47 protein-coding genes (2 of these 47 running past the window's edge) are annotated in these 57,671 nt (G+C 71.2%); 18 read left to right on the plus strand and 29 right to left on the minus strand.

Translation table 11 applies throughout. The features are described 5' to 3' along the window. Positions 1-114 carry the 3' portion of a cupin domain-containing protein gene (locus tag ACGH7X_RS12835; RefSeq protein ID WP_399884791.1) on the plus strand. The gene continues 366 nt to the left of window position 1, outside the view, so only the last 114 of its 480 coding nucleotides appear in the window; its start codon lies off the left edge, out of view; the stop codon is at positions 112-114. Between the two features lie 103 nt (positions 115-217). Continuing rightward, positions 218-1,708, plus strand: coding sequence for an alpha/beta hydrolase (locus ACGH7X_RS12840; protein ID WP_399884793.1), 1,491 nt, complete (start codon positions 218-220; stop codon positions 1,706-1,708). Here ACGH7X_RS12840 and ACGH7X_RS12845 read toward each other — a convergent pair. From ACGH7X_RS12845 to ACGH7X_RS12885, 9 genes are all read right to left on the minus strand, one after another. Next, positions 1,696-2,373: a response regulator gene (locus ACGH7X_RS12845; RefSeq protein WP_399884795.1), complete on the minus strand. Its 678-nt coding sequence runs from the start codon at positions 2,371-2,373 to the stop codon at positions 1,696-1,698. The genes ACGH7X_RS12840 and ACGH7X_RS12845 overlap by 13 nt on opposite strands. Next, a complete protein-coding gene (locus ACGH7X_RS12850) occupies positions 2,370-3,626 on the minus strand; it encodes a sensor histidine kinase (protein ID WP_399884797.1) in 1,257 nt (418 codons plus the stop codon). The genes ACGH7X_RS12845 and ACGH7X_RS12850 overlap by 4 nt, the downstream gene beginning before the upstream one ends. 67 nt (positions 3,627-3,693) lie before the next feature. Continuing rightward, on the minus strand, positions 3,694-5,772 hold the full coding sequence (locus ACGH7X_RS12855; RefSeq protein ID WP_399884799.1) for an MMPL family transporter: 2,079 nt from the start codon (positions 5,770-5,772) through the stop codon (positions 3,694-3,696). Positions 5,773-5,917: 145 nt separating this feature from the next. Next, positions 5,918-7,033 (minus strand): hypothetical protein, encoded by a 1,116-nt coding sequence (locus ACGH7X_RS12860; protein ID WP_399884801.1) that lies wholly within the window; start codon positions 7,031-7,033, stop codon positions 5,918-5,920. 87 nt (positions 7,034-7,120) lie between these two features. Next, positions 7,121-8,101: an SCO2521 family protein gene (locus ACGH7X_RS12865; RefSeq protein WP_399884803.1), complete on the minus strand. Its 981-nt coding sequence runs from the start codon at positions 8,099-8,101 to the stop codon at positions 7,121-7,123. 1 nt (position 8,102) lies between these two features. Further along, positions 8,103-9,068, minus strand: coding sequence for an SCO2522 family protein (locus ACGH7X_RS12870; RefSeq protein WP_399884805.1), 966 nt, complete (start codon positions 9,066-9,068; stop codon positions 8,103-8,105). Next, the gene (locus tag ACGH7X_RS12875) at positions 9,065-9,982 is read right to left on the minus strand and encodes an SCO2523 family variant P-loop protein (RefSeq protein ID WP_399896977.1); all 918 of its coding nucleotides are present in this window, start codon (positions 9,980-9,982) and stop codon (positions 9,065-9,067) included. Before ACGH7X_RS12875 ends, ACGH7X_RS12870 begins: the two co-directional genes overlap by 4 nt. Positions 9,983-9,984: 2 nt before the next feature. Beyond that, positions 9,985-11,829, minus strand: a complete 1,845-nt coding sequence (locus tag ACGH7X_RS12880) for an SCO2524 family protein (protein WP_399884807.1) — start codon at positions 11,827-11,829, stop codon at positions 9,985-9,987. A 69-nt stretch (positions 11,830-11,898) separates the two neighbouring features. After that, on the minus strand, positions 11,899-12,672 hold the full coding sequence (locus tag ACGH7X_RS12885; RefSeq protein ID WP_399884808.1) for an SCO2525 family SAM-dependent methyltransferase: 774 nt from the start codon (positions 12,670-12,672) through the stop codon (positions 11,899-11,901). A gap of 252 nt (positions 12,673-12,924) precedes the next feature. On the opposite strand from ACGH7X_RS12885, the gene ACGH7X_RS12890 reads away from it, so the two are divergent. Beyond that, positions 12,925-13,482 carry a GNAT family N-acetyltransferase gene (locus ACGH7X_RS12890; RefSeq protein ID WP_399884810.1) on the plus strand — a complete coding sequence of 186 codons (558 nt, stop codon included), beginning with the start codon at positions 12,925-12,927 and terminating at the stop codon, positions 13,480-13,482. Here ACGH7X_RS12890 and ACGH7X_RS12895 read toward each other — a convergent pair. Then, the gene (locus ACGH7X_RS12895) at positions 13,479-14,174 is read right to left on the minus strand and encodes a TerB family tellurite resistance protein (protein ID WP_399884812.1); all 696 of its coding nucleotides are present in this window, start codon (positions 14,172-14,174) and stop codon (positions 13,479-13,481) included. The genes ACGH7X_RS12890 and ACGH7X_RS12895 overlap by 4 nt on opposite strands. A 184-nt stretch (positions 14,175-14,358) precedes the next feature. After that, the gene (gene leuA, locus ACGH7X_RS12900; protein WP_399884814.1) at positions 14,359-16,080 is read right to left on the minus strand and encodes a 2-isopropylmalate synthase; all 1,722 of its coding nucleotides are present in this window, start codon (positions 16,078-16,080) and stop codon (positions 14,359-14,361) included. A 350-nt stretch (positions 16,081-16,430) separates the two neighbouring features. Between leuA and ACGH7X_RS12905 the strand changes: the two genes are divergently transcribed. The 7 genes from ACGH7X_RS12905 (at position 16,431) to ACGH7X_RS12935 (ending at position 22,554) form a co-directional block, all read left to right on the plus strand. Next, entirely contained in the window at positions 16,431-17,501 is a 1,071-nt protein-coding gene (locus ACGH7X_RS12905) for a M4 family metallopeptidase (RefSeq protein WP_399884816.1), read from the plus strand. Between the two features lie 21 nt (positions 17,502-17,522). Then, complete coding sequence (locus ACGH7X_RS12910) at positions 17,523-17,789, plus strand: protealysin inhibitor emfourin (protein WP_399884819.1); 267 nt, start codon at positions 17,523-17,525, stop codon at positions 17,787-17,789. A gap of 57 nt (positions 17,790-17,846) precedes the next feature. Next, on the plus strand, positions 17,847-19,175 hold the full coding sequence (locus tag ACGH7X_RS12915; RefSeq protein WP_399884821.1) for a GH1 family beta-glucosidase: 1,329 nt from the start codon (positions 17,847-17,849) through the stop codon (positions 19,173-19,175). Between the two features lie 105 nt (positions 19,176-19,280). After that, a complete protein-coding gene (locus tag ACGH7X_RS12920) occupies positions 19,281-20,360 on the plus strand; it encodes a PhoH family protein (protein ID WP_399884823.1) in 1,080 nt (359 codons plus the stop codon). Positions 20,361-20,372: 12 nt separating this feature from the next. After that, positions 20,373-20,870 (plus strand): rRNA maturation RNase YbeY, encoded by a 498-nt coding sequence (ybeY, locus tag ACGH7X_RS12925; RefSeq protein WP_399884825.1) that lies wholly within the window; start codon positions 20,373-20,375, stop codon positions 20,868-20,870. Then, positions 20,867-22,174, plus strand: coding sequence for a hemolysin family protein (locus tag ACGH7X_RS12930; protein WP_399884827.1), 1,308 nt, complete (start codon positions 20,867-20,869; stop codon positions 22,172-22,174). The genes ybeY and ACGH7X_RS12930 overlap by 4 nt, the downstream gene beginning before the upstream one ends. Next, entirely contained in the window at positions 22,171-22,554 is a 384-nt protein-coding gene (locus ACGH7X_RS12935) for an MmcQ/YjbR family DNA-binding protein (RefSeq protein ID WP_399884829.1), read from the plus strand. The genes ACGH7X_RS12930 and ACGH7X_RS12935 overlap by 4 nt, the downstream gene beginning before the upstream one ends. On the opposite strand, the gene ACGH7X_RS12940 is transcribed toward ACGH7X_RS12935, so the two are convergent. After that, positions 22,516-24,009, minus strand: a complete 1,494-nt coding sequence (locus ACGH7X_RS12940; RefSeq protein ID WP_399884831.1) for an MFS transporter — start codon at positions 24,007-24,009, stop codon at positions 22,516-22,518. The genes ACGH7X_RS12935 and ACGH7X_RS12940 overlap by 39 nt on opposite strands. Before the next feature lie 113 nt (positions 24,010-24,122). Here ACGH7X_RS12940 and ACGH7X_RS12945 point away from each other — a divergent pair, with 113 nt between their 5' ends. Both ACGH7X_RS12945 and ACGH7X_RS12950 read left to right on the plus strand, forming a co-directional pair. After that, the gene (locus ACGH7X_RS12945; protein WP_399884833.1) at positions 24,123-25,022 is read left to right on the plus strand and encodes a helix-turn-helix transcriptional regulator; all 900 of its coding nucleotides are present in this window, start codon (positions 24,123-24,125) and stop codon (positions 25,020-25,022) included. A gap of 61 nt (positions 25,023-25,083) precedes the next feature. Next, positions 25,084-25,440, plus strand: a complete 357-nt coding sequence (locus ACGH7X_RS12950) for a cytidine deaminase (RefSeq protein ID WP_399884835.1) — start codon at positions 25,084-25,086, stop codon at positions 25,438-25,440. Here the strand turns inward: ACGH7X_RS12950 and ACGH7X_RS12955 are convergent. After that, on the minus strand, positions 25,427-25,897 hold the full coding sequence (locus ACGH7X_RS12955; RefSeq protein ID WP_399884837.1) for an ATP-binding protein: 471 nt from the start codon (positions 25,895-25,897) through the stop codon (positions 25,427-25,429). The genes ACGH7X_RS12950 and ACGH7X_RS12955 overlap by 14 nt on opposite strands. Before the next feature lie 199 nt (positions 25,898-26,096). On the opposite strand from ACGH7X_RS12955, the gene ACGH7X_RS12960 reads away from it, so the two are divergent. From ACGH7X_RS12960 to ACGH7X_RS12975, 4 genes are all read left to right on the plus strand, one after another. Beyond that, positions 26,097-26,882 carry a Scr1 family TA system antitoxin-like transcriptional regulator gene (locus ACGH7X_RS12960; protein WP_399884839.1) on the plus strand — a complete coding sequence of 262 codons (786 nt, stop codon included), beginning with the start codon at positions 26,097-26,099 and terminating at the stop codon, positions 26,880-26,882. Further along, positions 26,879-27,124 (plus strand): DUF397 domain-containing protein, encoded by a 246-nt coding sequence (locus tag ACGH7X_RS12965; protein ID WP_217170026.1) that lies wholly within the window; start codon positions 26,879-26,881, stop codon positions 27,122-27,124. Before ACGH7X_RS12960 ends, ACGH7X_RS12965 begins: the two co-directional genes overlap by 4 nt. 157 nt (positions 27,125-27,281) lie before the next feature. Further along, positions 27,282-28,235 carry a GTPase Era gene (gene era, locus ACGH7X_RS12970; RefSeq protein WP_399884841.1) on the plus strand — a complete coding sequence of 318 codons (954 nt, stop codon included), beginning with the start codon at positions 27,282-27,284 and terminating at the stop codon, positions 28,233-28,235. Between the two features lie 37 nt (positions 28,236-28,272). Beyond that, positions 28,273-28,875: a DUF4262 domain-containing protein gene (locus tag ACGH7X_RS12975; protein ID WP_399884843.1), complete on the plus strand. Its 603-nt coding sequence runs from the start codon at positions 28,273-28,275 to the stop codon at positions 28,873-28,875. A 670-nt stretch (positions 28,876-29,545) separates the two neighbouring features. Here ACGH7X_RS12975 and ACGH7X_RS12980 read toward each other — a convergent pair. The 7 genes from ACGH7X_RS12980 to ACGH7X_RS13010 all read right to left on the minus strand — a co-directional run bounded on the left by ACGH7X_RS12980 (position 29,546) and on the right by ACGH7X_RS13010 (position 46,019). Then, the gene (locus ACGH7X_RS12980) at positions 29,546-36,598 is read right to left on the minus strand and encodes an RHS repeat-associated core domain-containing protein (RefSeq protein WP_399884845.1); all 7,053 of its coding nucleotides are present in this window, start codon (positions 36,596-36,598) and stop codon (positions 29,546-29,548) included. 107 nt (positions 36,599-36,705) lie between these two features. Continuing rightward, positions 36,706-38,676, minus strand: coding sequence for a LamG domain-containing protein (locus ACGH7X_RS12985; RefSeq protein ID WP_399884847.1), 1,971 nt, complete (start codon positions 38,674-38,676; stop codon positions 36,706-36,708). A 138-nt stretch (positions 38,677-38,814) separates the two neighbouring features. Then, complete coding sequence (locus tag ACGH7X_RS12990; RefSeq protein WP_399884849.1) at positions 38,815-40,323, minus strand: hypothetical protein; 1,509 nt, start codon at positions 40,321-40,323, stop codon at positions 38,815-38,817. A gap of 152 nt (positions 40,324-40,475) precedes the next feature. Then, positions 40,476-42,044, minus strand: coding sequence for an FG-GAP repeat protein (locus ACGH7X_RS12995; protein ID WP_399884851.1), 1,569 nt, complete (start codon positions 42,042-42,044; stop codon positions 40,476-40,478). Positions 42,045-42,483: 439 nt separating this feature from the next. After that, complete coding sequence (locus tag ACGH7X_RS13000; protein ID WP_399896980.1) at positions 42,484-43,635, minus strand: carbohydrate kinase family protein; 1,152 nt, start codon at positions 43,633-43,635, stop codon at positions 42,484-42,486. A gap of 132 nt (positions 43,636-43,767) precedes the next feature. Continuing rightward, on the minus strand, positions 43,768-45,063 hold the full coding sequence (locus ACGH7X_RS13005) for a glucarate dehydratase family protein (protein WP_399884853.1): 1,296 nt from the start codon (positions 45,061-45,063) through the stop codon (positions 43,768-43,770). After that, entirely contained in the window at positions 45,060-46,019 is a 960-nt protein-coding gene (locus ACGH7X_RS13010; protein ID WP_399884855.1) for a 5-dehydro-4-deoxyglucarate dehydratase, read from the minus strand. The genes ACGH7X_RS13005 and ACGH7X_RS13010 overlap by 4 nt, the downstream gene beginning before the upstream one ends. 161 nt (positions 46,020-46,180) lie before the next feature. Between ACGH7X_RS13010 and ACGH7X_RS13015 the strand changes: the two genes are divergently transcribed. Then, a complete protein-coding gene (locus ACGH7X_RS13015) occupies positions 46,181-46,984 on the plus strand; it encodes an IclR family transcriptional regulator (protein WP_399884857.1) in 804 nt (267 codons plus the stop codon). Positions 46,985-47,012: 28 nt separating this feature from the next. Here ACGH7X_RS13015 and ACGH7X_RS13020 read toward each other — a convergent pair whose 3' ends face one another. The 5 genes from ACGH7X_RS13020 to ACGH7X_RS13040 all read right to left on the minus strand — a co-directional run bounded on the left by ACGH7X_RS13020 (position 47,013) and on the right by ACGH7X_RS13040 (position 53,256). Beyond that, positions 47,013-48,014 (minus strand): adenosine deaminase, encoded by a 1,002-nt coding sequence (locus ACGH7X_RS13020; RefSeq protein WP_399884859.1) that lies wholly within the window; start codon positions 48,012-48,014, stop codon positions 47,013-47,015. Positions 48,015-48,034: 20 nt separating this feature from the next. Then, entirely contained in the window at positions 48,035-48,940 is a 906-nt protein-coding gene (locus ACGH7X_RS13025) for a ribonuclease Z (protein ID WP_399884861.1), read from the minus strand. A 15-nt stretch (positions 48,941-48,955) separates the two neighbouring features. Continuing rightward, complete coding sequence (locus ACGH7X_RS13030; RefSeq protein ID WP_399884863.1) at positions 48,956-49,309, minus strand: histidine triad nucleotide-binding protein; 354 nt, start codon at positions 49,307-49,309, stop codon at positions 48,956-48,958. Positions 49,310-49,439: 130 nt separating this feature from the next. Continuing rightward, entirely contained in the window at positions 49,440-52,655 is a 3,216-nt protein-coding gene (locus tag ACGH7X_RS13035) for a S41 family peptidase (RefSeq protein ID WP_399884865.1), read from the minus strand. A gap of 85 nt (positions 52,656-52,740) precedes the next feature. Then, positions 52,741-53,256, minus strand: coding sequence for a hypothetical protein (locus ACGH7X_RS13040; RefSeq protein WP_399884867.1), 516 nt, complete (start codon positions 53,254-53,256; stop codon positions 52,741-52,743). A gap of 71 nt (positions 53,257-53,327) precedes the next feature. Here ACGH7X_RS13040 and ACGH7X_RS13045 point away from each other — a divergent pair, with 71 nt between their 5' ends. After that, positions 53,328-53,723, plus strand: a complete 396-nt coding sequence (locus tag ACGH7X_RS13045) for a hypothetical protein (RefSeq protein ID WP_399884869.1) — start codon at positions 53,328-53,330, stop codon at positions 53,721-53,723. A 9-nt stretch (positions 53,724-53,732) separates the two neighbouring features. Here ACGH7X_RS13045 and ACGH7X_RS13050 read toward each other — a convergent pair whose 3' ends face one another. The 4 genes from ACGH7X_RS13050 to hrcA all read right to left on the minus strand — a co-directional run. Next, positions 53,733-54,482, minus strand: coding sequence for a 16S rRNA (uracil(1498)-N(3))-methyltransferase (locus ACGH7X_RS13050; protein WP_399884871.1), 750 nt, complete (start codon positions 54,480-54,482; stop codon positions 53,733-53,735). Continuing rightward, positions 54,479-55,564 (minus strand): nitronate monooxygenase, encoded by a 1,086-nt coding sequence (locus ACGH7X_RS13055; protein WP_399884873.1) that lies wholly within the window; start codon positions 55,562-55,564, stop codon positions 54,479-54,481. The genes ACGH7X_RS13050 and ACGH7X_RS13055 overlap by 4 nt, the downstream gene beginning before the upstream one ends. A 374-nt stretch (positions 55,565-55,938) precedes the next feature. After that, positions 55,939-57,075 (minus strand): molecular chaperone DnaJ, encoded by a 1,137-nt coding sequence (dnaJ, locus tag ACGH7X_RS13060; RefSeq protein WP_399884875.1) that lies wholly within the window; start codon positions 57,073-57,075, stop codon positions 55,939-55,941. Next, positions 57,076-57,671 carry the 3' portion of a heat-inducible transcriptional repressor HrcA gene (hrcA, locus tag ACGH7X_RS13065; RefSeq protein ID WP_399884877.1) on the minus strand. The gene runs 421 nt beyond the window's last position, so only the last 596 of its 1,017 coding nucleotides appear in the window; its start codon lies beyond the right edge, outside the window — the gene reads right to left on this strand; its stop codon occupies positions 57,076-57,078.

Here is a 57,671-nt window from a genome sequence, read left to right on the forward strand (position 1 = left end):
TTCTCCCCGGGCGCTCCGCGCGAGGAGTACTTCGAGCGCGTCTCCGAGTTCGCGCAGCGTGGCGGCGAGGAACTGCGGGAGTTCCAGGTGAAGCACGACAGCTTCTTCGTCTGACGGGTCCGGGAGAACCCCCGAGGCCCGCACTGGGGTAATCCCCCCTGGGTTTCGGGTTGTTCCCCGGATGGGGAGGGCCCTGGACATCCGCGAGGCTCGTCGCATGACGCAGCGCACGCGAACCATCCGCAACGCCGCCATCGTCGGCGTGTCCACGGCCCTCCTCGGCATCACCGCACCCGTGACCGCCTCCGCCACGGCGGGCCCGTCCGAGCCCCTTGCCTGGACCGCCTGCGAGGGCGCCGGTATCGACCCCCGTCAGCAGTGCGCCACCCTCCGGGTCCCCATGGACCACGCCGATCCGGACGGTCCCCGCATCGACATCGCCGTCTCGCGCATCCCGAGCGAGAATCCGGCCGCCCGCCGCGGAGCGCTCCTGCTCATCGCGGGCGGGCCGGGCGGCTCCAGTCTCAACGACCCGTCGGGAAAGGGGCAGAAGCTGCCCCAGAACGTCCGTGACGCCTACGACCTCATCGGGTTCGCGCCGCGCGGCCTCGCGCCGTCCACGTCCGTCGACTGCGGGCTGGAGCACGGCGATCTCGCCACCTCCCGGCTGCGTCCCTGGCCCGCCCCCGACGGCTCGGTGGCCGGGAACATGGACACCGCACAGCGCATGGCCGACGCCTGCGCCCGCAACGGCGGCGAGCTGATCCGGCACCTCGGCACCGCCAACGAGGCCCGCGACATCGACCTCCTCCGCGCCGCGCTCGGCGAGCGGAAGATCTCCGCGTGGGGCGTCTCGTACGGGACGTACGTCGGCTCGGTGTACGCGCAGCTCTTCCCGCAGCGCACCGACCGGATCGTGCTGGACAGCAACGACAACCCCGACCCCACCCGCGTCAACCGCGCCTGGCTCGCCGCGCACGAGCGGGGCGTGGAGGACACCTTCCCGCACTTCGCGGCCTGGGCCTCCAAGCCCGGCAACCCCGACCGCGTGGCGCGCAGGGCCTTGGACGTGCGGCCGATGTTCCTGCGGCTCGCCGCCCGGCTCGACCGCGAGCCGATCCCGTGGCCGGGTGCCAACCCGGAGGAGCTGAACGGCAGCGTGCTGCGCCAGACCATGCTGGACAGCTTCTCCTCCCCCAGCCGCTATCCCACGCTCGCCAAGCTGATGCGGGCTGCCGAGCAGGGCACCGTGCCGCCCGCGCCCGCGGGACCGCCCGAGGCCGTGCTGCAGAACGTCACCGCGGTCGGCGCCGGCGTCCTGTGCAACGACGTCGCCTGGCCGAAGTCGGCCGCCGTGTACCAAAAGGACGTCACCGAGAGCCGCGCCAAGTACCCGCTCACCGCCGGGATGCCCCGCAACGCGATGCTCTGCGCGGCCTGGCCGTACCCGCCGCGTGAGGCGCCGGTGCGGATCACCGGCCGGGGACCGTCCAACATTCTGCTCGTGCAGAACGAGCGGGACGTCAACACCCCGCTCAGCGGCGCCCTGAAGATGCGCGAGGCACTCGGCCGGCGCGCGGTCCTGGTCACCGTGGACTCCACCGGCCACGACGCCTACCTGGCCAACGGCAACGCCTGCGGGGACGCCACGGTCTCCCGTTTCCTGGCGACCGGGCAGCGCCCCGCCGCGGACGTCTACTGCCGCTGACCGGCGCCCGGCGTCACCAGCCCCGACTCGTAGGCCACGATGACCAGTTGCGCCCGGTCCCGCGCCTCCAGCTTGCCCATGATCCGGCTGACGTGGGTCTTCGCGGTCAGGGGGCTCAGGCCGAGGGATTCGGCGATCTCCGTGTTGTTCAGGCCGCGGGCGACCAGGCTGAGCACCTGGCGTTCGCGGTCGGACAGGCAGTCGGGGCCGGCCTCGCCCGCCACCGGGGTCGAGGGGCTGCGCAGGAACCGTTCGATCAGGCGGGCCGTCGGGCCGGGTGAGAGGAGGGCGTCGCCCGCCGTCACCGTGCGGATGGCGTCCAGGAGTTCGGCGGGCCTCGTGTCCTTGACCAGGAAGCCGGAGGCGCCCGCACGGAGGGCCTCGACGATGTTCTCGTCGGTGTCGTAGGTGGTGAGGACCAGCACCCGTACGCCCGCGAGGTCCGCGTCGGCGGCGATGAGCCGGGTCGCCTCGATGCCGTCCAGGTCGGGCATGCGCACGTCCATGACGACGAGGTCGGCGCGTTCGCTGCGGGCCAGCTCCACGGCCTGGCGGCCGGTGCCGGCCTCGCCGACGACCTCCATGTCGGGGGCCGACGCCACCAGCAGGGCGAACGCCGCACGGACGAGGTTCTGGTCGTCCGCCAGCAGCACACGTATCGTCATCCGGCTCTCTCCGAGGTCAGGGGCGTTCGGGGCGTGGCAGGCGTCGGCAGTACGGCCGTCACCTCGAAGCCGCCCCCGGCGCCGCCCTCCAGCGGTCCGGCGTCGAGTGTGCCACCCACGCTGCGGGCCCGCTCCCGCATGCCGACCAGGCCGAAGCCGGGGGTGCCGGCCGGGTCGGGACCGGTGCCGTCGTCGGTGACGGACAGGCGCAGGGCGCCCGGCTCGGCGTGCACCTCGACGCGGACGGACGGTTCGGGGCCCGCGTGGCGTACGGCGTTGGTCAGCGCTTCCTGCACGATGCGGTAGACGGCGGCGCCGATCGCGGGCGGGAGTTCGCCGGCGCGTACCGACAGCTGCACGCTCGCCCCGGCGGCGCGGGCGGTCTCCGCCAGGTCGGGCAGGCCGCGCAGTCCGGGCAGCGGGCCGCGGGCCTCGGACGCGTCCTGCTCCCTGAGGACTTCCAGCGTGGTGCGCAGTTCACCGCGCGCGGTGCGGCAGGTCTCGGCGATGTCGTCGAGGGCCTTGGCGACGGCGGCCCGGTCCAGGCGTTCGGGGTCGGCGGTCAGGACGTGGGCGGCGACGGAGGTCTGCACGCCGATGAGGGTGATGCTGTGCGCGAGCAGGTCGTGCAGGTCCCGGGCGACGCGCAGGCGTTCCTCGGCGACGCGGCGTCTGGCCTCCTCCTCCCGGGTGCGTTCGGCGCGCTCGGCGCGTTCGACGATGGAGGCGACGTAGTGGCGGTAGTAGCGGACGTCGATGCCGCAGAACAGGACGGCGACGACCCAGCCGGTGATCCGGAGCAGTTCCGCCATGCCGTCGGGATTGGTGAGGGCGTTCATGGTCAGCCCCAGGCCGATGACGACGGAGCCGATGCCCAGGGTGCGGCGCACGGTGCCGGTCGTGGCGACGGTGTAGAGGGCCACCAAGGTCGCGGGCACGGGCGCGGAGTGGTTGTAGTCGAGGCCGTGGAAGGCGGCGACCGGCGCGGCCACCAGGCAGAGCGTCAGCAGGGGCCGGTGCCTGCGGCCCACCAGCGGCACGTGCGCGGCGACCAGCAGCGCCCAGCCCGCCGCGTCCGGGCGGCGGCCCTCGTCGGTGAGCAGCCCGATGCAGACCGCCGCGGTGAGGAGGACCCCGGCGAGTACCGCGTCGTTGCGGGTGCGGTGCGGGGCGGCGAGCGGGTCGCCGTTGATGACGGCGATGACCCGCTCGCCGACGCGGGGCCGGGGCGCTGCCGGAGTGGTTGCGTGCACGCGTCCATCCTCCGCGACGGGTGCGCCCCTCCGGGAGGGGAGGGGCGCACTCCGGTCGCCGGACGTCTCAGACACCGACGGGCTCCCGCTCCCCGGCCGGTGCCGGCCTCTCGGGCGCCCGGGAGAGCCTGCCCGGCCACCACACCCGGCGGCGCAGGGCGACGCTGGCGCTGGTGACGAGGTAGGTGCGGACGAGGAAGGTGTCGAGCAGGACGCCGACCGCGATGACGAAGCCCAGCTCGACCAGCTGCACCATCGGCATGCTGGTGAGCACCGCGAAGGTGGCCGCGAGGACCAGCCCGGCGGAGGCGATGACGCCGCCGGTGGTGCGCAGCGCGACCAGGGCCGCCTGCGTGGGTTCGGCGCCGTTCAGGGATTCCTCGCGCATGCGGTGCATCAGGAAGATGCCGTAGTCGACGCCGAGGGCGACCAGGAAGACGAAGGAGAGCAGCCCGAGGCCCGGGTCGGTGCCCTCGAAGCCGAAGAGGGGCTCGAAGACGAGTCCGCCGATGCCGAGGGCCGCGCCCCACACGGCGACGACCGCGGCGACCAGGATGAGCGGCGCGACCAGGGAGCGCAGCAGCACCGTGAGGATCAGCAGGACCGACAGCAGCACGATCGGTACGACGATCACGGTGTCCCGTGCGTTGGTGTCCTCGAGGTCGATCTGCTGGGCGCTGGGGCCGCCGACGTAGGAGCCGTCGAGCTTGTCGCGCAGGTCCTGGAGGGTGGCGGTCTCGGCGGCCGACTGGGGCGGGGCCGAGGCCAGTACGGTCAGCTCGGTCCAGCCGCCGCCGCTGCGGCCCATCCCGGCACTTTCGACGCCGCGGGTGTCGCGGATCTCGGCGAGGGCGGCGTCGGCGCGGTCGGTGGGGGCGATGACGGTGATGGGCTGGGTGCCGCGCTCCGGGTAGGCGTCGGCGAGGGTCTCCATCGCGGCGATCGCGTCGGGCCGGGTGGTGAAGGAGTCCTCCTGCTTGAGGTTGCCGGGCAGGGCGAACGCGCCGAGCGCCAGCGCGCCGAGCAGGACGGCGCCGCCCACCAGGACGGTGCGGGGCCGGCGTTCGGCGGAGCTGCCCATCGCGGCGAACAGCGACCTGCGGGCCTTGGGGGTGCTGCCGTAGCGCGGGACCAGGGGCCAGAAGACGCGGCGGCCGAGCAGGACCAGGAGCGCGGGCAGCAGGGTCAGCATGGCGGCCAGCGCGCAGAGCACGCCGACGGTGCCGAGCGGGCCCATGCCGCGGCTGGAGTTGAGGTCGGCGGCGAGCAGGCACAGCAGTCCGGCGGCGACGGTGCCGGAGGAGGCGAGCACGGCGGGGCCGCAGCCGCGCAGGGCGGCGAGCATGGCGTCGTACGGCCGCTCGATGCGGCGCAGTTCCTCGCGGTAGCGGGCGACCAGGAGCAGCGCGTAGTCGGTGCCGACGCCGAAGACGAGGATGGTCATGATGCCGCTGCTCTGGCCGGAGACGGCGGTGCCGAACCACTGGTTGAGGCCGTAGGCGACGCCCATGGAGAGGTAGTCGGCGATTCCGGCGACGGCGAGCGGGACGAGCCACAGGAAGGGGCTGCGGTAGATGAGGATCAGGAGGAGGGCGACCACTGCGGCGGTGGTGTAGAGCAGGGGGCCGTCGAGGGAGTTGTAGACCTCGGAGGCGTCGGTGGCGAGCGCGCCCGAGCCACCGACCTCGACGCTCAGTCCGTCGCCGCCGCGGGCGACGTCCCGTACGTCGTTGACGAGTGCGTCGCGGGCCTTCTCGTCCGTGCCGGGCTCGGTGGAGGCGACCGGGTACATGAGGGTGGTGCCGTCCTTGGACGGGATGCCCGCCGGGCGGCCGGTCAGTTCGTGGGCGCCGGCGATCTCGGCGACCTGCTCGGCGGCGGTGGCCTTGTCGGCGGCGGTCAGTCCGGCGTCGCGGTGGTAGACGAGGACCATCTCGGTGGCCTCGCCGCCGGGCAGCCGTTCCTGGATCTTGGCGACCTGCGTCGAGTCGGCGCTCGCCGGCAGGTAGTCGACGGCCCGGTCGCGCTGCACGTCCCCGAGTTTCGACGCGAACGGCGAGGCGATCGCCAGGACCGCGATCCACAGTCCGAGCACCAGCCAGGGCACGGCCCGCCGTCGTCCCCCGCTTGTTCTTACGGCCCCCATCTGACGGGCCTCCCTCCGGTGGATGTCTGGTTCGGTTCCCAGACTTCCGCCGGCGGGCTTCCGACACGTCAGGCGCGAGGGCGAGTTGGCGGCTACTGCCCCGGGTGACGCGCGGCCCTCGATACTCCCCGGGGAGTAGTGGCCCTCAGGCCCGGTCGACCATCCAGTTGCCGTCCTCCTCGTCGTCGACGCGCACCTCGAGTTCGCGCAGGCCCATGCCCGCGTCCCAGAGTTCCTTGAAGCGCTTGAGCCGGTCCCGTACGTAGTCCTGGCGCGCGGTGAGCCGGGTCCTGACGTTGACGTCGCGCAGGTCCTGCTCGATCTCGAACGACACCTCCTCGTCGTAGAGGATGAAGTCGTTGGTGGTGCCGCGCTGGAGGTGCGGGGGCAGTTCGGGCAGGACCGCCACGCGTACGTCGATGCGGCGCAGTTCCTGCTCCTCGCACAGCCGCAGCAGCCGGTCGTCGAGTTCGCGGGCGCTCTCCAGCAGGAACAGGCGGCGCACCGCGACGCCCTGTTCGTCGATGGCCGCCTGCTGGGCGTCGAGGTAACGCCCGGCGGGCTCGCTGTTCCAGAACTCCCGGTCGACGGAGGTGCTGGTGGCGAGGATGGACTGCTCGGCGGCGCGGGTGAGGGTGAGCATCCAGTCGTGGTTCTCGCCGGGGCATTCGGCGCTCAGGTTGGTGAGGTCCGCCATGTGGCTGACCACCCGGGACATCTCCAGGTGGACGAAGGTGTGGAGGATGGAGGGGCTGGGCAGCAGGACGTCGGCGAAGCCCTTGGCCAGGTCGGGCACGCTGTCGACGCGCACCGGGTCCAGCGGGCGCCCGGGCTCGGCGGAGCGGTGGTCGACCTGGGTGACATGGGTCTCGACCAGCTGCTTGACGTCCTCGGTGTGCCGGGTCAGGCCGGTCTTCAGCTCGTCGTCGTAGCGGCGCAGGCCGTCGCGCAGGGCGGCGGTGTTCTCGGCCAGGGCGCTTTCCACCCGCCGGGTGTGCTCGTCCAGGCGCTGCGGTCCCGGCCGCGGGGCCAGTCCGAGGACGTACTGGACGGCTGCCGCCGCGCCGGCGCAGAGCACCGCGGACACGAACTGCCGCAGTGTGCCGTCGTCCGGACTGAGTAGTGCCGTGACGCTCCAGAAGAGGGCGCCGACGACGAGGGCGACCAGCAGCATGCGCGCCCAGGGGGACTCCCCCCTCGGGTCGATCGGGTTGGCCGTGCGGGCCGTGTCGTCGGGGCGGGGTGACTGTGCCGTGCTCATCTCGCTTCTCCCCCCGTTGGGATACGCGTCGGATAGGGGTGCGGGGATGTGCGTGCGGGTCGGGTACCGGGTCCCTGGGGCGCCCGGTCAGGGGGCTGGTTCCACCTCCCGGTGGGGTGCGGGTATGGCGTGCAGGGTGAGCTGGTCGCGGATGCGCTGCACCAGCGCCTGCCACTGCCGGGTGAAGCCGGGCCGTTCCTCCAGCGGGTCCCACAGCGCGGCCAGTTGGGCGGCCACGCGGGCCCGGGGCATCCACAGGTGCAGCAGGTGGTCGACGGCCGGCCGCAGTGTCCGTACGACGGCGCCGGCGTCCTGTGCCGCTCCGGCGCCGAGCCGGAGGCCGTCGAGCATGCGGACGACGGTGGTGAGCAGCCAGTCGTGCAGGGCGAGGTCGTCGCAGAGCGCGGCGAGGTCGGAGTCCGCGGTGTCCTCGGGCACGCGCAGGCGTACGGTGCGCAGCTCGTCCTCGGCGAGGGTGAACCGTTCGAGGGTGGGGCCTTCGCCCGGTGCGGCGGGCAGCGCCACCCAGCGCAGCCGGGTGGGGCGGGACCGGAAGGGCGGGCGCTGATCGAGCAGGGGGTGGCGCAGCAGCCGGGTGAGCAGCCCGTCGGCGATCAGGCCGACGTCGAGGTCGCCGTGGCGTGGGCCGCCGAGCACGCCTTGCGCGATGGCCTCGTGGGGGAGTTTGCCGAGCGGTTCGACGATGCCGGGCCGCACCAGGTACTCGCCCCACGGCCGGCGCTGGTCGGGTCCGGTGGCGGGGAGCCGGCAGTGCGCGGAGGTCTGCAGGACGCGGCCCTCGGTGAGCGCGGCGTGGGCGGCGACGGTGCCGACCGCGCGGATCCGGGCGCCGTTGGAGCTGGGCAGCGGGCAGTCGACGCCGGTGAGGGTGTCGGTGGAACGCGCGTAGAGGCCGGGGCGTTCGGAGAGCAGTACCCGTTCGTCGGCGCGCAGGCCGAGGAGTTGGGCGGCGGAGCGGATGTCGAGGGCCTGCCGGGCGGGCAGCAGGCAGGTGCGGATCTCGCCGCAGGCGAGGACGGCGGGCGGGGTGCTCTGCCGCGGCGCCATGTCAGGGTCCCGCGTAGAAGACGTAGGAGACGCGGTCGGCGACCGAGGCCGGGACGGGGGTGCGTTCGCGTCCGGAGCGTTCGGCGACCTGTAACAGGGCGCCGGGGTCGACCTCGATCTGGTCGAGGATCACGCAAACGGCGTGTTCGACGGGGAGGAAGCGGTTGGGCAGGACCGAGCAGGTCCGGTAGGCGGCGAAGGGGTCGGCGCGGTCGTTGAGCCGGAGCAGGGTGGGCAGTTCGTCCCAGTCGTCGGGGAAGCCGGCGGCGATGTGCGGCTGGGGGGCGAGGACGGCCTCGCCCTCGTTGCGCAGCAGTCCGAGGCGGGCGAGCTGCCAGACGGCGGCGAGGAAGGGGCAGGACCAGGTGCGGTGCCCGTCGGCGTCGTCGTTCCACAGTTCGACGTCGAGGAAGACGGAGTGGCGGCGGGCCGCGGTCTCGCGGGGCGGCTGCCAGGCGGTGGCCCGTTTCATCGCCTGCGGGGCGCGGGCGACGGGGCTGCGTTCGCCGTTGGCGAGCCAGCCGGTCTGCGCGGCGGGCGGGCGCAGGCCGTAGCTGCCGGGCGGCGGTGACTCGACGATGCGGCCGGCCACCGCCTCGGCGACGGGCACCTTGCCGGTGACGGCGCAGCCGGACTCGCGCGCGAGGTAGTCGACGCTCAGCCCGGCCCGCTCGGCCTCCGCGAGCAGCATGGGGACGACTTCGGCGGGGGTGGAGAAGCGGGTGAAGTAGTCGTCGACGAGGAAGCAGGTGCTGATCCGGGCGCGTTTGCCGCCGGCCCGGGCGGTGGCGGCGGCGCGGGCCGCCGCCACCCAGGGCCCCACTTCGGCGAAGTGCGCGCGCAGCCGCTCCGGCCCCGCCTCGAAGTCCTCCATGTAGAGGTGGCCCAGCTCCAGGGAGAGGTGGGCCAGCGGCACCGACTGGGTGCGCGGCTCGGCGGCGGTCTCGCGGAACACTGCGTCGCTCACGGCCGCCCCCAGTACGAGTCGTCGGTCAGGCGCCGGGCGATCTCCTCCAGCGCTTCCAGGGTCTCCTTGTTGGCGATCTGGGTGGAGAGCACGTCCTCCTCGGTGATCAGCTGCTCGCGCCACTGGAGTATGGGCTCCAGCGGTACGACGCCGAGGACGACGCTGTCGCCGATGCGGTGTTCGGCGGCGAGCCGGCGCAGGGCCTCGTCGCAGGCCTGCATCCAGGCGGCCTGGGCGGGCGAGCCCTGCGACCACAGGGGCGACTCGGGGTCGGGCACGGCGGCCCGTACGAAGCGGATCGCGGCGCGCAGGGCGTCCTCGTCGTGGCCGCGTTCGACGCCGCCGCCGATGATGCCGTGGTCCTTGTGAACCAGACCGGAGGCGGCGATGACGTGCTGGCGGGTCCAGCGGTGGAAGACCAGCCAGCGGAAGGGGACGTTGCGCATCCGGGGGTGGGCGGTCGCCGCGAGGACCATGTCGACGGCGTAGCTGCGGCCGGCGCTGAGGTCGACGACGGTGAGGTCGAACTCGCCGTTGAGCCGCAGCAGCAGGTCGATGCACCGCTCCAGGGCCTCCTCGCCGGTGGCGAACTCCCCGCCCCCCGCGTCGCCGGGGAACAGCACGAGGCGGCCCGACTGGTTGGGGCGGGCGCGCAGCAGGGGGTGCTCGGTCTGCCGCCAGACGTCGATCCTGGCGGGCTCGGCCGTCTCGCCCTCCAGGTAGGAGTGCAGGCCGCGCTCCTCGGTGCCGCGCATGGCGGAGGGCACGTCGAAGACGGCGGCGGCGGTGGGCGAGCCGAAGTCGAAGTCCACGTAGGCCACGTGGTCGCCGGTGAGGGCACGTTGGTAGGCCAGGTTGGCGCTGGTCACCGAGCGCCCCGTGCCTCCTTTGTCGGAGGCGGCGAAGACGAGCACGCTCACACCTCCTGCGCGGCGGCGCCCCTGGCCTGGGCCAGGGTGTCGAGTTCCTGGAGCACGGGCAGGGCCAGTGCGAAGGCGGTCGCGGGCCGGTCGTCGACCAGGCTGCGGGCGTGGTCGAGCCGGCTCTCGATGCTCCGCATGGCCCGCGCTCTGCTTCCGTCGGCGGCGGCGGACGCCTCCAGCTGCTCCTTGCCGAACAGGTGGGTGGCCTCACTGAGCAGTTCGCGGGCCATCTCGGCCAGTTCGGGGCTGCGGATGGGCTGCTGCTCGTACAGGTTGCGGGCGGCGACGAGGCATTCGGTGACGCGCTCGGTGATGCTCCAGGACATGCGCAGGGAGACGTTGTCCGACTCGGGGTAGACGGCCTGCACGTTGTCCCACAGGCCGGCGCCCTCCTCGTCGTCGATGCGCCGTGACCACAGGTGCTCGAAGGTCTGCTCGGACAGGCGCAGCAGCCGGTCCTGGGCGCCGATGTTCCGGGAGAGCTCGGCGAGCTGGATGCTCCGCTTGAGGAGCTGGGCGGAGAAGTCGGTCATCCGCCACAGCAGTTGCCCGCCGGAGTGCTCGGACCCGGCGAGCGGCATGGTGACGCCCGGGTTGTGCAGCCGGATCGTGGTGTCCCGCTTGGTCATGCGGCTGGTGACCCGGCCCCGGTCGGCGAGGCGTTCCATGACGGCGACGGTGCGGGTGAGGTCGTCGTCGGTGGCCTTCCGGCGGACCAGGTCGTGCACCACGATGGCGGCGACGGTCAGGGAGAAGTACTCGGACTCCAGGCGCAGTCCGGTGGTCTGCCAGGGCAGGTCCTCCAGCGGCCAGCGGTCGGTGCCGAAGCGGGCGATCGCGGACCAGTACTGCTGGCTGAGTTCCCAGCGCAGGCGCAGCATCTCGGCGAGTTTCTGCTGGTCCTCGTCGAGCAGGCCGAGGGTGAGGGTGCGGTCGGAGAACAGGTCCTGGATGCCGTCGAGGGCGACGACGGTGAAGTACACGTAGGGCAGCCGGTCGGCGATGCCCTCGGGCTGGCCGGGTACGGGGGCGCTGAGGTCGCTGATCTCCGGCGCGTCCCTGACGATGCCCCAGGCCCAGCCGCACTCGAAGAGCTGGCTCTCGTCGCGGATGCCCTCGTCGACCTGGATGCCTCTGGAGATGCTCTCGATGATGGTGGCGCGCAGGGGGCGTAACCGTCGGGAGAACTGCTGGAGGACGAGCCGGTCGGACTGCCGGCCCTGTCCGATGACCTCGATCAGCCGCCGGCCCTGTTCGGACTCGGCGTCGAAGACGTTGACGGTGAAGGAGCGCAGCAGGCTGATCATCGCGGCGGTCAGCCGGGCGTTGGTGGCGTCCCTCAGCTCGGCGACGGCCCTGCGTACCTCGGGGCGGGTCGTGGTGCCCTCGTAGACCTTGAGGAATCCGAGGGTGGCGAGGCAGAGCGTGACGGACATGGAGTAGGAGTCGACCACGCCCAACTGGCTCTGGGCGTGGGTGATCTCGCCGTCGGGTTCGGAGGGCCGGAAGTAGTGGCCGCCGGCGAAGGTGGGGCTGTCGTCCGCCGCGGTGTGGGTGCGCATGAACTGGGTCAGCGCGGTGATGAGGTTGGGCGGGATCTCCAGCCGGCTGCCGACCCGGTCCAGGGCGCGCAGGACGTCACGTTCGGTGGTGTCCGGCTGGTCGAGCCGGAAGGCGGGGACCTCGGTGGCCGGATAGAGCAGGCAGAGCAGGCGTTCGGCGTCCGCGACGCTGCTCAGTCCGTCGGTGTCCCCCCGGACGAGCTTCCCGTCGTCGAACGAGTGACGGGCCATGGCCTGCCAGATGTCCAGCAGGTGCTGGCGTGGCTTGATCTGCATCCCCGCACCCCTCGTACAGATCTCGTTGCCCTGTGTTCCGCATGCCCCCGTTGAGCATGGTCCCCGTTCCTACGGGGTGGCAATCTCCGAATTGCGCCGTCCCAGGGCGAGGAGAATTCCCTCGTGCCCCGGCCGCACCATGTGGTGCAGATCGTGGATTTCCAGCTCCGCGGTGAACGGTTCCAGGCTCTCCCTGACCCGGTCCTCGTTCACCCGGTAGGCCGGGTAGTCGTGGTCGCCGACTCGGTAGCCGACGGACTCCTTCATGAAGGCGGCGGCGAACGGCGCGCCCTCGCCGAGCGCGTTCATGAAGCACCGCACGCCCCGGTGGAACTCCTCGGGCACCTCGGACATGGAGTCGGCGACGAAGAACATGGTCCCGATGTCCCAGCGCCGGTCCCCGCCCTCCAGGTCGAAGAGGTTGCCGCGCTCCACGCGGACGATCTCGCCGAGCAGTGGTCTCGGTTCGACGGCGGCGTAGGCGGGAGCCTCGCGCAGCACGTCCCAGAAGGGGTCCCAGGCGATGTCGTACCCGGCCGGCGAGACCTGTTTCTCCAGGTACTCGACGTTGGGGTGCGCGTACTCGAGCAGGACCAGCTTCTCGCACCAGGGCAGCATGGACAGGGCGGGATACAGGTTCGCACCGGCGCCGACGTCGACGCCGCGCGCCGAGTGCGTCGGGGCCCCGTCGAAGCAGCGGGTGAAGTAGTCACGCATCAACCGGACGATCAGCAGGTCCACTTCGAGTGGTGTCCGGTAGTTGTTGTCGACGTACACCTCTGGATCGAACTTCGACCACGGCGCGTCGGCGTTGCGATCCATAGTCACCCTGCCACGTTCCATTCGATTTTGGACAAATCCCCATTACTGTTCACGGTAAGTGACTCAGCGGCTTCGAACAGCAGGGGAATACGCCATCCGTATCCGACCGGCGCACGTCGGGCGCATGGTCGCACACCTTAACTCGCCCTTGCATGAGGGAAGTTGGACGTTCACTGTAGCGAGAAGCAGACACTGGCCGCCACATGAGTCCTCACTCCTTCGTGTGGGCGGCACGGCTGCCCACGAGTTGACGCTGTCTGACCAGGGGGTTGCATGACCGCCGAACCGCTGGAACGTTCCCTCGACCACCACGACCAGCTCACGCGACCCGACTTGCCTCCGGACGACCTGCCACTGGACCTGCGCACGGCACAGACGTCCGACCTGCCGGAACTGCGGCGGCTCGACGAGGAGGTCTTCCAGGAGTTCGCCTATCCCGGGTTCCTGCTGCGCCAGCTCTTCGACATGTACGAGGAGCACTTCCTGGTCCTCGACGACGGCACCGGCCGGCTGCGCGGCTACGTGCTGGCCGCCACCCGGGCGCTCGGCGCGGACAGCTGGATACTCGGCCTGTGCGTGACGCAGGACCGGCGGCGCCACGGGCTGGGCCGGGAGCTGATGAGGGAGGTCCTGACGCGGCTGCGCCGGGACGGCATCGAGGTGGTGCGCCTCACCGTGGAGCCCGCCAACCTCGCCGCCATCTTCCTCTACCGTTCCCTGGGTTTTCGTCCCGAGGAACCCGACGGCGGTCTGCGTCCGGACTACTTCGGCCCGGGCATGCACCGCCAGATCATGCGGCTGGATCTCCCGGGCGCCCCTGATCCGCGCTAGGAGGGCGTGCCCGCCGAATCCAGGAGGCGGGTCACGTCGTCGGAGCAGAGGGTCAGGGCCGCGCCGACCGTGGCCAGCGCGTCGCGCTCGGCGGGGGTGTAGGGGCCGTCGGCCAGGGCGATGCGGGCGCCCTGGAGCAGGATCGACTCGCGGCCGACGGCGGCGAGGTGCGGGGCCAGCGGGTCGAGCGCCTCGTGCAGTTCTATCGCCAGACCCGGCACGCAGGGCTCGCCGCGGACCCGGCCGGTGTCCGCCTCCAGCGCCTCGACCAGCGCGTTCAGCTGGTCCTCGGTGCAGTCCTCGAAGCCGGCCGCGCGCACCGCGACGGCCGCGGTCTCCAGCGACGTACGCGAGCAGGTGCCGCCTGCGGCCAGGACGGCGAGGGCGACGGTGTGGACGGCGTCGCGGAGCATCGCGGAGAAGCGGGTGGTGGTCGGGTGGTCGAGGACGTCGGTGCCGTAGTGCCGGCGGCAGGCCGCGCACTCGACGGTCGGGGCGGACTCGCCGCGCGGCAGCACGGGAACCCCGAGCAGGGTGAAGCGGCGGCGGCCGGTGAGCCGCGTGTAGTTGCGGTCACCGCCGCAGCCGGGGCAGAAGAACTCGCCGTCGCCGACGGGTGTCCACGCGGTGCGGGTGCCCAGGATGCGTGGCAGCCGGGCAGCTCGGCTGTTTCGTCCCCGTCCAGCCAGCACGTCGCACCTCCGTAACGGCGCGACAGCATCGTCGCGCTGGCGTGATGTTAGCCACATCACCGACGTGGAGTCAGTACCCAGGACGAGACCTTTCCGTGACCATCACAGATATATGGCCGGTATATGACGGGGTCCCGCCCGCCGATTTCCGGCGAGCGGGACCTCAAACCACTGATTCGGCTGGTCAGCGCGACGCGCGGTTGACGGCGGAGACGATGGCCTTCAGCGAGGCGCGCGTGGTGTTCGCGTCGATTCCGATGCCCCACAGCACCTTGTCGCCGATCGCGCACTCGATGTAGGAGGCGGCCTGCGCGGAGGCGCCCTCGCTCATCGTGTGCTCCTGGTAGTCCAGCAGGCGTACGTCGATGCCGACGCCCTGCAGCGCGTGGAAGAACGCCGAGATCGGGCCGTTGCCGGTGCCGACCAGGGTGGTCTCCGCGCCGTCGACCGTGGCCTCGACGGTGAGGGTGTCGACGCCGTCGCGGTCGGTCGTGGTCTGCCCGCCCGCCACCTGGATGCGGCCCCAGGGGTTGTCCGGGTTGGGCAGGTACTCGTCCTGGAAGACCTCCCAGATCGCCCCGGGCGTGATCTCGCCGCCCTCGGCGTCCGTCTTGGCCTGGATGGTCTTCGAGAACTCGATCTGCATCCGGCGCGGCAGGTCCAGGCTGTGGTCGTTCTTCAGGACGTAGGCGATACCGCCCTTGCCGGACTGCGAGTTGACCCGGATGACCGCCTCGTAGGAGCGGCCGACGTCCTTGGGGTCGATCGGCAGGTACGGGACGGCCCACTCGATGTCGTCGACGGTGACGCCCTTCGCGGCCGCGTCGGCCTCCATGGCGTCGAAGCCCTTCTTGATGGCGTCCTGGTGGGAGCCGGAGAAGGACGTGTAGACCAGGTCGCCCGCGTAGGGGTGGCGCGGGTGGACCTCCATCTGGTTGCAGTACTCCCACGTGCGACGGATCTCGTCGATGTCGGAGAAGTCGATCTGCGGGTCGACGCCCTGGGAGAACAGGTTCATGCCCAGGGTGACCAGGTCGACGTTGCCGGTGCGCTCGCCCTGCCCGAACAGGCAGCCCTCGATGCGGTCGGCGCCGGCCATCAGCGCCAGCTCGGCCGCCGCCACCGCCGTACCGCGGTCGTTGTGCGGGTGGACGGACAGGCAGACGTGCTCGCGGCGGGACAGGTTGCGGCCCATCCACTCGAAGCGGTCCGCGTGCGTGGACGGCGTCGAACGCTCCACCGTGGCGGGCAGGTTGAGGATGATCTCGCGGCCGGGACCGGGCTGGTAGGTGTCCATCACCGCCTCGCAGACCTCCAGGGCGAAGTCCAGCTCGGTGTCGGTGAAGATCTCCGGCGAGTACTGGTAGCCGAACTCCGTCTCGGGGCCCAGCAGTTTCTCCGCGTACTCCATGACCAGCCGGGTGCCGTCGACCGCGATCTGCTTGATGTCGTCCCGGGAGCCGCGGAAGACGACCCGGCGGAAGACGGGGGCGGTCGCGTTGTACAGGTGGACGGTGGCCCGCCTGGCGCCCTTCAGGGACTCCACCGTGCGCTCGATCAGGTCCTCGCGGGCCTGGGTCAGTACGGAGATGGTGACGTCGTCCGGGATGGCGTCCGGGTCCTCGATGATGGAGCGTACGAAGTCGAAGTCGGTCTGGCCGGAGGCGGGGAAGCCGACCTCGATCTCCTTGTAGCCCATCTTGACCAGCAGGTCGAACATGGCGCGCTTGCGGACGGGCGACATGGGGTCGATCAGGGCCTGGTTGCCGTCGCGCAGGTCGGTGGAGAGCCAGCGGGGAGCGGTGGTGATCCGCTGGTTCGGCCAGGTGCGGTCGGCGATGTCGACCTGGTCGTAGCCGCGGTACTTGGCGGTCGGCATGGGGCTGGGCTGCTGGCGGTTGGCCATGATGGCGTGGGCTCCTCGTGATGTCCGCGGATCTCGGCGGTGTCCGCGTCGTCCGCGTGTCCGGAAGGACGGCCGACGGCACCACCAAGCTCCGCGGGGAGGGAGTCGGCCTCTACAGGCCCTCGCCGCGGCAGCTAAGGAGAAGCAGCCCGAATCGCATGATGCCCAGCACCCTAGCCGAGCCACGCCGGTCACGCGGGTCCGTATCAGTATGCGGGACCACGGAGTGAACCGGGACAAAAAGTGCCGTATACCACTCGGCACCGGCCACGGGGGCGCATTGGCGCCCGTTTTCACCAATCGTGGTTGCGAGGGGTGACAGTACGGTCACGCAGTGCAAGTGTGCCGACATGACGACCTACGGGGGCTTCGAGCCCGTCTTCTGCACCATCGTGCCGCCCCACGTCCTCGACAAGCTCGCCGAGAACGCGGACCCCGTGCTCGCCGGGCCCGCCCGCCGCACCCTGCAGCGCGACGCCCTCGAGCGCACCCGCCGCGGTCTGACCACGGTCATCGGCGCCCCCTCCGTGGCCCCGCGCGCGGGCGCCGAGCCCGAGAAGCCGCAGCGCACGGTCTACGACGCCCGGCACGGCACCGACCTGCCGGGCAAGAAGGTGCGCGGCGAGGGCGAGGACCCCGGCCAGGACGCCCCCGTGAACCGCGCCTACGCGGGCCTGGGCGCCACCTTCGAGCACTTCCTCAAGGCGTACCGGCGCAACTCCATCGACGGCGAGGGCCTGCCGCTGGACGCGACCGTGCACTACGACCGCGAGTACAACAACGCGTTCTGGAACGGCGAGCAGATGGTCTTCGGCGACGGGGACGGGGAGATCTTCCTCGACTTCACCCTCGCCCTGGACGTGATCGGCCACGAGCTGACCCACGGCGTCACCCAGCACACCGCCAACCTGACCTACTACGGCCAGCCCGGCGCCCTCAACGAGTCGGTGTCCGACGTCTTCGGCTCCCTCATCAAGCAGTACTCGCTGGGCCAGACCGCGGCCGAGGCCGACTGGCTGATCGGCGCCGGACTGCTCGCCCCGCGCGTGACGGGCGAGGCGCTGCGCTCCATGAAGGCGCCGGGCACGGCCTACGACGACGACGTGCTGGGCAAGGACCCGCAGCCCGCGACGATGGACGACTTCGTGCGCACCGGCCGCGACAACGGCGGCGTCCACATCAACTCCGGCATCCCCAACCACGCCTTCCACCTGCTGGCCACCGCGCTCGGCGGCCACGCCTGGGAGCGGGCCGGGCAGGTCTGGTACGACGTGCTGACCGGCGGCGAGCTGGCGCAGGACGCGCTGTTCGCGGACTTCGCCACGCTGACCGTGAAGGCCGCGCGGGAGCGGTACGGGGACGCGGAGGAGCTGGAGGCGGTGAGCAAGGCGTGGGAGCAGGTCGGGGTGCGGACGCTGTAGTTCCGTACTAGACACGGGTCCATGCGGATTCAGGTGAGGCGCACAGGAGGCTTCGCGGGCATCGAACGCCACGCGGAGGTCGAGACCGCGGGACGCCCCGACGCGGACGAGTGGCACGCCTTGGCCGAGCGGGCGGTCGCCGACGGCCGGGGCACGCCGCCCGTCGGGGTGCCGGACGGGTTCAGCTACCAGCTCACCGTGGACGGGACGACGGTGTACGCCGCCGATCCCCGGCTGACGGACGAGCAGCGGCGGCTGATCTCCCGGGTGCTGAAGGAGGGTGCGTAACGCGGCCCGCGCGCACGGGCGTTGACTTCCCTTACCGGGGGTACGGATGATCCGCGCATGGCGACGAACCCGGTACCCCGGTTCCCGGACGGCTTCCTGTGGGGCGTGTCCACGTCCGCGCACCAGATCGAGGGCGCGGCCGATCTGCGGGGGCCCTCCGTGTGGGACGCGTTCGCGGCCGAACCCGGGCGGATCAAGGACGGCTCGACGGCGGCGGTGGCCTGCGACCACTACCACCGCCACCGCGAGGACGTGGCCCTGCTCGCCGGCCTCGGCGTGGACGCGTACCGCTTCTCCGTCTCCTGGCCCCGGGTGGACTCCCCCGGCGGCCTCGACTTCTACGACCGCCTGGTGGACGAGCTGTGCGCGGCGGACGTGCGGCCGGTGCCGACGCTCTTCCACTGGGACCTGCCGGCCGGTATGGACTGGCTGGAGCGGGACACGGCGTCGCGTTTCGCGGAGTACGTGACGGTGGTCGCCGACCGGCTCGGCGACCGGGTCGGCAAGTGGATCACCCTGAACGAGCCCGCCGAGCACACCCTGCTCGGTCATGCGCTGGGCATCCACGCCCCCGGCCGCGAGCTGCTGTTCGACGCCCTGCCCGTCGCCCACCACCAGCTCCTCGCGCACGGCCTCGCGGTACGGGCCCTGCGCGCGGCGGGCGCCACGGACGTCGGCATCGCCAACTCGCACGGCCCGACCTGGCCCGCCTCCGAGGACCCGGCCGACCGGGAGGCGGCGGAGTTCTACGACCTCCTGCTGAACCGGATGTTCGCCGACCCGATCCTGACCGGGCGGTACCCGGAGGGCATCGGGGAGCTGATGCCGGGCTCCCCGGCAAGGCTCGACGCCGACCTGGGGATCGTCGCCGAGCCGCTGGACTGGTACGGCGTGAACTACTACGCGCCGACGCGGGTGGGCGCCCCGCAGGGCGCTGAGATCGAGTTCGGCGGGGTGACGCTCCCGGCCGAACTGCCCTTCTCGGTGCGCGAGATCGAGGGCCGGCCGCGGACGGACTTCGGCTGGCCCGTCGTCCCCGAGGGGCTGACGGAGCTGCTCACCGGCTTCCGCGACCGCTACGGCGACCGGCTCCCGCCGGTCGTGATCACGGAGAACGGCTGCTCCTACGAGGGCCTCGACGACCGGGACCGCATCGCCTACCTGGACGGACACGTGCGCGCCCTGCACCGGGCGATCGAGGCGGGCGTGGACGTGCGCGGCTACTTCGTGTGGTCGCTCCTCGACAACTTCGAGTGGGCCGAGGGATACGCCCGCCGGTTCGGACTGGTCCACGTGGACTTCGCGACGCTGGAGCGCACGCCCAAGGCGTCGTACGGGTGGTTCCGGGACCTGGTCGCCGACCAGCGGCGGGCACCGGTCGGATAAAACCCTCGGTGCTGTCGGCGGGGAGTCGTACGCTGGAGTCAGCAGACACACCCGTCACGCGGCACGCGCCGCAGAGGAGGACGAGCAGGCCTAGAGCGCCGGCCCATGACTCAGACACCCTCAGCCCACACCCCCGCGCAGGGGCAGGCCAGAGCACGGATCAGCGTCCCTGCCCAGCACCCCATGGTGACCGTGCTGGGTTCCGGAGACTCCCTCCTGCGTGTGATCGAGAAGGCCTTCCCGGCGGCCGACATCCATGTCCGGGGCAATGAGATCAGCGCCGTCGGCGACACCCATGAGGTCGCCCTCGTACAGCGCGTGTTCGACGAGATGATGCTGGTGCTGCGCACGGGGCAGCCGATGACGGAGGACGCAGTGGAACGCTCGATCGCCATGCTCAAGGCGAGCGAGAACGGGGAGAGCGACGGCCAGGAGACCCCGGCCGAGGTGCTCACGCAGAACATCCTGTCCTCGCGCGGCCGCACCATCCGCCCCAAGACGCTGAACCAGAAGCGGTACGTCGACGCGATCGACAAGCACACCATCGTCTTCGGCATCGGCCCGGCGGGCACCGGCAAGACCTACCTGGCGATGGCCAAGGCGGTGCAGGCCCTGCAGTCCAAGCAGGTCAACCGCATCATCCTGACCCGTCCGGCGGTCGAGGCCGGTGAGCGGCTCGGCTTCCTGCCGGGCACGCTGTACGAGAAGATCGACCCGTATCTGCGCCCGCTGTACGACGCGCTGCACGACATGCTCGACCCGGACTCGATCCCGCGGCTGATGGCGGCGGGGACGATCGAGGTCGCGCCGCTGGCATACATGCGCGGCCGCACGCTGAACGACGCGTTCATCATCCTGGACGAGGCGCAGAACACCAGCCCCGAGCAGATGAAGATGTTCCTCACCCGGCTCGGCTTCGAGTCGAAGATCGTGATCACGGGTGACGTGACGCAGGTCGACCTGCCCGGCGGCACGAAGTCCGGGCTGCGGCAGGTGCAGGAGATCCTGGACGGCGTCGACGACGTCCACTTCTCCCGGCTCACGTCGCAGGACGTCGTCCGGCACAAGCTGGTGGGCCGTATCGTCGACGCCTACGAGCAGTACGACAGCAGGAACGGCACCGAGAACGGCGGCCACAACGGCGGCCGGACACCGGGAACCGGTGCCAAGGCCAAGGGGAAGTAGACCAGCAAGACCATGTCGATCGACGTCAACAACGAGTCCGGAACCGAGGTCGACGAGCAGGCGATCCTCGACATCGCCCGCTACGCGCTCGCGCGGATGCGCATCCACCCGCTCTCCGAGCTCTCGGTGATCGTCGTGGACGCCGGCGCCATGGAGCAGCTGCACATCCAGTGGATGGACCTGCCGGGTCCCACCGACGTGATGTCCTTCCCGATGGACGAGCTGCGGCCGCCGGCGAAGGAGGACGACGAGGCGCCGCAGGGGCTGCTCGGCGACATCGTGCTCTGCCCGGAGGTCGCCGCCAGGCAGGGCACCGAGGCCCCGACGCAGCACTCCATGGACGAGGAGCTCCAGCTCCTGACCGTCCACGGGGTGCTGCACCTGCTCGGGTACGACCACGAGGAGCCGGACGAGAAGGCCGAGATGTTCGGTCTGCAGGCCGCCATCGTGGACGGCTGGCGTGCGGACAAGGGCCTGACCGGCCCGTCCCCGGCCCCGACCGTCTCATGAGCCTCCCGCTGGTCGCCGGCGCCGTCGCCCTGGTGGTGGTCGCCTGGCTCGCCGCGTGCGCGGAGGCGGGGCTCGCGAGGGTCTCCAGCTTCCGCGCCGAGGAGGCGGTACGGTCCGGGCGGCGCGGCGGCGAGAAGCTCGCCAAGGTCGCCGCCGACCCGACGCGCTACCTCAACGTGGCGCTGCTGGTCCGCGTCGCCTGCGAGATGGCGGCCGCCGCGCTGGTCACGTACGCCTGTCTGAAGCAGTTCGACGGCACCGGCGAGGCGCTGGTGATCGCCATCGCGGTGATGGTGCTGCTCTCGTACGTCGCCGTCGGGGTGTCGCCGCGCACCATCGGGCGCCAGCACCCGCTGAACACGGCGACCGCGGCGGCGTACGCGCTGCTGCCGCTGGCCCGGATCATGGGGCCGATCCCGTCGCTGCTCATCCTCATCGGCAACGCGCTCACGCCCGGCAAGGGCTTCCGGCGCGGCCCCTTCGCCTCCGAGGCGGAGCTGCGGGCGCTGGTGGACTACGCCGAGAAGGAGTCCCTGATCGAGGCCGAGGAGCGCCGCATGGTGCACTCGGTGTTCGAGCTGGGCGACACCCTGGTGCGGGAGGTCATGGTCCCACGCACCGACCTCGTCGTCATCGAGCGCTACAAGACCATCCGGCAGGCCCTCACCCTCGCCCTGCGCTCCGGTTTCTCGCGGATCCCGGTCACCGGGGACAGCGAGGACGACATCGTCGGCATCGTGTATCTGAAGGACCTGGTCCGCAGGACGCACATCAGCCGGGACGCGGAGAGCGACCTGGTCTCCACGGCGATGCGCCCCGCGTCCTTCGTGCCGGACACCAAGAACGCCGGTGACCTGCTGCGCGAGATGCAGAAGGACCGCAATCACGTCGCCGTCGTCATCGACGAGTACGGCGGCACGGCCGGCATCGTCACCATCGAGGACATCCTCGAGGAGATCGTCGGCGAGATCACCGACGAGTACGACCGGGAGCTGCCGCCCGTCGAGGAGCTGGGCGAGGACCGTTTCCGGGTCACCGCCCGCCTCGACATCGGCGACCTGGGCGAGCTGTACGGCCTGGAGGAGTTCGACGACGAGGACGTGGAGACCGTCGGCGGACTGCTGGCCAAGGCGCTCGGCCGGGTGCCGATCGCCGGTGCCACGTCGGTCGTGGAGCTGCCCGACGGCCGTGAACTGCGGCTGACGGCGGAGGCCGCGGCGGGCCGCCGGAACAAGATCGTGACGGTGCTGGTGGAGCCGGTGACCGCGGCGAAACCACCGGCGGAGGAGGCCGTGGCGGAATGACCCCGGGTGAACTGCGCGACTTCTGTCTGTCCTTCAACGCGGTGGTGGAGGACTTCCCCTTCAACCCGGAGACCTCGGTCTTCAAGGTGCTGGGGAAGATGTTCGCGCTCACCTCGCTGGAGGGGCGCCCGCTCACGGTCAACCTGAAGTGCGACCCGGACGACGCGATCCGGCTGCGCGGCGACCACCCGGAGCTGATCGTCCCGGGCTGGCACATGAACAAACGGCACTGGAACACGGTGACCGTGGACGGCGGTCCCGACGACGGACCCAGCGGCCGGCTCCCGGACCGTGTCGTCCGGGAGCTGGTCGAGGACTCCTACGACCTGGTGGTCGCCGGCCTACCGCGCGCGGAGCGGCTCCGCCTCGACCGCCCCTGAGCCTGCCGCCCGGCGGGTCCGCAGGCCGGCCGCGATCAGGGCGGCCGCCGCGAGCACGATCGCCGCGTCCAGGACCAGCACCGTGTGGACGCCGGACATCAGGTCCGTGGAGGTGGTGGCCAGAACGCCGAGCAGCGGGATGCCGACGGTGATGCCGACCTGCTGGGTGGAGGTGACCAGGCCGGTCGCCAGGCCCTGCTCCTCGTTCGGGACGCCGGAGGTGACGGTCAGGCCGTAGGAGATGATCGCGCCCAGGTGGCACATGCTGGCCAGGGACACGGCGGCCGTGGCGAGCCACACCGACCAGCCGCCCTCCCCCAGCGCCAGCAGGGACAGGCCGAGGACGCCCTGCCCGGCGAGCGAGCCGACCAGGGTGCGGCGGGCGCCGAAGCGGCCGATGACACGGGGTGCGTACGAACCGGCCACCACGGACAGCACGCCCTGCACGCCGAAGACCAGGCCGGTCTCGAAGGCGCTCAGATGCAGGACCTCCTGGAGGTACAGGGTGAGGACGAAGACCACCGTCGACATCATCGAGAAGGTGACCAGTCCGCCCAGGTTGCCCCACGCCACCGTGCGGCGGCGCAGCATCGGCAGGGAGACCAGCGGGGCGGCGGTGCGGGACTCGACGACCGCGAAGCCGGTGAGCAGCAGCAGGCCCGCGACGAGGGTGACGAGGACGTCGGTGCGGCCGAAGCCGTGTTCGGCGGCCGTGGACAGGGCGTAGATCAGGGAGAGCAGCCCGCCGGTGACGGTGACCGCGCCGGGCACGTCCAGGCGGGGGCGTTCGGGAGTGCGCGACTCGGGCAGCAGGCCGGGGGCGAGCGGCAGCACGATCAGCGCGAACAGCGCCAGCAGGCCCATGGTGGACCGCCAGCTCAGCAGGTCGGTCAGTACGCCGCCGGCCACCATGCCGACGGTGAAGCCGAGCGAGAGCAGCGTGCCGGAGATGCCGAGGGCGCGGTCGCGGGCCGGGCCCTCGGGGAAGGTCGTCGTCAGCAGGGACATGCCGGTCGGCACGATGGCCGCCGCGCCGAGGCCCTGGAGGGCGCGTCCGGCGAGGAAGGAGGCCGGGTCCCAGGCCAGGGTGGCAAGGAGCGAGGCGGCGCCGAAGAGCGCGAGGCCGGCCAGGAACAGCCGGCGACGCCCGTAGAGGTCGCCCATGCGGCCGAAGAGCAGCAGGAACCCGCCGGACGGCAGCGCGAACGCGGTGACCGCCCACTGGAGGGCGGAGGTGCTCATGCCGAGGTCCGCGCCGAGGACGGGCAGCGCGACGTTCAGGACGGAGAAGTCGAGCGCGACCATGAACTGGGCCGCGCAGAGCACGAACAGGACGAGCCGGTCGCGGGGTGAGAGCCGGGGAGCGGCCGGAGCGGACTGCTGCTCGGCAACGGGGGTCGGGGTGGAAGTCGAGGTGGAAGCCGGGGTGGGAGTCGGGGTGGTGTCGATCGCCATGGACAGGAGCCTGCGGCCCCCGGAATAGTTGTGGGGAGACGCGGATTGTTCTGGTGGTGCCACCACCAGGCACCGGAACGCACCATGCGCATGGCTACGGGGGGAGTACACACGTGCCGGACGTGATCGCGAGGGCACAGGGTGCGTCGGCGGGCCGGGACCGTCGCCGCAGTGAGCTGCGGGAGTTCCTGATGAGCCGCCGGGCCCGGTTGTCCCCGGCCGAGGTGGGCCTGCCGGAGGGCGGGGCGCGGCGCCGCACGCCGGGGCTGCGCCGCGAGGAGGTGGCCGTGCTCGCCGGGGTGGGCGCGTCCTGGTACCAGTGGCTGGAGCAGGGCCGCGACATCTCCGTCTCCCCGCAGGTCCTGGACGCGGTCGGCCGGGTACTGCGGCTCAGCAACACCGAGCGCCGCCATCTCTACGTACTGGCCGGTCTCAACCCTCCCGCGGCCGAGGTGGAGCCGGCGAAGCAGGACATGTGCGAGGGGCTGCGGCGGCTGATCGACACGTGGATGCCGTATCCGGCGCACATCATGGACCGGTACTACAACTGCGTGATGTACAACGACTCCGCGTCGATGGTGCTGGGCATGCGGCCCGAGACCACGTGGAACTGCATCGTCGACTTCTTCACCGACCCGCTGTACCGGTCCCGCTCCCGCAGCTGGGAGCAGAACGCGCGGACGGTCGTCGCCCAGTTCCGCGCCACCTGTGCGGCCAACCCTGACGACGAGGGGTTCCAGCAGGTGCTGGCGGACCTGAAGGCGGCCAGTGCCGAGTTCGCCGCGCTGTGGGAGGAGCGGGACATCGAGGACGCCGGGCAGATCCGCAAGGAGCTGGACCATCCGCTGGTCGGGCTGCTCAGCCTGGAGTCGACGGCGCTCCAGGTGCCCGCCCGCCCCGATCTGACCATCGTGCTGCACACGCCGCTGGACGAGGCGAACACCGCGGCGAAGCTGGAGTGGCTGGCCTCACCGGAGGGCCGGCGCGGGGCGATGTACCCGGTGGCGGGGTGAGAACGGGGCCGGTCACGGGGCGAGCGGGCCGGGGCCCGGCGGGGCTACGTATGCTCGCCTCATGACCACCGAGACCCCCGACCTCGACCCCGAGGACCGCAAGATCGTCACCCTGGCCCGCTCGGCCCGCGCCCGCAACGGCGTGCCCGAGGGCGCGGCCGTACGCGACGAGACCGGCCGTACGTACGTCGCCGGGACCGTCACCCTGGACTCCCTCCACCTCAGCGCCCTGCGCACGGCGGTGGCGATGGCGGTGGCGTCCGGCGCGAAGTCCCTGGAGGCGGCGGCCGTGGTGACGGAGGCGGAGTCCGCGTCGGCGGAGGACCGGGCGGCGGTACGGGACCTGGGCGGTCCCGGGACGCCGGTCCTGGTGGCCGGTCCGGACGGGACCGTACGGGAGACGGTCAGCGCGGGCTGACGACGGGCACGGGCACCGACCCCCAGGGCTCCGCCCGCGGCCGGAGCGTGAACTCGCACCAGACCGCCTTGCCGGGCTCACGCTCCCGCACGCCCCACCTGTCGGACAGCGCGGCCACGAGCAGCAGACCTCGCCCGCCCTCGTCCCGCCCGTCGCGCCCGTCGCGCCCGTCGGTGATGCGCGGCACCCCGGGCCCGCTGTCGTGCACCTCGACCCGCAGCACCCTGCCGTCGTAGCGCAGGAAGAGCAGGAACAGCCGTCCGGGCGGTACGCCGTGCAGCAGCGCGTTGGTCACCAGCTCGCTCACGCACAGCAGCACGTCCTCGCCGCGTTCGGTGTCGGCGATCCCCCAGCCGGCCAGGGTCTCGTGGGCGTACCGCCTGGCGTCGGGCACGGCGCGGCGTTCACGGCGGAAGAACTTCTCCCGCAGCGGCGGGATGCGGAGCGTCTCGTTCACGGGACGAGAGTCACGTGGGGTGACTACCGTTTATCACTGAGTGAGTCCGTACGGATTTTTTGTACGGGTTCGCGGCGGTCACGCACGGGCCCACATGGGGAGTTGAGTCGGCATGAACTCCAGAAACCCTTCGCACAACGCACCCAGCTCACCCAGCTCACGCAGCTCACGCAACTCGCGCAAGAAGAACCTTTCGGCCATGCGGATGCTGGGCGGCCAGCTCGGCACCGCCCGCCGCGCGGCGGGTCTCACCCAACGCGAGCTGGGTGAGCGGCTGATGCTGGACGAGGAGACGGTCGCGTCGATCGAGCAGGGCCGCCGCCCCCTCAAACCGGACCTGGCGGAGCTGCTGGACGAACTCCTGGAGACGAGAGGCCTGCTGGCGGCGGGCGTGGCCAACCTCCCCGAGATCGACCAGTTCCCGATGTGGGCGGAGCTGTACATCCAGCACGAGCAGGAGGCCATCGCGCTGTCCTGGTACGACAACGCGGTCCTGCCCGGCCTGCTCCAGACCGAGGCGTACGCACGTGCCGTACTGCGCAACCGCGTCCCCGCCTACGACGAGGGCGAGGTCGAGTCCCGCACCGCCGCCCGCGTCGAACGTCAGGAGGTCCTGCACCGCGCCTGCCCGCCCACGCTGAGCTTCGTCGTGTGGGAGCCCGCGCTGCACCTGCCGCTCGGCGGCGCGGACATCCACGCCGAGCAGCTCCGCCACCTGCGCACCCTCGCCGAACTACCCTTCCTGTCACTCCAGTTCCTCCCCCTGACCAGCCCCCACCACGCGGGCCTGAACGGCCCGTTCACCCTCCTGGAGACCCCGGACCACCAGCATCTCGCCTACACGGAGTCCCAGCGCGGCAGCCAGTGGGTCTCCTGTCCGGATGAGGTGTCCATCCTGGCGCGCAAGTATGCGATGCTGCGGACGCAAGCCCTGACCACCCAGGACTCCCTGGGCCTGCTCGACCGTCTGCTGGGAGAACGATGAACGCCGAAGCGCTTCAGTGGTTCAAGTCGACCTACAGCGGCAGCGAGGGCGGCCAGTGCCTCGAAGTCGCCTACGCCTGGCGGAAGTCCAGCTACAGCGGCGACGAGGGCGGGCAGTGCGTCGAGGTGGCCGCCTGCCCCCATACCGTCCACGTCCGCGACTCCAAGAACCCGGCCGCCGACGGGCCCACCCTCCGGCTCACCAGCGACGCCTGGGCCGCCTTCACGACGTTCGTCGGGTAGCGCCCGGAGGGCGGCGGCGCGGGCGACGCCTCCGGGCAGCGGATCCGGGCTGCCCACCACACATGACGCACGTCACACACGTCCTACACGTCACGTCTGTGGGTCGTGCACCACGGCTGGTGCGGCGGGGCTCCGGGGATCAGGGACAATGGGCGCCATGAGCGTTCGTACCCAGTCATCCGAAGAACCGGCCGAGACTGTTCACCGGTCCGGCTTCGCCTGCTTCGTGGGCCGCCCCAATGCGGGCAAGTCCACCCTCACGAACGCTCTGGTCGGGCAGAAGGTGGCGATCACCTCGAACCGTCCGCAGACCACCCGGCACACCGTGCGGGGCATCGTGCACCGCGAGGAAGCCCAGCTCATCCTGGTGGACACCCCGGGGCTGCACAAGCCGCGCACACTGCTGGGCGAGCGGCTCAACGACGTCGTGCGCGCGACGTGGGCCGAGGTGGACGTCATCGGCTTCTGCCTGCCGGCGAACGAGAAGCTGGGCCCCGGCGACCGCTTCATCGCCAAGGAGCTGGCCGGGATCAAGAAGACCCCGAAGGTCGCGATCGTCACCAAGACCGACCTGGTGGACTCCAAGACCCTGGCCGAGCAGCTGATCGCGATCGACCAGCTCGGTACGGAGCTGGGCATCACCTGGGCGGAGATCGTCCCGGTCTCGGCCACCGGCAACCAGCAGGTGGACCTGCTCGCCGACCTCCTCATCCCGCTGCTGCCCGAGGGCCCCGCGCTCTACCCCGAGGGCGACCTGACCGACGAGCCCGAGCAGGTCATGGTCGCCGAGCTGATCCGAGAGGCCGCGCTCGAGGGCGTACGGGACGAGCTGCCGCACTCCATCGCGGTGGTCGTCGAGGAGATGATCCCGCGCGAGGACCGCCCCGCCGACAAGCCCCTCCTGGACATCCACGCCAACGTCTACATCGAGCGCCCCAGCCAGAAGGGCATCGTCATCGGCCCCAAGGGCAAGCGCCTGAAGGACGTCGGCATCAAGTCCCGCCAGCAGATCGAGGCGCTCCTCGGCACCCCGGTCTTCCTCGACCTGCACGTGAAGGTCGCCAAGGACTGGCAGCGCGACCCCAAGCAGCTGCGACGGCTCGGGTTCTGAACGGGAACTTCCGGATCCTCCGGCCCATCGTCAGACCATGTCGGTATACACCGCGGCCTGCCATCGCCTTGCGGGCCTGGCAGGTCCACAAATGACAGACGATCCGTTCCAGTGCCGCTGCGTCCTCTGCCATGACTACGGTGGCCGAGGCGAAGAGGACCGCACTGACCTGACGATCATCGAGAACGTGCAGCGGCACGGATGGCACGTCGTGATGGTTCCCGAGGACGAGGTCGGTCCTGGATTCGCCTACACGATCGGGCTGTCGCACACTCACGGCGTCCCTGAGCTAGCCATGTTCGGACTCGATATCCACCCCATGCACCTCATACTCAACAGGCTCGGAGAGAAGTCCGCCGCAGGGGCTGTACTGACTGACGGCCAGAAGCATCCTGACGTTGTCAACGGTCACCAAGTCGCGCTCAGGCAGGTGGATCTCCGCTGGTACCGGACCTTCCTCGGGCAGGCCATCGGGTTCTACCGGCGGCCTCCCTTTCCCGTGTTGCAAGTTGCGTGGCCCGACGTGGCGGGCCGCTTTCATTGGGACGAACAGGCCGAGGAGAGGCATCGGGAGTCGCAGCCTCAGTTGTGGCTGCCACCGGGTGAGCACCCTGCCGGGATCTGGACGGCCGAACTCTGACTTCGAATGGGCCGACCATCGACAGAGCAACACCGCTGCGGGGCGCCGTCTGGCCTGCCGGCCCGGCTGTCCCGTCTGCCCGACCCGCACCGCCCCCGGGACCGCCGTCACTCGCTGCCGTACGTCCTGTCCGATTCCACGACCGCAGGCACTCGACAGCCAGTTCGGAATACCGCGGGAAGGTCGGCATCCCTCAACAGAACGACACCCTCGCGCCACATGCGAGGAATGGGCGAGACTCCGAATAAAGACTCACCCGTTCCTACCGCGTCAAGAAGCTACTTACCTTCTCCCCTCAGCAAGATCTGAACCTTTGACGGGAATTTCCGATCATCCACCATTATCGAACAGATCACAGAGTCACGAAATCCCGTAAATTGCATTCGAGCATATTCGTTCGGATCGTGCAATACCAGCCACCCGGACGGACATGGGAGCGATACCTCAAAAAGGTTCACAGGAAGCACCACAGGCGGAGCCGACTTCCATACCGCACATTCGACAGGACCGTCAACACTGGCCTGAACGCCGAAGATGAGTGAACTGCCTTCTCGATACCAACTGCTCGACACAGGGTCCCAGTCGCTGACGTCATCGCCACTTCCCGCATCCCGCAAGATCAGGCATCCGTGCTCGATTTTTGCCAGAAATGAAACCACAGGGAAATCAGCTACCATGCCTTCTTGCTCTTTCCTTGTGAAAGTTGTGAGACGACCCCGCCCTGCCGTCTAGCACAGGCCAGACAATGAGGATACGCCGTCTGAGGAGATCCGGAAGCGACGAGACTGGACGGCGGCTGATGATCTGGAATCCAGTCCCCGTCCTTGGTGCCAGGGGTCGTGGCATCGCAAGTGTGGCAGCCGTGCGCATTCCCGGATTCATTGATCAGATCTCGAACACCATCTGCCTCAATGTCACCGTCCTCCAGGCCTACTCCCTCTCGGGCATTCGGCCCAGCACCCAGCGTCAGATCACACTTCTGACCTGGCGTTGCGTTGTGAACGAGGACCGGCGCCGCCCCCGCTAGCACATAGTACGTATGGACGCCCTCGACCGTCAGGTCGTGTGTGCGCTGGAGCTTGGTGTAGTGGCGGGTGGCGGTGACCGTGGCTCGGTCGCCGTTCGGGGTGTGCAGGGTCATGCCCGGGCGGAGGTCGCCCGCGTCGATCCAGCGGTGGGCGGCCTCCACCCAGAAGGGGTGGGTGGTGGTCGCTACGAGAGAGGCCGGGTGGGTGGGCGTGCCCGGCTTTGTCGTGCCGTCGGCGGGTGTGGCAGTGACCGTCAGATCGACGAATTCCTTGTCGTCCTTGGTCAGGATCGTGCCGACGACCTCGCGGGTCGTGGTTTCGCCGGTCTCGGGGTCCGTGGCCTTGATCTTGTCACCGAGGACGAGCTCCTCGATGGGTTTGGTGGTGCCGTCGCTCAGCAGGACCTTGGTGCCCGGCAGGAAGCTGTGGCAGGACTGCTTCTTGAAGAGGCTCTTGCCCTTGGCGACGGCCGCCTTGGTCTTCTCTCGGGCGACCTTCAGTGCGTCCTTGGCCTTGTCGAGGCTCTTGGAGGCCCGGCCGATCTCTCTGACGCCGTCGATCAGATCCTCAACCAGTCCCGTCACGCGTTTGGCGAGCTTGTAGCCCTCCTTCCACTTCCACGGGGCCCCGTACTTTCTGAGGATCTTGCCGGCGATGCCGCCGGCGAAGCTGCCCGCGACGTTGAGCAGGGTTTCACCGCAGGCGCTGATGTCACCGCTGGAGAAGCAGTCCAAGGCGGCGTCCACGCCGATGAGGTCCCTGACGATCTTGATGATCGCCTTGGCCGTGTGCTTGACGAACTGGCGGGCGTGGGTGTTGCGGTGTTCGGCGGCGGCCACGTGGTGCGCGGCCTGTTTCTGGGCGTCGTGTGCCTGCTCGACCTTGTTGGTGGTGGGCCTGCCGCCGTGGCAGGTGATCCAGCCGAGTCCGCAGGCGGCGAGGATCTGACCGCTGGGGTCGGCGAAGGTCACCGGTGAGTTGTGCGCGTACGAGTACGCGTTCATCTGTTCGGGCTGGGTGTAGTCGATCAGGGGATCGGGGGAGATGAACTTGCCGGTGTCGGCGTCGTATTCGCGTGCTCCGAGGTGGGTCAGGCCGGACTGTTTGTCCTGGGTTCCGCCGACGAAGCCCTTCTCGCCCGGCCAGGTTCCGGTGGGTGTTCCGCGGTCGGCGCCGTAGGGGTCGAATCTGCGCTGGGACACCGCGCCGGTGGCGGACTTGATGGCCAGGCTGCTGGTGCCCTGGTGGTCTGAGGTCAGGAAGGACAGGTCGCCGTTGTCCTGGCGTACGGCGACGCTCTGGCCGGAGAAGGAGTAGTAGCGGGTGGCCTCGACCTCGGTGCCGCCTCTGGGAAGGCGCAGTTCCATGCCGGGCAGGTAGACCGTGGTGGCCGACTCGTCGCGGCGGACGACCCGGTCGCCGTCGGCGTTGTAGAGGTAGGTGGTCTGTTTGCCGTCGGCCTGGGTGGTCTTCGTCAGTTTGCTCTCGGCGTTCCAGCCGAGGGTCTGGGTGTCACCGCCGAGGGTGCGTGCGGTGGTGTTTCCGGTGGCGTCGTAGTCGTACGTCGACTGCCGCTCGCCCGTCGGCGTGGACTCGGTGACCTTGGTCAGGGCGTGCGGTCCGGCGTCGCCCCCGCCGTAGGTGTAGGCGCGGGTGACGTCCTTGGTGGCGTCGAGGGCGGTGTCGTGGCGGACATCCTCGGTGCGGTTGCCGATCGCGTCGACCGTGTACGACGTCCAGTACGGGGCCGGGCCGCCGAGCGCCTGCGTTCCGGGGGCTGCGGCGCACGCGTCGGGCGTGGTGCCGTTCTGGCCGCTGTGCACGGTGCCGGATCCGGTGGCCTGCGCGACGGTGGCCGCCGGGGTCCAGGCCTGGGACAGCCGCTTGCCGCCGTCGTAGGCAAAGCACTGCACGTCCGGGGAGGCGCCCGCGGTGTCCGAGATGGAGAGGATGTCGCCGGACTGGTCGTAGCTGTAATTGCTGTTCTTGACCGTGCCGGTCTGGCCCGCCTCGCCCTCCACGTCGACCGTGTAGCGGGTCAGCCGGTCGGTGCCCTTCTCGTAGAAGAGGGTCTCCCAGGCCTTCTTGCCGCTTCCGGTGGACAGTTCGAGCTGCTGGAGCTGACTGGTGGGCGAGTACTTCGTGTCGGTGACGTAGGACGTCTTGCCCGTCATCGACGTGGGGCGCTGCAGGTCGTCGTAGCCAAAGGCGATGGCCTCCGAGGAGAGGTCGCCCGCCGCCGGCATGCCCATGCCGCGGACGGTGCCGTCGCGGTTGTAGGTGGTGGTGAAGGTGTAGACGCCGGCGAGGGCACCCTCGGACTTCGGGATCGAGTAGGCGGTCTTCAGCGGGCGGTAGAAGGTGTCCATCGACTGCACGACGGAGGCGATGTAGTTGCCGCCGCCGGTGAAGCGCAGCGAGGCGTACGCCTGGCCGAGCCAGCCCGCCTTGTCGTAGCGGGCCTCGGTCAGCTTCGGGCCGGTGTCCCGGTCACCTTCCCAGGTGGACTCGACGCGGCCCAGCTTGTCGTAGACCGTGGAGATCTTCTTTCCGCGGGCGTCGGTCGTGGATACGGGCCGGTCCAGGCCGTCGTAGGCGATGGTCGTGGTGCCGGTGTCCGGGTCGACCTGCTTGGTCTTGCGTCCCAACTGGTCGTAGCCGAAGCTCCAGGTATTGCTCTTGGCGTCGGTGACGGTCTTGAGCCGGCCCGCCGTGTCGTAGGTGTAGTGGGTGGCGCGGTAGCCGGCCGACGGGCCTTGACCGGTGGTCGCCGCGCCGTCGTGGTGGCGCAGCTCGGTCGTCCTGCCGTCGGCGTCGATGATCGTCGTCGTCGGGACGCCGCCCTCGGGCGGCGCGACGTACGTGCGTTCACCGTCGTACACGGTCGTGGTGCGCCACTGTTCGACGCCCGCCACCTGAAAGATGTCGGCCGTGACGCGGCCCAGGCCGTCGTGGTGGTAGACGTGCTGCGCGCCGACCTCGCCGTTGGCCACCAGCAGGAGTGCGTCGGAAGGGGCTCCCGTCGCGTTGTAGGTGATGTTGGTCTTCTTCGGCTGGCCGGTGCCGTCGTAGAAGACGTCGCCGACCATGCGGGTGCCGTCCGGACCCTCGGTCTGCTTCTGCCGGGGGCGCAGCAGGGAGTCGTAGAGCTGGTACTCGACGCCGTAGGTGCCGTCTATCTCGATCTTCTGTGTCTTGATCGCGACGGGCTTGTCACTGCGTACGTCGTAGCTGTACTTGATGCTGGGCGACTGGGACTTGGCCCGGTCGGGCAGCCACACCGAGGTGAGACGCCCGAGGGCGTCGTAGGCGAGGTCGGTGCGCTTGCCGTTGGGGTCGGTCTGGCCGGCCGACTGGCCCCAGGCCGGGGCGTAGTCGGTGGTGGTGACGTGACCGAGGGGGTTGGTCTGCTTCGTCCGCGAGATCAGCCCGTTGACGTCGGTGTAGCCGGTGCTGGTCTTCGCGCCGCCCGCGTCGGTTTGGGAGGTGGGGCGGCCGAAGGGGTCGTAGGTGGTGGTGCCGGTGACCTGGTAGGTGGCGGTGGTGCCGTCGTGCTTGGTCAGGCGTTCGGTCCGGGTGGCGTCGCCCTTGGAGGGTGCGGCGTCGAAGGCTCCGTTGTCGTAGGAGGTGCGCTCGTCGGTGAGGACCTGGGTGCGGCGGTCAGGGGTGGCGGCGCAGTCGACGGTGACGGCCTCGCTGCGCGAGGGCAGGTCGTAGATGTTCTTGGCCGGGTTGTCCGCGTACCACAGGCGCGTGCAGGTGTCGTCGGCGGCGGTCGAGACGTCACCGAAGTCCTCGGTCCGCTGTAGGCGAATGTTCGGCACGCCGGTGTCGTAGCTGGAGGCGGACTTGGTCTCACGCCAACTGCCGTCGGACAGCAGGGTGTAGCCACGCGAGACGCCGGACTTGACGACGGTGGCCTTCTGGGTGCCCCAGGACCGGGTCTGGGCCGCGGTGTCGTGTTTCCAGGGTTCGGTGATCGTCTTGGCGGTCACCTTGCCGTTGGACGGGGTGGCGTAGGTCTGTGTCTCTATCTCGAACCCGCTGTACTCCTTGTGGCCCGTGTACGTCTTGCCGGTGGAGTCGGTGACTGTCTCGGTACGCGTGCTGCCGCCGGGCTTCTTGTCACCGTCCAGGCCCTGGAGGTACGTGTGATCGACGCGGGTCGCGGTGGACTGGCCGTCGCCGCTGGTGACGGTGACCTTGCCGTAGCCCTGCCACTGGCTCCAGGTCAGGTACTTGTCCTTGGTGATGCCGTCGGGTTCTGCGTGCCGCCAGCCCGCGTCGCCGTGGTAGGCGTAGTGGCTGACCAGGTCGTCTCCGCCGCCGGTGCGGTCGGTCTGGATGATCTCCTGGACGACGTACTTGTGGAACCAGTCCGTCGTCGGGTCGATGCTGCCCGGCGGTGACCAAACCACGGGATAGCAGCGTTTGACCGACTCGCCCGGCTTGGGCAGGGCTTCGGCGGTGCACTGGGCGGGTGCGTAGGTCACGTCGAGCTGGGCGCCGGTCTCGCTGAGGACCGTGGCCAGTCGGTAGCGGTGGAAGCCGTCGATGTTGTCGTCGTCGCTGTCGACCCGGTTGACCAGGGCGAGGCCCATCAGCTGTACGGAAGGCAGCTTCTCGGTGCCGCCGGCCCGGCCCTCGTGGTCGATCTTCGACAGCCACAGGGTGTGCGTGTCGTCGCCGTTGTCGAGGAAGCGGTGCGTGAATGTCCAGGCGTCGACGTCCTGGTAGGTGCTCGCGCCCGTGCGCATCTGCGTCGTGATGCCGGTCAGCCGCTTGCGGGTGAAGAAGGTCTGCGAGGACTGGCTGGCGTCACACTTGGTGTCGGCCTTGCAGTACCGGTCGACGGGGGTGTCAGGCCAGTGGGCCGTGTTGGCCGCGGTGAACTTCGCGGGGTCGCAGTCGAAGTCGGCGGTGGGCAGGCAGCGTTCGGCGGTGCGGAAGACGATCCGGGCCGGGGCCTTGGTGTCGTAGACGGCACCGGCCCGCTGTCCGTAGTCGATGCGCTTGAGGTAGCCGCCCCGGTCGTAGGTGGTGCCGTCGACGTCGGTCTTGCCGTTCAGGGCGTAGTGGTTGGTCTCGGCGTCGTAGAAGTACGACAGGACGTTTCCGTGGGTGTCCTTGACGTAGTCGAGGTTCCACCGCCAGGCCTGCGTGCAGTGTGCGCGGGTGAAGGTGGAGTTGTAGCAGGGCTCGCCGGAGTCGTCGCCGAATACGGGCGCGGTCCAGGCGGAGTCGGTCTCCTCGTCGCCGGAGCTCCAGCCGGGCAGCCGGTTCAGACCGAAGTGGTATTCGGTGCCGTCGGTCGTCGTGATCTTCCAGTGCTCGCCGTCGTTGTCATCGTTGTGGGTGCCGGTGAGATGTTCGACCTTGGCGCCGTTGTCCGAGGAGAGGTGCCACTTGCCCGTCTCGTCGTCCTTGACCAACTGACCTGCGGAGCCGTTCAGCATGACCGTGGCGTTGTCGAACGCCCAGCACTGCTCGCCCGACGTCGTGTGACCGTCGTCCGAGCACGGCTTGTAGGAGCGCTCCACGTACCCGGGCTCGTAGGAGAAGCCGTCGCCGATCCAGGAGCCCTGGTTGTTGGTGGCCGAGGTCCGCCCGTCGATGGCCTGTGAGGAGTAGCCGAGCCCGACGGTGGGGGTCAGGCCGCCCGGGGTGGGCACGGCACGGATGGGAAAGTTCCAGGAGAAGCCGCCGGAGGAGGGTGACACGTTCCAGCTCGCGGAGGGCGACAGCGAGGTGGCCTTGTAGGTGCCCTTGTCGGACGAGGCGCCGGACTGCAGTGCCAGCACCGTGGCGTCGGCGCTGTCGGCCGCCGCGGTCGTGACCGTATCGGACGTGGCGCTCGGGCGATCGGTGTAGAGGGCGGCGTCCGCGTGCGCGGTGCCTCCGGTCCGGGCCGCGGTGGTGGCTGGCGTCGGCGTGCCGCCGCCGGCCGTGCTGGGGAGTCTGACCTGCGCACTCACCGTGCGGTGCGCCGTGTCGTTGGTCGAGCTGAGCACCTTCGGGCGGCCGGGGCAGGCCTTGCTGCCGAGCCGATCGGTCAGGGCGCAGGAAGGCAGTTCGACCAGGCGCAGCCGGGCCCCGTAACTGCCGCCGTACGCCTGGTCGAAGGCGGAGTAGTCGACGCTCAAGCGCACCGTGCCGCCGCGCGCGGGCTCCGTGGGCCGCAGCCGCAGCACTGCTGCGGTCCCGGCACCGGCCCGCCGGGTCTGTTCGCGGCCCAGGACCTCGACGCCGACCGTGGGTACCGCGTCGGAGGCCGATTCCGGTCCGGTTCGCAGTGCCGCCGGGTCCGCGCCGCCGCTGCCCGCTCCGGAGCCGGTGTCTTTCCCCGCGGCCATATGGATCAAGGTGACCGGGAGGCCGCCGACGGTGACCGGCTTGCCGTCCTTCCGCCCCGGGGACACCGCCACGTCGGCGGTGCCGCCCTTGGGCAGCACCGCCTTGCCGAGTGTCTTGACCGCGGCCTTCGCCGTCGGGTCCGCGGGGAGGGACTTCGCGCGGGCATCATGGCCGTGCGCGGGTGCGGCACTGTCCTGCACGCCGGGGCGGTGCGGCCCGTCGGGGCGTGCGGGCAGCGCCTGGACACTGGTCGCGGTCAAGGAGAGCAGGACGCCGAATACGGTGGCGCCCAGCGCCCGGCGGGGTATGCGGAGAGCGAGCGGACGGCCTCTTTGAGGCATCGGAGAACTCCCGAAGGGTGTCGGGCTGAGTGGCGGATGTCGAGGGAGCCTCTGCGGGGCCGGGACACGAGTGGTGTCCCGGGCCCCGTAGGGGGCGGGCGGTCGCGCTACAGGTCCGTGTCTTCGGTCAACTGGCTCATCCGCGCGATACCGATCGGGTCGATGACGCCGTCATAGACGCGGACCTCGTCCAGGGCGCCGGCGAAGTACTCCGTACCGCCGCCCTGGGCGGAACGGCCCACCTGAAGGCCGGCCGATGAGGGCCATCGGGTGTGGTCCAGGCCGACCGCGGTCGAGGTCAACTGCCCCTCGACGTAGAGCCGCACCTGGTGGGTGAAGGAGTCGAACACCACCGCGAGGTGCTGTCCCGAGCCGTCCGCCGAGGGCAGCACCTGATCGTCGGTGACCGTGGTCACCTGGGCGGTAGTGCTGTCGGTGTCGGTAAGGGCCAGTTCCCACTGGCCGGTGGCGGCCTGGTAGCGGACCACGACCCGGTCGGTGTGCTCGCCCGGCAACGACAACACCGTCTGGGAGGCGGTGGCGCCCACCGAGGTGAGTTGGGCCCGCACAGCGACCGTGTAGCTGTCGGTGGCCGTGATGACGGGGGCGTCGGTGTCGGCCCAGTCGCTCTCTCCGTCGAGGGCGAGGTGGCCGTCACCGACCAGGGCCGCCTCGTCGAACAGAGGGTCCGCAGGCCGGTAGACGGAGGCGTCGCCACGCAGGGTGAGCGGCAGGCCGCCCGACTGAGTGTTGGCCGTGACGCGGTCCATGGCCTCGTTGAGCGTCCAGTAGCCCTTGCGGACGGGTTTGACCGTGCCGAGTTGGGCGACCTGGGCGGCTGGCAGCACCCGGTCGTAGGCGCGGACCTCGGCCACATCGCCCTGGAAGGCGTCACGGTAGCCGGACTTGGCCAGGACACGGCCGATCTGCAGGCCGGACAGCGACGACCACAGGGTGTGCCGGATCGCTGTTCCGGCCTCCCGGCCGTCGACGTAGAGCCGCAGTTGCGGTCCGGCATCGGCGTGCGCGTCGAAGACACCGGTGAGCAGCGTCCATTGGTCCTTGACGACGGTGACGCCGTCGGCGACAGCCTCCCAGCGGGTCATGGCCTGCACATCCGTGTCGGGAGTGGAGAACACCCATGCTTGTCTGCCGGCGTCGTAGCCAAGTTCGAAGCCGGGCTCGCCGGTGCCGTCCTCACTGATGACGGCCATGTCGCGGTCGAGTGCGGTGGGCCGTACCCAGGCGCTGACAGTGAAATTGCCTCCGGTGTCCAGCACAGCGTTCTCGGTGGCGAGCCAGGAGTCGGACGAGCCGTCGAGATGCGCCGCCGCATCGACCGCTCCACCAGGGCCGGGGACCCCGAAGGTGACCGCCGGGCCGGCCTGGGCCGGATGGCGGCCGGACTCGTCGTGGGCGAGGGCGCTGCCCGCCTCGTCGGCCAGGTTCCACTGACCGGCCGCCCGCTTGCCGTCGGTGACCAGAAACTCGTACTGGGCCGGGACACTGGAGTTGTCGGCGTTGTCGTAGGCCTCCACGGTGACCCAGTGCCGACCCGCCGTCTGCGGGGTCCAGGTGACCTCTGCCGCACCGGACTGTGCCGGCAGTGTGCTCAGCGCTGCGCCGTCGAAGCCGTAGCGGAATTCCTGCACGTCAGGGTCGGTGGCAGTGAAACGGAACGTGGATGCGGTGCCTACGCCGTCGTGCCAGATGTCGTCGGCCGGGTACTCGGCGGAGCTGACGGCAGGCGCTGCAGGCCGGGTGCTGTCCCAGATGAACTCGCAGCGCTGCGCGCTGCCGTCATAGCTCCATGGCCCCCAGGCGTCCCCGTCGTAGGCACGCACCGACCAGTAGATGACCGTGTTTTGCGGGATCTGCGGTTCTCCACTGGGGCGTTGCCTCACCGTGTAGGAGAACACCGTCCCGGCATGGGGCGACTTGTAGCCGGTGTTGTAGGTGAAAGAGCGGGCGGTGCCCCCACTGTCCGTCCAGTCGACCTTGAACTGCATCTTCACCTGGTCGGTGGAGGACGACGTCTGATCCGGGTCACGGGCCTCGGCGCGCAGTTGCGGCAGCACGTCGCTATACGGACGGCCACTGCCCCAGGTGCACCTGCCACCGGGATTGGACGACATCAGCCGGTAGTCGACCTGCTTGGGTGGATTGTTGTACGTGATCTTCAGGTATGAGTTGCCGCAGATTCGCTTCCAACCACCTTACGAACCCTCGTCCTTGGCTTTCAACCCGAGCGAGAGATACGTCCAGCCCCCGGAGGCGGCCGCCTTGGCCTCGCTCAGCAGTTCACCGTTGCTGAAGTGCAGGTTGGCCTGACTGGAGCAGGACGTCGGCGAGATCTTCTTGTCGACGGTGGCCAGGTAGTCGTCCCAGTCGTCCTTGGTGTTGCCCCAGTCGCTGGAGGAGGTGACCCTGTAGTTCTTGCCGCCGATCCGGTACAGGTCCACCGGTTCGGCGCTCGCGTCGGCCCAGTAGACGTGGGCGATACGGGCGGACAGCTCGGTGCTGATGATCTGCTTGCCCCTGTAGTACGACATCGGGAAGGTGAACAGCAGGCGCCGCACCCCGATGCCCTCGCAGCTCTTCGGGCTGTAGTTGAGCGGGCACTTGCCCATGCCGGCGGAGTCCGAGTACTTCCAGTCCTGTTCGGACGGCATCCCCGACATGACCGACGTCCACGCGGTGCGCGACGTCGTCTTCGGCGCCGGGTCGATCACCACCGGGTAGACGGTGTCGTCACCGCGCAGCAGGCCTCGGTCCGGAGTGAGGGTGAGTCGGTCACCGCTCACGTCGAGCACGACCGGCGCCTTGCGCCCGCCGCGAGCGGGGTCCAGAGCCGGGCCTCCGGCCTGGGCGGGCTCGCCGGCCACGGGACTCGTGGCCACGCCGGTACGGAAAGGGGCGGTCAGGGCGTGTGCCGGGCCGGGCGTCCTGGCTGTGTCGGTGGCAGGATCAGCGGTGGTGCCGTCACCGTTGTCCGGCGCTGCGCCCGCGGAGTCCCACATCAACGGGCCGGAGGACTCGAAAACAGTGCCGCCCACCGCGGAGTCGGTGGCCCGCAGGATCCCGTCGTCTGCCTCAGTGACCGTCAGCCCATATGTGTCGATGCCGAGCTCGATGCTGTCCAGGGCCTGATTGGCGGCCGCTTCCGCGCTCTTGACGATCAGGTAGTGGCTGAAACCCTCCGGCTCCGCCCGCACTGCCAGATCCACTCCTGGCAGCACCTCGGCGTAGCGCGCCGTTTCACCGTCCACCTGTGGCGCGGGCAGGTTCCCGTTCGGCCAGGTCAACGCGTACCCCCTGCCCGCCCTGCGCATCCGGGCGAACGGCCCGGCGCCGCCGCCCGAGAAACTGAGTTCGATCGTGGCGGCCTTCGGCGAGTAGGTGCCGTCGGCGCGCTTGACCAGTGTGTCGTCCACCGGAACCCAGTGTCCGTCGCGGCGCGCCCGCACGGGCTGGGCGTACTCCTGGGCGGTGAACGATCCGTCCGGGTTGGCGAACACGTCCCGCCGCTCCTCACGCAGCGAAGCGACCTCCACCCGGGTGCCACCGTCGGCGGCCGCGGCGCGTGCCAGCGCCTCCGTCGGCGCCTCCCCGCTGTCCCGGGCCTGCGCCACGGCCGCCCTGTATGCGACGTTCCGCTGTGGCAGTGCCTCGCCCACCGGCGCCAGCACACCGGCGGCCAGCAGCCCGGCGAGCAGCCCGGCCACCGCCGTCGATCTCCGGCCCGGTCTCCGGCGTCCTTCAGCGCGTGTCATCCCCACCCCTGTCGTTGTCCGCGGTGCGCGCCACCATGCCCCGCCCGCTCCCGGCGGCGCCCCGTATCGGAGCTCCTCCCACCCTGTTCCGGTACCGGCCCTGCTCACCGCACAGCGGCGCCGAAGGCCGTACCGCCGGCCGGGATCCCGGCCGCCCCCGGCGCGTAGGTCCGCTTCGCCGCGCCGCCGTCGGTCACGGTCCAGTCGAACGCGTACACCGCCCCCGGTGTACCGGACCGCCCGTACGGGACACCCACAAGCAGGGCGTCCGGAACCGCCCCGAGTGACACACCGACGTACATTCGCGGCGCCGGCTCCCCCGGAATGCCGTAGCCCGGGTCGATCCAGGAGTCGGACAAGCCACCACCGGCGGGCAGTGCGAAAATCTGCACCCCTCCCTTGTCGGTGTGCTCGGGGCCGGACTCCTCACCGGGCACGCCGGCCGCCACACGCAAGGTGGTGCCCTGTACCACCGCGGCGACCTGCTGCCCGAAGTGGTCGGCAGGCTCGGCAGTCTCAGCGGTGCCGGTCACGTTCTGATGCAGTCCGGGCACGACGGTCGTGACCGTTCCCGCCGCGGTGACCCTGTAGACCGAGACCGAACCGGCCTCGGCGGTGTCACCGAGCGCCTCACCGGGCGAGCCCGCCACCACGTACGAGCCACCCTTGTAGGTACCCGAGGTGTCCGGTATCGGGACGGCCGCGATCGAGGTGCCGTAGCGGTCACCGCTCTCGGCCACTCCCACGACTGGTGACTCCTGGTTGGGCGCCCCCAGCGGATCGGGACGGCCGGCCGAGTCCAGGGAGTCGCCGAAGATCCAGAAGGCGCCGGCGAACGTCTCGGCCCCGATCGCCTCCCCAGGCGCCCCCACCACCAGATGAGACGGCGTACTGGCCAGCGAGGACCCAAAACGGTCGTTCTCCTCAACGGTTCCAGACACCCCCGGAGCGTCCTGGTCCACCCAACCCCACGTGCCGCCGCTGAGGTAGTCCACCGCCCCCGCGTCCGGCACACTGCCCAGATCCTCGCCGGGGATGCCTACCGCCAGGTACGGCGCGCCGGAGGCGGGCCGTTGGGCGGCAACGGCGCAGCCGAACAGATCACCCGGCTCGGCGCCGCCCTCCACGCTGTCCTGGCCCTGGTCGTACGACGTGGACGCGCCGGCCGCAAGACCGGCCTGGTCCCCGTAGAGAACGTGCACGGCCCCCGCATCCTGTAGGCCTGCCACGTCGGTGTAGGGCGCGCCGACGACGAGGTCACTGCAACCGTCACCATTCAGGTCTGCCTGCGCCAGGCTGAAGCCGAACGCGGCCCCGGCCTGAGCAGTGCCCCGCACCACATCGCTGTCCTGATCGAGGCGCTCGGACCCAAGTCCCGCGCCGCCGTAGACGATGGTCACGGCACCGGCGCGAGGCTTGCCGCCGACGGTCGCCTCCGGGTCAGCGATGACCACGTCGCGAACACCGTCGCCGTTGAAGTCCGAGTCGGGGTTGCCGGCTTCGCACGCGGCCACCGCCGATGCCCGGCCGCCCGGCGCCGCGACAGTCATCAGCCCCACCAGCGTGATCACCGTGACCACGGCACACCAGATGTTTCCGCGCAGCGGAATACCTCTCATGCCGACCCGCCCCTCCGTCAGTGGAACCTGATACGCAGTCAAGGTGAACGGCACGGCACGCTCAAGATCGAATGTCGGACATAACCGGACTGTTAGCGTCACAGAAACATCACAGGTTGCACACTCTCTGGCCATGAACCGACCACGTCCCGCAAAAGACCCCACTAAAAGACCCCACTCCGGACTGCTCCTTCGGCACCGACGTCAGGAGGGCCTGCTCCTCACTGCGACACCCGAGTTGATCCGGTGACGGGTTTCGGACACGAGCAGGTGTTCGCGCGCACCCCTCGGACGGTCCATCATGTTCGGGACCGGCGACGAGTCCGACTCGGACAGCGAAGCGCGGGCGAGAACCATCTCAGGCGAAACGGCACCGGCGAAGGTGATCACGCCGGAACAGCCCACACTCGGTTGGCTTCCGACGCGAGTGCCAGCCGCACCGACAAACGGACTGGCTGGGCCCCCGACCCGGGGCACTGAGACATTCCGGCGGTCAGGACGGGCGGCGGAAGCCGATGGTCGGGACGGCGCGGCGCAGGGGCCAGGGGCCGGGCAGGTCGTCGGGGACGAGGTCGGCCAGGAAGGCGTAGCGGCGCAGGGCCGTGGGGTCCTGGCTGTCGACGGACTGGACCTTGCGCCACCATGTGGCGATCTCGCCCCAGCCGGGCGCCGACAGCGAGCCGCCGAACTCCTGGACGGAGAGGGCGGCGGTCAGACCGGCGAAGGCGAGTCGGTCGGCGAGCGGCCAGCCGGCCAGGGTGCCGGTGACGAAGCCCGCGACGAAGACGTCCCCGGCGCCGGTCGGGTCCAGGGCCTCCACCTCGATGGCCGGGACCACCGCGCTCTCCCCCGTACGCCGGTCCACCGCGTACGCGCCGTCCGCGCCGAGGGTCACCACCGCGAGCGGCACGTGCTCGGTCAGGGCGTGCGCGGCGGCGCGCGGGCAGGTGGCGCCGGTGTAGCGCATGGCCTCCTCCGCGTTCGGCAGGAACGCCTCGCAGTGCGCGAGGTCGGGCAGCCCCGCCAGGTCCCAGGCGCCGGTGTCGTCCCAGCCGACGTCGGCGAAGACGCGGGTGCCGCGTGCGGCGGCCTGGGCGATCCAGGGGGCGCGGACGCCTGGCGTGAGGGAGGCGACGGCGGCACGTGCGCGGGGCGGGCAGTCGGGGGACGGGTCGGCCGGCGGCGGCTCGTGGCCGTGGGAGACCATCGTGCGCTCCCCCTCGTACGCCATCGAGACGGTCACCGGCGAGTGCCAGCCGGGGACGGTGCGGGACGTGGTCAGGTCGATGCCCTCGCCCTGCGCGAGGGCGTCCCAGCAGTAGTCGCCGTAGTGGTCGTCGCCGAACGCGGCGGCCAGCGAGGTGCGCAGGCCGAGGCGGGCCAGCGCGGTCGCCATGTTGGCGATGCCTCCCGGGCTCGACCCCATCCCCCGGGCCCAGGACTCGGTGCCGCGCACCGGGGCGGAGTCCAGCCCGGTGAAGACGACGTCGAGGAAGACGGTGCCCGTCAGGTACACGTCCCAGGGCGGGTCCTGCGGGGTGCGCAGGGCGGCGAGGGGATCGACCTGGGGAGCCTCGGGCAGTCGGTGCGATCCCTCGCCCTGGGTGTGGCGGTGCGTTCTCTCGTCGGCCGGCACGACGGGCATGGCCGGCACGTCGGACGCGGTGGACCCGGTGGACACGGTGGAGGCTGTCACGGTGCGCTCCCTGGCATGGTGCGGATCAGGCCAGTGTGCACCAAGCCGTCGACAACCCGGCGGAGGAACCGGGACCGTCGGTCACCAGCGCGGCACGGACGGGGTGACCCACGCGGGGTCGGCGATCCGCATCGCGGCCGCGTCGTCGCGGTCGCGCAGGGCGCCGTCGTCTTCGAGCCAGCGCCGGTGGAGGAACGCGAGGCGGTCGCGGTCGAGTTCGACACCGAGGCCGGGGGCGTCGGAGACGGTGACCTTGCCGCCGTCGAAGGTGAGCCGTTGGGTGAGCACGTCCTCGGACTGCCAGGGGTAGTGGGAGTCGCAGGCGTGGTGGAGGTCCGGCACGGTGGCCGCCACGTGGGTCATGGCGGCGAGGCTGATGCCGAGGTGGGTGTTGGAGTGCATGGACACGCCGACGCCGAAGGTGCGGCAGACGGCGGCCAGTTGCTGGGTGTTGCGCAGCCCGCCCCAGTAGTGGTGGTCGCAGAGCACGACCTGGACGGCGCCCTTGGTGAACGCCTCCTGGATCTCGGCGAACGTCGTCACGCACATGTTGGTCGCGAGCGGCACCCCGGTCCGCGCGGCGACCTCGGCCATGGCCGGGGTGCCCAGCGCGGGGTCCTCCAGGTACTCCAGGACGTCCCCGAGTTCCGCGGCGACCCGGAGCGAGGTCTGAACGGACCAGGCGCCGTTGGGGTCCAGGCGCAGCGGGTGTCCGGGGAAGGCGGCGGCCAGCGCCTTGACGGCGGCGATCTCCTCGTCGGGCGGGAAGACGCCGCCCTTGAGCTTGAAGGACGTGAAGCCGTACCGCTCGGTGAAGGTGCGGGCCTGCTCGACCACGCCGGCCGGGTCGACGGCGGCGCCCCAGTCGTCCTTCTCGCACGCCACGCCCTCGGGGTGGTCGGCCCACTTGTAGAAGAGGTACGCGCTGTACTCGACGGCGTCGCGCACCTTGCCGCCCAGCAGCGCGTGCACGGGCAGGCCGAGCGCCTTGCCGAGGGCGTCCAGGCAGGCGACCTCGAAGCCGGAGACGACGGACAGGCGCAGCTTGTCGGCGGTCTGGACGCCGCGCAGCCCGCCGACGTCGACCTGGCCGGAAACCCGGGAGGAGTCGACGGCGACCTCGTCCGCGACGGTGAACAGGCCGTTGAGGTCGCCGACCTGACGGCCGACCAGCTTGTCGGCGAACGGGCGGGCCAGTTCCAGGTACTTTGCGTCGCCGTAGGTCTCGCCGACGCCGGTGATCCCGTCGGCGGTCTCCACCTCGACGATCAGCCGGGGGGTGTACGGCTGGTGGACGCCCTGGGTGTTCAGCAGCGGCGGGTCCGCGACGAGGATCGGTGTGAGGTGGACGGCCGTGATGGTGAGGTCTGCGGTCACAGGGCGGCTCCTACGAGGTCGAGTCCGGCGGTGAGCAGGGTCTTCAGTTCGGTCAGGTGGGCGGCCGTGGGCTCGGTGAGCGGGGCGCGCACGGGGCCGACGGGGCGGCCGCGCAGCCGGGCCGCCGCCTTCACCAGGGACACGCCGTATCCGGGGACGCGGTCGCGCAGTTCGACGAAGGGCGCGTAGAAGTCGCGCAGCAGCTTGTCGACCGTGCCGTGGTCGTCGGCGCGCAGGGCGTCGAGGAAGGCGTGCGCGATCTCGGGGGCGAAGGCGTGGGCCGCGGAGGAGTAGGCGGGCACGCCGACGGCGGTGTAGGCGCGGGCCTGGACCTCGGCGGTGGCGGCGCCGTTGAAGAACAGGAAGTCGTCGGGGGCGGCGAGGACCATGCGCTGGAGGAGGTCGAGGTCGCCGTGGCCGTCCTTGAGGCCGATGACGCCGGGGACGCCGGCGAGGCGCCGGACGGAGTCGACGGTGTAGGCGACCTGGCCGCGCTGGTAGGCGATCAGCGGGAGCCGGGTGCCGGCGGCGATCCGCTCCAGCTGGGCGACGAGGCCCTCCTGCGGGGCGGCGGTGAGGTAGTGCGGCATGACCAGGAGGGCGTCCGCGCCGGCCTCCTCGGCGACCCGGGCGAACCGCAGGGCCTGCGCCCAGCCGTATCCGGTCCCGGCGACGACGGGGACGCGGTCCGCCGTCTCCTCGACGGCGATGGTGACGACCCGCCGGTACTCGTCCTCGTCCAGGGAGAAGAACTCGCCGGTGCCGCAGGCGGGGAACAGGGCGCCGGGTCCGGCGGCGAGCCGTTCGGCGACGTAGGCGCGGTAGCCGTCGGCGTCGAGGGAGCCGTCCTCGCGGAAGCTGGTGAGCGGGAAGGACAGCACGCTCGCCGCCATGCCTTCCCGCAGCCGTCGGACCAGGGCCGCCCGGTCGGTGCCGGTCTCGGGACCCGCGTTCATCGTCTCCCCTGTCTCCTCTGTCTCCCCTGTCTTCACTCGCTCCGCTGTCTCCACTACCCTCGCCGTCTCCGTATGTAGATGTCATCCACGTATGAAGATGGAGACTAGATAGCTGACCGGCGGGCGTCAATGGGGCGGCGGCGTCCGCCTACGATCGGCACATGTCGGAGACGTCGGAGACCGGGGGCGCGGCGGGCGGCGTCCGTGAGGTGAAGTCCGCGGCGCGCACGGTGGAGCTGCTGGAGGTGCTGGCCGCGCGCGGTGACCGCCCGGCGCGGCTCCAGGAGCTGGCGGACGAGCTGGGGGTGCCGCGCAGCTCGATGTACGCGCTGCTCCAGACCCTGATCTCACGCGGCTGGGTGCGCACCGACGTCACCGGCTCGCTGTACGGCATCGGCATCCACGCCCTGCTCACCGGCACCAGCTACCTCGACTCCGACCCGCGGGTGCGGGTGGCGCGGCCGTACCTGGACGAGGCGTCCCAGGCGCTGGGCGAGACGATCCACCTGGGGCGGCTGGACGGGCACGACGTGGCCTATCTGGCGACCCGGGAGTCGCACGAATACCTGCGCACCATCAGCAGGGTGGGCCGCCGGCTGCCCGCCCACGTGGGCGCGCTGGGCAAGGCGCTGCTGGCCCAGCGGCCGGACGCGGAACTGCCCGAGGGCCCGTACGAGGCACACACGCCGAACACGCACACCAGCAGGGAGTCCCTGGCGGCGGACCTCGCGGCGACCAGGGAGCGCGGCTACTCGGTCGACCGCGAGGAGGGGGTGCCGGGAATCGTCGGTTTCGGCTTCGCGCTGCGCTACGAGGTGCCGGCGCTGGACGCGATCAGCTGCTCGGTGCCGGTGGCCCGGCTGACGCCGGAGCACGAGGCGCGGATCGTGGCGGTGATGCGGGAGACCAGGGCCAAGGTGGAGGCGACGGCTCCGTCCGGGAGCGGCTCGGTCCACTGGCGCTAGCGCCGTCCGGTGCCGCCGGACAGAGGGCCTACGGCACGGCGGGGAACTCGTACGCCTCCACCTCGGCGAGGCAGCGCGCCCGCAGTTCCTCGTCGTCCTCGAGGAAGGAGGCGAGGAAGGAGTTGCGGGCCAGTTCGCGCAGCCGCTCCCCGGTGAGGCCGAGGGCCGCGCGCACGGCGTCGAAGTTGTCGCCCGCGTAGCCGCCGAAGTAGGCCGGGTCGTCGGAGTTGACCGTGCACATCAGGCCCGCCTCCAGCATCGCGGGCAGCGGGTGGTCGGCGAGGGTGTCGACGGTGCGCAGCCGCACGTTGGACAGCGGGCACAGGGTGAGCGGGACGCGCTCGCGCACCAGCCGCTCGACCAGCGCCGGGTCCTCCACCGAGCGCAGCCCGTGGTCGACGCGCTCGACGCCGAGGACGTCCAGCGCCTGGGTGACGTACTCGGGCGGGCCCTCCTCCCCCGCGTGCGCGACCCGGCGAAGACCGAGGGCGGCGGCGGCCTCGTACACCGCGCGGAACTTGACCGGCGGGTGGCCGACCTCGGCGGAGTCCAGGCCGACGCCGGTGATGCGGTCCAGGTACGGCTTGGCGGCGTCCAGCGTCCGCATCGCCGACTCGGCGGACTCGTCGCGCAGGAAGCAGAGGATCAGCCGGGTGGAGACGCCGTGGTTCTCGCGGCTCGCGCCCAGCGCCCGCCACAGCCCCTCCACGACCGTGCCCATCTCCACGCCGCGGGCGAGGTGGGCCTGCGGGTCGAAGAAGATCTCGGCGTGCCGCACGCCCTGCGCGGCGGCGCGCGCGAGGTAGGCGTTCGCGAGGTCCTCGAAGTCCCGCTCGGTGCGCAGGACGGTCATCAGCTCGTAGTACAGGTTCAGGAAGGACTGGAGGTCCTCGAACCGGTACGCCTCGCGCAGCGCGTCCTCGTCCGCGTACGGGAGCGCGACACTGTTGCGGGTGGCCAGTGCGAAGGCCAGCTCCGGTTCCAGGGTGCCTTCGATGTGGAGGTGCAGTTCAGCTTTGGACAGCGGCATCAAAGAATGGTACGACCGTTTTACCGACGTTTCGGAACCGGGACCCTCAGTAGGTCGTGGGCCACGGTCAGCTCACCGTCGTAGCCGGCCGCCCGGGCCTGCCGCTCGAACTCCTCCGGGTCCGGGTAGCGCTGGCTGAAGTGGGTGAGGACCAGGTGCCGTACGCCCGCGTCCCGGGCGGCCCGCGCCGCCTGCCCGGCGGTCAGGTGGCCGTGGTCGGTGGCGAGCGCCTCGTCCTCGTCGAGGAAGGTGGACTCGACGACCAGCAGGTCGCAGCCCTCGGCGAGCGCGTGCACGCCCTCGCACAGCCGGGTGTCCATGACGAACGCGAACCGCTGGCCGCGGCGGATCTCGCTGACCTCCTCGAGCGGCACGCCGTTCAGCGAGCCGTCGCGCTGGATGCGGCCGACGTCGGGGCCCTTGATGCCGTGCGCGGCCAGGCGTTCGGGCAGCATGCGGCGGCCGTCGGGCTCGGTGAGCCGGTAGCCGTACGACTCGACGGGGTGGGACAGCTTGCGGGCGTCCAGGGTGTAGGCGGGGGTGACCGCCAGGACGCCGTCCGTGCCGACCGGCGACTCCGTGAGGGCGACCGTCTCTCGGTAGGCGGTGGCGTAGCGCAGGCGCTCGAAGAAACGCTGCCCGGAGCGCGGGTAGTGGGCGGTGATCTCGTGCGGCACCCGGTCGAGGTTGATCCGCTGGATGACGCCGGCCAGGCCCAGGCTGTGGTCGCCGTGGAAGTGCGTGACGCAGATCCGGTTCAGGTCGTGGGCGGCGACCCCGGCGCGCAGCATCTGGCGCTGCGTGCCCTCGCCGGGGTCGAACAGGATGCCCTCGCCGTCCCAGCGCAGCAGGTAGCCGTTGTGGTTGCGGTGCCGGGTCGGGACCTGGCTGGCGGTGCCGAGGACGACCAGTTCACGTACGGACACGGTGCCGGTCCGGGCCTATCCGGGGGGCCATTCGAGGCCGCGGCCGCCGAGGACGTGGGCGTGGGTGTGCCAGACGGTCTGGCCGGCGCCGCTGCCGGTGTTGAAGACGATGCGGTAGCTGTCCAGCTTCTCGTCGGCGGCGACGGCCCCGGCCTCGCACAGGACGTCGGCGGCGAGTTGCGGGGCGCCCTCGGCGAGGGCGGCGGCGTCGCGGTAGTGCGCCTTGGGGATCACCAGGACGTGGGTGGGCGCCTGGGGGTTGATGTCCCGGAACGCCACGGTCGTGTCCGTCTCGCGGACGATCGTCGCCGGGATCTGCCCTGCGACGATCTTGCAGAACAGGCAGTCGTCCTGTGGCTCGCCCGCCATGGGGCCTCCTCACGCCGGAAAACGGGAGCACCGGGTCTCCGGTGATCTTCTGCGGGCATCGTATCGACCGGGCACGCCGGATCGGGTGCGTCGGATCGGGTACGTCAGACGGGTGCGTCAGACGGGTGCGTCAGTCGGTCCGCGGCAGCTCGGGCAGGTCCGGCGGGGTCTTCGCCGGGGTTTCGGCCAGCGAGGCCAGCGCCAGCGCGATCGCCTCGTCCAGTTGGGGGTCGCGGCCCGCCGCGTGGTCCTGGGGGCGTTGCGGGACCTCGACGTCCGGGTCGACGCCGTGGTTCTCCACGCCCCAGCCGTAACCCTCCAGCCAGAAGGCGTACTTGGGCTGGGTGACGAGCGTCCCGTCGACCAGGCGGTAGCGGCTGTCGATGCCGATGACGCCGCCCCAGGTGCGCACGCCGACGACCGGACCGATGCCGAGCGCCCTGATCGCGGCGTTGACGATGTCGCCGTCGGAGCCGGAGAACTCGTTGGCGACGGCGACGACCGGCCCGCGGGGCGCGTCCTGCGGGTAGCTGGTCGGCCGCATGCCGCGCGGCAGGTCCCAGCCGACGATGCGCCGGGCCAGCTTCTCCACGACCAGCTGGGAGGTGTGCCCGCCGCGGTTCTCGCGGACGTCGACGACCAGGCCCTCCCTGGCGACCTCGACGCGCAGGTCGCGGTGGATCTGGGCCCAGCCGGGGGCCTGCATGTCGGGGACGTGGAGGTAGCCGAGGCGGCCGCCGGACTTCTCGTGGACGTAGGCGCGGCGGTCGGCGACCCAGGCGTGGTAGCGCAGCGACTCCTCGTCGGCGAGGGGGACGACGACGGCGTGCCGCAGCTCTCCGCCGCCGGACGGGGAGACGGTCAGCTCGACCGGCTTGCCCGCGGTGCCGACGAGCAGCGGGCCGGGTCCGGTGACCGGGTCGACGGTCTCTCCGGCGACGGCGACGATCGCGTCCCCGGCGCGCACGGCGACACCGGGCGCGGCGAGCGGGGAGCGGGCGTCGGGGTCGGAGGTCTCCGAGGGCAGGACGCGGTCGATGCGCCAGGTGCCGTCCTCGTGGCGGGAGAGGTCGGCGCCGAGCAGGCCCTGCCGGGCACCGGAGCCGTGGCCGCCGCGCGGGGTGACGTAGGCGTGCGAGGTGCCGAGTTCGCCCTGCACCTCCCACAGGAGGTCGACCAGGTCGTCGTGGGTGGCGAGGCGGTCGAGGACGGGCCGGTAGCGGTCCAGGACGCCGTCCCAGTCGACGCCGTTCATGTCGGGCCGCCAGTAGTGGTCCCGCATGATGCGGCCGGTCTCGTCGAACATCTGCCGCCACTCGGCGGCCGGTTCGACCCGCTGGCGGACCCGGCCCAGGTCGACGCTGATGTTGGTGTCGCTGTCCTCGTCGCCGGAGGCCCGCCGGTCGCTGGGTACGACCTTGAGCCGTCCGTCGGTCCACAGCAGCACCCGCTTGCCGTCGCCGCTGACCTCGAAGTGGTCGGCGTCGCCCGCGAGGTGCTCGACGCGCTGCTGGGCGAGGTCGTAGCGCTCCAGCTCGGTGTTGGGGCCTGGGTCGTCCGGGGTGGCGCGGGAGGCGCCGAGGACGCCGGTGAGCGGGTGGCGCAGCCACAGGACGCCGTCCTTGGCGGCGCGCAGCCGGGAGTAGCGGGCGGCCTCCACCGGGAAGGGCACGATGCGGTCGGCGAGGCCCTCGATGTCGATCCGGGTGGTGGGGGTGCCCTCGCTGTCGGGGGTCTCCTCACGGTCCGGGGTCTCGAAGGGGCGGCCGTGACGCTGCGGGCCGAAGGGCGAGGGGGTGGTCGCGGCGAGGGTGATCAGGTAGGGCCGGGCGCCCTCGACGAAGGCCAGGTCGAAGACGTGCTCGTCGTAGACCGGGTCGAAGGAGCGGGTGGAGAGGAAGGCGAGGTGCTTGCCGTCCAGGGTGAAGGCGGGCGAGTAGTCCTTGAAGCGCAGCGGGGTCGCCTCGCTCACCGACAGGTCGGTGGTGTTGGCGAGCTTGAGCTGGCGCAGCGGGTCGGGGCCGGGGTGCGACCAGGCGAGCCAGGCGGAGTCGGGCGAGAAGACAAGCCCGGACGCGTCGCCGTCCTCGCTGCGGTCGACCTCGCGGACCTCGCCGCTCTCCCGCTCGACGAGCAGGACCCGCCCGTCGTGCGAGGCCACGGCGACGCGGCTGCCGTCGGGGGCCACGGCGAGGTTCAGCACCCGGCCGAGCTGTCCGGCGGCCAGGCGCCGCGCGGAGGCGCCGGGCGCGAGTCCGGTGGCGGGTGCGAACTCCAGGGCGTCGTCGCCCTCGGCGTCCGTCACCCACACCACCCACTCCTCGCCGTCGGTGCGGAACGTGCGCGGCAGCCGGGTGCGCACGCCGGGCGTCGCCGCGAGCGCGCGGGCGGGGCCGGAGCGGTGGGTGACCCAGTGCACGCCGCCGCGTACGGCGACGGCGCTGCCGCGCGCGGTGTGGTCGGGGGACGCGGAGCCGAACCAGCCGGCGGCGTTGACCGGGTACGACTGGAGGTCGACGCGGGCCCCGCCGAGCCGGATGTCGAGCCGGCGCGGCTCGGCCCCGTCGAGGTCGTCCAGCGTCCACAGTTCACCGGCGGAGGAGTAGACGACGCGGGTGCCGTCGGTGGCGGCGTGCCGGGCGTAGAAGCCGTCCAGAGGCGTGTGCCGGCGCAGGTCGGAGCCGTCGGCGAGGGAGGAGTAGAGGGCACCGGTGCCTTCGTGGTCGGAGAGGAAGGCGATGCGGTCGCCGACCCAGAAGGGGTACTCGATGTTGCCGTCGAGGTCGGCGTGCAGGCGGACGAACTCGCCGTCGTCCTCGGCGTCGATCCACAGCTTGCCGGCCGTGCCGCCCCGGTAGCGCTTCCACCAGGCGGCCTCGCGGCCCATGGGCGCGGACAGCAGCACGGTGTGCGGGCCCTGCGCGACGTCGCCGACGGGCCCGTACGGCAGGGTGGTGGCCGGTCCGCCGTCGAGCGGGACGGCGCGGGCCCAGCTGCGGCGCAGGCTGGCCTGACCGTAGGTGCTGAGGGCGAGGACGCGGCCCTCGGCGGTCCAGCCGCGTACCTGGGTCCTGATGCTGCCCCAGTGGGTGAGGCGCTTGGCGGAGCCGCCGTCGACGGGTGCGACGTGCACCTCGGGGGCGCCGTCGCGGGTGGAGGTCCAGGCGACCGTCGTGCCGTCGGGCGAGATCCGCGGGTGGTTCACCGGCACGTTGTCGGCGCTGACCCGCCAGGCCCGGCCGCCGTCGAGCGGGGCGAGCCACACGTCGTCCTCGGCGGTGAAGGCGACCAACTCGCCGTGCGGGTGCGGAAAGCGGAGATAGGCAGGCGCTGCGGGCTGTGTCACCCTCTCACCCTATGCAGGGGCGCCGCCCGCCGACAGAGGTTTGGATCACTTCCCGGCCACGGCGACCTGCCTGCGGCCCGCCGGGCTACTTGCCCTCGACCGGCCGGCAGTGCGGGTCGTCCGGGCACCAGATGGTCCTCGTGACGGTCACGGTGGGCCCCGGCTGCTGCTGGGAGGGCCGGTTGGCGGGCGGGGCGCTGGTGGCGTCGCAGTTGCCCAGCCCCTTGACGCGGAACCACTCCTTGCCGTCGATTTCGGCCGTCAGATTCCCGCGTACGCAGGCGCCGTTGACGACCCGGGTCACCTTGCCGTCGACGGTGATGTCCTTGCCGCCGTCCGTCCTGCCCTCGCAGTCGACGGACGCGACGGTGTTCTCGCTCGCCGACGCGGTGGTGCCCTTGTCGCCGTAGGAGGCGGTGCAGGTGAGCCACCGCACCTCGGCCTTCTGCCGCTCCAGTTCACGGGTCACGGTCTGGTCGGTCGTGTACGCCACCGCCGCGGAACTGAGTCCGCCCGGCTCGCACGCGACGACGCCGCCGACGGCGACGACCGAGCCCACGACCACCGGAACCACGCGCCAAATTCGCCTCAATGCCCCCATGGAGGGCAGCGTGCCACCGGTGCGGGGCCGACGGTAGGGCGCATACGGCCACTCTTCACTACCGTGGACGGATGGGCAACGACCGCAGGCAGCGCAGGCTCGTCATGGACGAACGGACCACCTGTCTGTGGAGCCACCGGCAAAAACGCGGCCGTGACGGTGTCTGGCGGGACGCGTTGACGCTGTACCGGGACGGTGTTCGGGTGCGGTTCGTGTTCCTCGCGGGTGCGCCCGACTCGGGCCGGTGGACCACGGAGGGCGGCTACTGGTACGAGGGCTGCGTGGGCGACAACCGCGGCAACCTGCTCAACCTGCGCGAACCCGGTGTCGTACGGGCGCTGGTCGAGGAGGCCGGGCGGCGCGGACTGCTGCCGTGGGACGGGGACGGGGACGAGATCGGCGGCAGGCCGGTGGAACTGGACGGCTGGGAGCTGTTCCCGGCCGTGGTCGCCGCCGTTGACGCCTGACCGGGCAGGTCAGGACCAGCGGCCGGTACGGGCGAGGAGTACGGCGGTCGCGGCGGTGCCCGCGGTGGAGGTGCGCAGGACGCTGCGGCCCAGCCGGTAGGGCTTGGCACCGGCCTCGGCGAAGAGCGCCAACTCCTCGGGGGACACGCCCCCTTCGGGGCCGACGACCAGCACGATGTCGCCGGTGGCGGGGAGTTCGGTGGCGGCCAGCGGTTCGTCGCCGCTCTCGTGGAGTACGGCGGCGAATTCGGCGTCGGCCAGAAGTGAGGCAACCTGCTTGCTCGTCGCCACGTCCGCGACGTCGGGGAAGCGGACCCGGCGGGACTGCTTGCCGGCCTCCCGGGCCGTCGCCCGCCACTTGCCGAGCGCCTTCAGGCCGCGCTCGCCCTTCCACTGGGTGATGCACCGGGACGCCGCCCAGGGCACGATCGCGTCGACGCCGACCTCGGTCATCGTCTCGACGGCCAGCTCGCCCCGGTCGCCCTTGGGCAGGGCCTGGACGACGGTGACGCGGGGCCGCTCCGGGGGTTCCTCGTGGATCGTCTCGATGCCCGTGACGACGAGGCGGTCCTTGCCCTCGGCGGCCTTCACCACGCCCTCGGCCCAGCGGCCGCGTCCGTCGGTGAGGACGAGGCCCTCGCCGGCCCGCAGCCGCTTCACGGAGACGGCGTGCCGTCCCTCGGGGCCGCCCAGGACGTACTCCCCCGCGGACAGGTCCTCCGGACGGAGGGAGTCGACCACGAACACGGGTGCCGTCATCGGCCGCCGCCTCCCGTCGCGTAGTCCGACAACGCTGTCCCGGCGGCGGCGAGTTCGGCCGCCAGCACCTCGACGAGCTGTCCGGCGGGCAGCTCCCGGGCCATCCGGTGGCCCTGCCCGGCCCACAGCGCCATGCCCTGTGCGTCGCCCGCCTTCGCGGCCGCCTTGCGCAGCGGCGCGGTGAGGTGGTGCACCTCGGGGTAGGCGGCGGGGGCGTAGGGGCCGTGCTCGCGCAGGAAGCGGTTGACCAGGCCGCGGGCGGGGCGGCCGGAGAAGGCGCGGGTGAGTTCGGTGCGGACGAACAGGGGGTTGGTCAGCGCCTGCTTGTGCAGGGCGTGCGCGCCGGACTCGGGGGTGGCGAGGAAGGCGGTGCCGAGCTGGGCCGCGCTCGCGCCGGCCGCGAGGACCGAGGCGATCTGGCCGCCGCGCATGATGCCGCCGGCGGCGACGATCGGCAGGCTCACCGCCTCCCGGACCTGGGCGACCAGCGACAGCAGTCCGGTGCCGGCGCCGCCGGTCTCCGTGCTGTCCCGGTGGGTGCCCTGGTGGCCGCCCGCCTCGATGCCCTGTGCGATCACCGCGTCGGCGCCGGACTGCTCGACGGCCCGGGCCTCGTCCGCGGTGGTCGCGGTGACCAGGGCGAAGGTGCCCACGCGGTGCAGGGAGTCGACGGCCTCACGGCTCGGGACGCCGAAGTGGAAGGACACGACCGGCACGGGGTTGTCCAGCAGTACGGCGAGCTTGGTGTCGTAGCCGTCGTCCCGGCCGCTGTCGGGGTCGCCCAGCTCCGTCTCGTACCAGGAGGCCTCACCGGCCAGCTGGTGGGCGTAGACACCGACGGCGGCGGGGTCGGCCGTCTCCGGCTGCGGCAGGAAGAGGTTGACTCCGAAAGGGCGGCTCGTCAGTCCCCGCAGCTGCTTGATCTCCTGGTACATCCCGTCCGCGGTCTTGTACCCGGCGGCCAGGAATCCCAGCCCGCCCGCCTCGGACACCGCGGCCGCGAGCCGTGGCACGGAGACGCCGCCCGCCATGGGCGCCTGCACGATCGGATAGGGGAAGAGATCGGTCAGTGCGGAGGACATGACGGCATGTTGTCACGTCCTCCGCACAAGTCCGAATCCGGGCTTCCGTTGGCATACGCCAGGAGCATCCGCATCGACAACCCCTGCGACGACCGGCCTCAACGCCCGTTGAACGCGTCCTCCAGCCGGGAGAACAACCCCTGCCGCCCCGGCTGACTGCGCCTGCCCGGGGAACGACCCCCGGACCCCCGGCAGACCCTCCCGGCACCCGCCCGCAAGCCGGAGTGGCCGACCCGTCAACGCCCGTTGAACGCATCCTTCAACCGGGAGAACAACCCCTGCTGCCCGGGCTGACTGTGCCTGCCCGGGGGACGACCCCCGGACCCCCGGCAGACCCTCCCGGCACCCGCCCGCAAGCCGGAGTGGCCGACCCGTCAACGCCCGTTGAACGCGTCCTTCAACCGGGAGAACAACCCCTGCTGCCCCGGCTGGAACTGTCCCGTCGGGCGTTCCTCGCCGCGGAGGGCGGCGAGTTCGCGCAGGAGGCGTTCCTGTTCGGGGTCGAGCTTGCTCGGGGTCATGACCTCGACGTGGACGATGAGGTCGCCCCGGCCGCCGCCGCGCAGGTGGGTGATACCCCGGCCGTGCTTCGGGATCGACTGGCCGGACTGGGTGCCCGGGCGGATGTCGACCTCCTCCATGCCGTCGAGGGTCTCCAGCGGCACCTTCGTGCCGAGGGCCGCCGCCGTCATCGGGATGGTGACCGTGCAGTGCAGGTCGTCGCCGCGGCGCTGGAACGTCGAGTGGGGCAGCTCGTGGATCTCGACGTACAGGTCGCCGGCGGGGCCGCCGCCGGGGCCGACCTCGCCCTCGCCCGCGAGCTGGATCCGGGTGCCGTTGTCGACGCCGGCCGGGATCTTCACGGTCAGGGTGCGCCGGGAGCGGACCCGGCCGTCGCCCGCGCACTCGGGGCACGGGGTCGGGACCACGGTGCCGAAGCCCTGGCACTGCGGGCAGGGGCGCGAGGTCATGACCTGGCCCAGGAAGGACCGGGTGACCTGCGAGACCTCACCGCGGCCGCGGCACATGTCGCAGGTCTGGGCCGACGTGCCGGGCGCCGCGCCCTCGCCGTTGCAGGTGTTGCAGACGACCGCGGTGTCGACCTGGATGTCCTTGGTCGTGCCGAACGCGGCCTCGTCCAGCTCCACCTCGATGCGGATCATCGCGTCCTGGCCACGGCGGGTGCGCGAGCGCGGCCCGCGCTGCGACGCCGTACCGAAGAACGCGTCCATGATGTCCGAGAAGTTCCCGAAGCCACCCGCGCCGAAGCCGCCCGCGCCACCGCCGGCGGCCTGCGAGAGCGGGTCGCCGCCGAGGTCGTAGACCTGCTTCTTCTGCGGGTCCGACAGCACCTCGTAGGCGGCGTTGATCTCCTTGAACCGCTCCTGGGTCTTCGGATCGGGGTTGACGTCCGGGTGCAGCTCGCGGGCGAGCCTCCGGAACGCCTTCTTGATCTCGTCCTGGGACGCGTCGCGGCGTACGCCGAGTACGGCGTAGTAGTCCGTGGCCACCTACGACTCCGCCAGGATCTGTCCGACGTACCGTGCCACTGCGCGTACCGCTCCCATCGTTCCCGGGTAGTCCATGCGGGTCGGTCCGACCACGCCGAGCTTGGCAACCGCCTCGCCGCCCGAACCGTAGCCGACCGACACGACGGACGTTGAGTTGAGTCCCTCGTGGGCGTTCTCGTGACCGATTCGGACGGTCACGCCCGGATCCTTCGCCTCGCCGAGCAGCTTGAGGAGCACCACCTGCTCCTCCAGCGCCTCGAGGACGGGTCGGATCACCAAGGGGAAGTCGTGCCCGAAGCGGGTCAGATTGGCGGTGCCGCCGATCATCAACCGCTCCTCGTTCTCCTCGACCAGCGTCTCCAGAAGGGTGGAGAGCACGGTGGAGACCGTACCGCGATCCTCGGCCTCGAAGGGCTCCGCCAGATCTTCCACCAAAGACGGCACATCCGAGAAACGGCGTCCCGCGACCCGGCTGTTGAGCCGCGCCCGCAGGTCGGCCAGCGACGCCTCGCCGAACGGCGCCGGGCAGTCGACCATCCGCTGCTCGACCCGGCCGGTGTCCGTGATCAGCACGAGCATGAGGCGCGCGGGCGCCA

Source organism: Streptomyces sp. BBFR51, assembly GCF_044591655.1.
Lineage (GTDB): Bacteria > Actinomycetota > Actinomycetes > Streptomycetales > Streptomycetaceae > Streptomyces.

Bases quoted from the DNA above. Each gene is read 5' to 3' on its own strand.
- ACGH7X_RS12840 (WP_399884793.1), top strand. From the start codon at position 218: ATGACGCAGCGCACGCGAACCATCCGCAACGCCGCCATCGTCGGCGTG.
- ACGH7X_RS12845 (WP_399884795.1), bottom strand. From the start codon at position 2,373: ATGACGATACGTGTGCTGCTGGCGGACGACCAGAACCTCGTCCGTGCG.
- ACGH7X_RS12855 (WP_399884799.1), bottom strand. From the start codon at position 5,772: ATGGGGGCCGTAAGAACAAGCGGGGGACGACGGCGGGCCGTGCCCTGG.
- ACGH7X_RS12860 (WP_399884801.1), bottom strand. From the start codon at position 7,033: ATGAGCACGGCACAGTCACCCCGCCCCGACGACACGGCCCGCACGGCC.
- ACGH7X_RS12865 (WP_399884803.1), bottom strand. From the start codon at position 8,101: ATGGCGCCGCGGCAGAGCACCCCGCCCGCCGTCCTCGCCTGCGGCGAG.
- ACGH7X_RS12880 (WP_399884807.1), bottom strand. From the start codon at position 11,829: ATGCAGATCAAGCCACGCCAGCACCTGCTGGACATCTGGCAGGCCATG.
- ACGH7X_RS12885 (WP_399884808.1), bottom strand. From the start codon at position 12,672: ATGGAACGTGGCAGGGTGACTATGGATCGCAACGCCGACGCGCCGTGG.
- ACGH7X_RS12890 (WP_399884810.1), top strand. From the start codon at position 12,925: ATGACCGCCGAACCGCTGGAACGTTCCCTCGACCACCACGACCAGCTC.
- leuA (WP_399884814.1), bottom strand. From the start codon at position 16,080: ATGGCCAACCGCCAGCAGCCCAGCCCCATGCCGACCGCCAAGTACCGC.
- ACGH7X_RS12905 (WP_399884816.1), top strand. From the start codon at position 16,431: ATGACGACCTACGGGGGCTTCGAGCCCGTCTTCTGCACCATCGTGCCG.
- ACGH7X_RS12910 (WP_399884819.1), top strand. From the start codon at position 17,523: ATGCGGATTCAGGTGAGGCGCACAGGAGGCTTCGCGGGCATCGAACGC.
- ACGH7X_RS12915 (WP_399884821.1), top strand. From the start codon at position 17,847: ATGGCGACGAACCCGGTACCCCGGTTCCCGGACGGCTTCCTGTGGGGC.
- ACGH7X_RS12920 (WP_399884823.1), top strand. From the start codon at position 19,281: ATGACTCAGACACCCTCAGCCCACACCCCCGCGCAGGGGCAGGCCAGA.
- ybeY (WP_399884825.1), top strand. From the start codon at position 20,373: ATGTCGATCGACGTCAACAACGAGTCCGGAACCGAGGTCGACGAGCAG.
- ACGH7X_RS12930 (WP_399884827.1), top strand. From the start codon at position 20,867: ATGAGCCTCCCGCTGGTCGCCGGCGCCGTCGCCCTGGTGGTGGTCGCC.
- ACGH7X_RS12935 (WP_399884829.1), top strand. From the start codon at position 22,171: ATGACCCCGGGTGAACTGCGCGACTTCTGTCTGTCCTTCAACGCGGTG.
- ACGH7X_RS12940 (WP_399884831.1), bottom strand. From the start codon at position 24,009: ATGGCGATCGACACCACCCCGACTCCCACCCCGGCTTCCACCTCGACT.
- ACGH7X_RS12950 (WP_399884835.1), top strand. From the start codon at position 25,084: ATGACCACCGAGACCCCCGACCTCGACCCCGAGGACCGCAAGATCGTC.
- ACGH7X_RS12960 (WP_399884839.1), top strand. From the start codon at position 26,097: ATGCGGATGCTGGGCGGCCAGCTCGGCACCGCCCGCCGCGCGGCGGGT.
- ACGH7X_RS12965 (WP_217170026.1), top strand. From the start codon at position 26,879: ATGAACGCCGAAGCGCTTCAGTGGTTCAAGTCGACCTACAGCGGCAGC.
- era (WP_399884841.1), top strand. From the start codon at position 27,282: ATGAGCGTTCGTACCCAGTCATCCGAAGAACCGGCCGAGACTGTTCAC.
- ACGH7X_RS12975 (WP_399884843.1), top strand. From the start codon at position 28,273: ATGTCGGTATACACCGCGGCCTGCCATCGCCTTGCGGGCCTGGCAGGT.
- ACGH7X_RS12980 (WP_399884845.1), bottom strand. From the start codon at position 36,598: ATGCCTCAAAGAGGCCGTCCGCTCGCTCTCCGCATACCCCGCCGGGCG.
- ACGH7X_RS13000 (WP_399896980.1), bottom strand. From the start codon at position 43,635: ATGCCCGTCGTGCCGGCCGACGAGAGAACGCACCGCCACACCCAGGGC.
- ACGH7X_RS13010 (WP_399884855.1), bottom strand. From the start codon at position 46,019: ATGAACGCGGGTCCCGAGACCGGCACCGACCGGGCGGCCCTGGTCCGA.
- ACGH7X_RS13015 (WP_399884857.1), top strand. From the start codon at position 46,181: ATGTCGGAGACGTCGGAGACCGGGGGCGCGGCGGGCGGCGTCCGTGAG.
- ACGH7X_RS13020 (WP_399884859.1), bottom strand. From the start codon at position 48,014: ATGCCGCTGTCCAAAGCTGAACTGCACCTCCACATCGAAGGCACCCTG.
- ACGH7X_RS13030 (WP_399884863.1), bottom strand. From the start codon at position 49,309: ATGGCGGGCGAGCCACAGGACGACTGCCTGTTCTGCAAGATCGTCGCA.
- ACGH7X_RS13040 (WP_399884867.1), bottom strand. From the start codon at position 53,256: ATGGGGGCATTGAGGCGAATTTGGCGCGTGGTTCCGGTGGTCGTGGGC.
- ACGH7X_RS13045 (WP_399884869.1), top strand. From the start codon at position 53,328: ATGGGCAACGACCGCAGGCAGCGCAGGCTCGTCATGGACGAACGGACC.
- ACGH7X_RS13050 (WP_399884871.1), bottom strand. From the start codon at position 54,482: ATGACGGCACCCGTGTTCGTGGTCGACTCCCTCCGTCCGGAGGACCTG.
- ACGH7X_RS13055 (WP_399884873.1), bottom strand. From the start codon at position 55,564: ATGTCCTCCGCACTGACCGATCTCTTCCCCTATCCGATCGTGCAGGCG.